The sequence below is a fragment of the Salinivirga sp. genome (genome assembly GCF_035268865.1).
Classification (GTDB): domain Bacteria; phylum Bacteroidota; class Bacteroidia; order Bacteroidales; family Salinivirgaceae; genus Salinivirga.
In genome coordinates this window covers 1-45,740 of the sequence record NZ_DATFKB010000110.1, presented here as the reverse complement: position 1 = coordinate 45,740, position 45,740 = coordinate 1, and the positions used below count along the sequence as shown (strand labels likewise).

Here is a 45,740-nt window from a genome sequence, read left to right as displayed (position 1 = left end):
GATTGTTCGGTCATAATGGAGATAAGGTCTGCATCTTTTCGCATGGCATAATCAATTGTGATATCAGTAAGATTATTACCTGTAATTGCTTCATGCAGGTAATCAATATCATTATTCTTGAGAAACCTGGCAACCTGGTTGGCATAATCATTAATACGTTGCAACACATTTTCCTTTTTAGTATCAGAGACCTGCAACAGGTGCATTTCAGCATTAAATTTCTTTGCGATACGGGCAGTATATGGTATTTTTTGCCGTGTTTCCGGTGTATCGTCTATTGGCAAAACTATGCGGTTTATTTGGTGTCTTTTGTAAGAATTGCGCAAGCTTAGTACAGGACATGGAGAATTATTGACCACTTTGTAGGCATTGCTACCGAGCCATAATTCCTCAAAACCACTTGTACCGTGAGAACCAATAACGATTAGTTCAGCTTCACCATATTTTGCCTGGTTTGCTATCTCATTGTATACTTTTCCGCTTCTGATACGAAAATCAAGATTGTGACGTGCCTTTGGCTTGTATTGTTCTACTAGCTTTTTGAGGTTATTAATTACGGTTTCATTTTTTACATCAATCAGGTTTGTGAGCGAAAAATTGCGCTGATAGAAAACGGCATCTTTTATGACGTGTATCATTCGCACGTCGTGCCCCATTTCATTGGCAAAAGCAATGGCCATTTCAAGGGCATTAACAGAATCCTCACTAAAATCTACGGGAACCAATACGTGCTTCATGTCATACAAATTTACTTGACTATTCTAAAATGTTAATTTTAGATTTCGCTTTGCGGTGTTCTGCCTATAAATATAATGAAAAGCGTCAATTTCACCAAACAAAAAAAGGGAAGCCATGGCCTCCCTTTTTAAGTAATCTATATCCGTATTATTGGATTTTCTTTTTCGTAGAATAGTTAATTTTCAGTGCATTGGCTTTACGCAGTTCCTGCTTAATATCGGTAACGATACCCATTCTAACATCTTCATCAATTTTTAATGAGGTAGTCATAAACGGACGTTCGTTTTCATCGCGAGCTTCACGCTCAGCGGCGATATAATCAGGAATATCTTTTACTTGCTTAAAGGCATCATTGAGCTGAATACGGGGTTCAGAACCAAAAAACTTCTGATAGTTGCGTTTAGGTTGCCCAACGTAGATATAACTCACGAGTGATTTTTTCTTAAGCTTGGTAAGTTCAGTAGCTTCAGGTACAGAAACCTGTACTTTAAGCTCAGTTTCACGCATTGTGGTACTTACCATGAAAAAGAAAAGCAACATAAACACAATATCAGGCAACGAAGCTGTATTGATTCCGGGTGTTCCGCCCGATTTACCTTTTCTTTCAAATTTTGAAGCCATAATTATTCTCCTATGTTTTTAGGTTCAGCCTCTGAAATACGTTGAGGGATAGCTGCACGAATGGCATCAACATCTGCCTCATTACTAAGTTCGTTGTATGGTTTTTGAAACATACGCATTGACAGTTCATTACGTGCCTCGTTATAGGCGGCTACCAACTCATTTTGTACTTCGATATAGCGTTTGTATGAGGTTCCGCGGTCGTTCTGCAAGGAAATTACACCTTTAGAAACCGGGTATCCATCGGGATAACGCTGCTCAAAAAGCTTATGTGGCACTTTTTTAGGCAAGTCGCTACCGGGATAAAACTCCGGGTTCTTAACTTTCACTACCTCATATTTTTTCTCAGGCAAATTCTCCGAATTTCCGGGGTTGGTAATAAACTCTTTTGTTTTCTCTCTAAGGTTATTAACCAACATTTGTTCACCGTTTACGAGCAATCTGTCCTGCTTATTGATCAAGACGATCAAAAGGTTTCGCTCCTTAATTTTATTCTCTTCCTTTGGCTGTTCCTCTTCAGGCATCGGTGGCAATTGCCTGGACAAACCTGAGTCGGTATCCATTGTAGTGGTCACAAGGAAGAAAATCAAGAGCAAAAACGCAATGTCGGCCATTGATCCTGCATTGATTTCTTGTTTATTTTGACGAGCCATAAACTTCTTTTTTTAAACCCACCTTTTGGGTGAATTCAATTCATTATTTAAAAGCGCCTCGAATCTCAGTATATAATATACCGAGCACAGCTAGAGCAAAAAACAGGTACATTGAAAATAGTCCGGTACCAACACTTTGTGACACAAATGGTGTAATGTCGAATTTCTCAGCACCGAAGAACTGAGGAATTTCGTTAGAAGACAATATGAAAGCCACAAAGATAACAGCAGCCAAAACTAACAATGATACTAAGCTACGCTTGGCTGTTTTTGCACTTTTGAATATGTTGACAATACTGAATAATATTGTAGAAAGGGTAGCCAGACCTATCAAAAGGTAAACTACCAGCACAAAATTATCCAGTGATGATCCCATTTGCTCCATAGTGAATTTGGTTTTTTCCAATGGAATCTGAATAGATTCGGGTACAGGCTCCATTGTAACGACTGTATAGTAATACAGCACACCAAAAACTATCGAAATCGCAAATAAGATATACGATAATATACTGGTTATTTTAGAAATACGATCAGACATAGTCAATCAGATTATTATTTTTTCACATACTTGGTAATAATATCTACAAGAGAGATGGAAGCATCTTCCATATTGTTTACAATAGCATCGATTTTAGATACGATGTAATTGTAGAATACCTGAAGGATCATGGCTACAATAAGACCAGATACTGTAGTAATAAGAGCCACTTTAATACCTCCGGCAACGAGTGATGGCGATATATCACCGGCAGCTTCAATAGAGTCAAATGCGCCGATCATACCAATAACCGTACCCATAAAACCAAGCATAGGAGCAAGTGCGATGAAAAGTGAAATCCAGGTAAGACCTTTTTCAAGTAGTCCCATCTGAACGCTACCATACGAGATAACAGACTTTTCAACAACTTCTATACCTTCGTCGATACGACTAAGACCCTGATAGAAAATTGAAGCAACTGGTCCGCGTGTATTGCGGCAAATTTCTTTAGCAGCTTCTACACCTTCGTTTTCAAGGGCTTGTTCTACATCTTCCAGTAGTTTTTCTGTGTTTGTTGAAGCAAGGTTAAGATAAATGATCCTTTCAATGGCCAAAGCCAGACCAAAAATCAAAGCAAGTAATACAACACCCATAAATCCGGCACCACCTTCAATGAATTTTTGCTTCAATACCTGGTGGATATTTCCGTCGGTTGTTTCTTCCTCTGCAGCCTCATCTGCGGCAGCCATTTGATCAGCAGCTACATCAGCTTCTTCTGTTGCAGCAGTGTCGCTCACTTGTTCTGTTTGAGTTGTATCAGCTTCGGTTTCATCCTGTGCAAGGACCATGCTGGATGCACCAAAAGTAAGCATCCCAAAAACAGCGATTAATGCAAGTAACTTTCTCATGGTTTAAAATTTAGATTTAGTTTTAATGTTCAATCCGTTGTCAAAATTAATTAGTTTTTATCGAATATCAAAAGCGGAGGAAGTGGGATTCGAACCCACGATACCCTCTCGGGTAAACACGCTTTCCAGGCGTGCGCCTTAAGCCACTCGGCCATCCCTCCGTTTCGCGCAATATAGACGCTAAAAACAAGCGGCAAATTACAAAAAATTATCATTCCTCCATGATTAAATTTGTATTTATTTCCCCGCTCAAAGATTTTTTAAAACATGCTGAGGCTTCATTCCTGTTCATATTTTTCCCCAACACATACATCAGTTTTGTAATAGCTGCTTCAAGACTCATATCGTATCCACTCCACACGCCGGCGTCTATCAAACCTTTACTGCTCTCATATTTTCCCATTTTTACACCACCGGCCCGGCACTGAGTTACATTAAGAACGTATACACCATTGTTTACAGTATGTTTCATTACATCTGTGAACCATTTATCGGTCATTACATTACCCGAACCATAGGATTGAAGCACCAAGCCCTTAAGTCCGTCCATGTTACAAATTTGTTCAACCACCTGTTTGGTAATGCCGGGAAAGAGCCTTAACATGGCTATGGATTGATCAAAAGTTTTATGAAAAGTTGGTGTTTTTTGTGAGCTTATGGGCAATATGGCATTATGATGGTAATGAATATCGATGCCTGCTTCGGCCAGTGCCGGATAATTATCGGACCGGAATGCATAAAAATATTCGGCATTGTGCTTGGTAGTTCTGTTTCCTCTGAAAAGTTGATTTTCAAAATAAACACATACTTCGGGCACAATGGCTTTGCCGTTTTTTTGGTCTGCGGCAATTTCAATTGAAGTAATCAAATTTTCTTTACCATCGGTTCTGATGGTACCAATAGGCAGTTGTGAACCAGTAAACACTATTGGTTTGGACAAATGCTGCAAAATAAAACTCATTGCAGATGCACTGTAGGCCATTGTGTCGGTACCCTGCAAGACTACAAACCCATCGTATTTTTCATAGTTATCATAAATAATTTGTGCCATTTTAATCCAATACTCGGGTCGCATATCTGAACTGTCAATTATTGGATTGAAGGTAATGGCATGCAAATCGACACCTAGCTTTTGCAATTCCGGCACCTGGCTCGCCATATGTTCAAAATTAAATGGCATTAATGCGCCAGTGGCAGGGTTATTCACCATACCGATGGTGCCGCCTGTATAGAGCAATAATATTTTAGGTTGACTACTCATAGCTTAAACAGTTTTTGAGCATTGGCCGTAGTAATTTTTTCGATTTCCGACACATCCATTTGCTTGTTCATGGCAAGCTTATCTGCTACATAGCGCACATAAGCACTTTCGTTGCGCTTACCTCTTTTTGGTGTTGGGGCAAGGTATGGGCTGTCCGTTTCAAGTATAAGTTTTTCAATTGGTTGCCTGGCAATAATTTCGCCTACCCCTGAATTCTTAAAGGTAGATATGCCCCCTACACCAAGATAAAAGCCCATCGCTATAGCTTTTTTTGCATGTTGATCAGAACCCGCAAAACTATGCAACACGCCCTTCAGATTTGAGTTCTTATATTCGGATAAAACCTCAAGAATTTCATCGAATGAGTCTCTTGCATGTACTACAATAGGTAAATCGTAATGAAGTGCCATTTCTATTTGAGACTTAAAAGCCTTAACCTGCTCTTTATAAAATGTGCTATCCCAATAAAGATCAATACCAATTTCTCCTATGGCACAGAATTTACCATGCTGCAATTTATCCGCTACTATGGCTAACTCAGATTCATAATTAGCTTTAACAGACGTGGGATGCAGCCCCATCATTGGCAATAATTCATGTGGATAATTTGAAACCAGACTCAATAGTGGTTCAATAGATTCAGAATCGATATTGGGTAATAATATTTTCTCTATTCCATTTTCTCTGGCCCTTTTCATCACGTCATCAATATCATCATTGAATTCGGGCAGATATAAATGGGCATGCGTATCTATTAGAGACATAAATTAAACAGATTTTGTATATTGATTACCCGGCAAAGACTTTACCATATTTTTCAGCTCAAGGCCTAACAACACACCCGAAACATGACTAACCGGCAAAGCAAGCTTAGCTGCCAAATAATCGACCGCTACAACTCCATCTTCCACAATAAGTTCCATAATGGTACGCTCTTCCGGGCTCAAGCCCTCGAAAAGAGAAGTTTGAACAGGTTCTGAAACAGCCGTTTCCGGGGCCCAGTTCATAACATACTCAATATCAGAAACCGTTTCGAGCAAAGCTGCCTTTTGCGTTTTAATAATCTTATTGCAACCAGCTGAATAAGTATCTCCAACTTTTCCGGGGAAAGCAAAAACATCACGATTGTATGAGAAAGCCATATCTGCAGTTATCAACGAACCACCCTTTTCGCCAGATTCGGCAACAATAAGGGCATCAACCATTCCGGCTATTACACGATTTCGCGTAACGAAATTTCCACGATCGGGCTTGGTCCCTTTGGGAAACTCGGTAATAACACCTCCGTTTTTCAACATCTTTTTTACAATATTACGGTGCGATGATGGATAAATAACATCAGAGCCGCTTCCCATAACGCCTACAGTTGGCAGTCCATTTTCGATGGCTGCTTTATGTGCAGTAATATCAATCCCGTAGGCCAAACCACTCACAATCAGAACCTGATGCTGATGCGCAGCCAGGTCCTCAATCAGTCTTTCGACAAGACTGGTTCCGTAAACGGTGGCTTTACGCGTACCAACAATACCAATTATTTTGCGGTAATTCAGATCAATATTACCCTGGCAAAAAAGTACAACTGGTGCATCTTTACAATGCTTAAGTCTTTGCGGATAATCCGGATCCAGGTATGACAGTACTTTGATATTGTGTTTTTGACAAAAAGCCAATTCAGCATCCGCACTTTCAAGGGTTTTACTATCGCCCAATGCTCCATAAAGTTTAGGGTGCAATCTGGGAATATCTTTCAGCTGCTTTTGATTCAAATAAAATGCCTCACGGGCAGAGCCGGCAAAATCGATCAGCTTGCGTAAAGTGGCTGGCCCAACTCCTTCTATCATCTGTAAAGCAAGTAGAAACTTTTGCTCTGAATTACTTTTTGACATTTTTTGATATAAAAAAGAGGTTGAGGGATTGCCACGCAATTCACTTCAACCTCTGTTTTGATTATGTTAATATTTTAATAAAAATTGATGCGCTTATCATCAATTTCGGCATTTTCTTTCAATACTTCAAACACCTCACGCTGCACTCTTGTAAGATAATTACGCTGAAGTGATTGTTTTTGCATGGCTATATTAAGGTTAGCACCAGGCTCCTGAATTTCAGTAACCTGAATTACATAAACAGCATTATTTCCTTCTATAGGTGAAGAAATTTCATCCTGATTTAATGCCTGAGCTACGCCCTGAACTTTAGGTTCGATACCTAACCCGGGGACACTGAATGCTCCAAAAGCAACACCTTCGCTCATTTTCACTTCAACAGAAAGCGCTGAGCCAAGCTCTTCTATATTGCTGCTATTGGCTAATGCATCATTCATTTTATCCATCAGCATTTGAGCTTTCTTTTCCTTTCTTACAGCACGCTCCACTGTTGCTCTTACATCTTCAAGAGGAGCAAAACCTTCTTCATATTTCTCGGTTACAACACCAAGTACGTAATTATCGCCCAATTCAAAAATGGGGCTTTGGCTATTTCGGTCTATTATAATTTGATTCTCTTCGGTAAAAAATGCTTCACGTATTATATTTCTTGCATTTTCAAGACCTGCAATATCTCTTGAAGTTGGGTTTAGGTTATTGGCCTGTTTTTTAACAAGACCCTGCTCTTCAATTCCAGTATTGAACTCTTCAAATGAATTGTGTTCCGCAGCAAATTTACTTGCTTTCTGATAAACACGGTCCCTGGTATCTTCACTTGGTGCTATTTCACGAGAAATTACTGCAAGCTGTGCCTGCTTAACTTCTTTTCCAACTTCATCCATTTTTGCAATAAAAATATATTGATTGGTAGGAAATTGAACAACTTCATCAACACCAGCATCAAGCAATGCTTCCGAGTAGATGATCTCTTCTACATTACGCCATCCTAGGTCACCACCTTTTTTAGCAGTTTCCTGATCGGCAGAAAACTCTTCAGCAAGGGTTGCAAAATCGGCACCGCCTTCAAGTTCTTTTGTCAAACTATCTGCTAAAGCCTGGGTTTGCTCCGCACCTCTTTGTTCAGTGGGCATTAAAACAATATGGCGTACTTTTACGGTATCCGGGCGTTCGTCTACATGGGCAAGTTTAGCAACTTTAAAATATCCATCCTCACGATAGGGCCCGTAAATATCGCCTTCCTCCTGGGTAAACATAATTGAATCCAGTGTGGCATTTTCATGCTCACCTTTTTTGTAATACTTTGGATCGAAAGGTTCGTCAGATGTGGCTGCAACAAATTGAGCTTCTACCTCTGAATTTTTAAGTTCAGGGATAAGTGACTCAACATCTGATTTTATAGCCTGAATATCTTCGGGAGAAGGTTCAATGGAAAATGAGATATACTCCATATCCAATGCTTCTTCCTGTTTGAACATTTTTTTGTGTGCCTCATAGTATTCTTTTAAATCGGCATCACTTATGGTCACATCTTCATCTTTCAAATCAGTATATGGAATTGCCACATATTTAAAATCCACTTTTTTCTGTTGTTCAATAGCAGCTTGTTTGGCATAACTATCGGTAACATACATACCTTTTTGTATGGCCGCATAATATTTATTGTTCAGACGCTGCTGTTTGAGGCTCTGTTCAAAAGCCATCCAACGCGAGCGTGCTTCAGGATCGTTCTGCAACTGTGCAATATACATTTTTACACGTTCAGGATCGAACTGGCCTGTTTGCGGATTTTGGAAAGCCTGTGCTTGCCTGATTTGTGGGTGAATATTATTTCCAACAACCATATCTTTGAGCTCCTCAGTGCTTACATTAACACCTGCTTCGTCGAACTCTTCACCCATAATACGCTCCTGGAGTAATTGCTCCCAAACCTGGTCGCGCACCTGATAACGGGTTTGGTCATCGAGCGTGCTCTGACCACTGTTTGCTTTTGCATTTTCCAGCGCATCCTCTAAACGTTGCTGATAATTTCTATAGTCAACTGATACACCATTTATCTCAGCTAATTCAAATTGATCTGATGTTAAATTTGTACCGCCTCTAAACAGGTCGCCCAATATAAAAGCCAAAAGGGCCATCCCAATTACAATCGACACTAACAGTCCCATGCGGTTCCGAATTTTCTCCAGTGTAGCCATATTCTTAAAATTACGTGTTTAGCAAAAATTAATTCAGGGCACGAAGATAATAAAAAATGATAAAATGAAACCCTGATGATTAATAATCTCTTTTGTATTATTTTGAGTTGCTTTGAAATAACCCCGAAATAAGACTTTAATATTTCACTTAAATCCTATTTAGACCTTAGTTAACTATAGTTCGTGGGGATATAAATTCATAAAAAAAGAATAAGTGAGATTAAAAAAAGGCTGCTCAAAAAATATTGAACAGCCCTTCAAATAAAGTAATACTATTTTTAAATATAGAAATTCAATCCGCCACCAATGAAATGGTAACCATCATCGGTAATGTTAATTTCTGCTTCGAAAATAAATGACATGTTTTTTCGTAAACCTATTTCCAGACTGATTGGGATCCAACCAATGAACTCAGCCTCTTTACCATCTTTTTCATCCTGCTCATCAGGCTTATCGACAAAATTGATATCCATATCGAAACCTGACGAAATCCGCACATCGCTACGAATAGGGTAAGTACCCAACAATGCACCGTCGACACCGAAATCTCCAAAATGGTGGGCTCCACCCATTACAGAAAAATAGCGGCCAAGTGCAAACTCAACATCACCACCGATGTATTCACCATCATCGCTCAAAAAACCCGCTTTTAAACTAAAATCAATTCCTTTTTTTAGGCCATAGCCTCCATGCAAAAACAGCATAAACTCCGAATCGCCGTTAATAAGTACAGAAGGTTCAACTCCGATACTGATTTTCTTAGGTTTAAGTGTTTGACCGGTATTAAAAACCTGTCCGTAGCTGGCAACACTTAAGAGTAAAATCGTTGCTGATAGTAATAATAATTTTCTCATAACTATTAAATTTAATTTTATTTGCAAGCTCATGAGCTCACTTCGTTCGGTTCAAAGGTCATTACCTGTCCCGATGCAATCGGGATGGAGCTCGCCATGATGAATCAAATTTCCGTCACACAAGGCTTTCAGTTTTATTATAATCATGCAGGTGTACTTCGACATGCTCAGCATTAATGTGTTCCGCCAGCCGGCGGATCATGACTCGGTTCATCAATATGAAATTAACCACAAAAATATAACAGAGTTCATAAAATTATGTTAACCCACGGTTAATTTTTACGAGAATACCCAAAGCTTTCACCAGCTCTTCGAAATCTTTTTTGTTCAAAGCATTAACATTCACAGCAGGATATTTATAAACTTCACCCCGATCATTACGAAAAATGACCATCATCTTTTTCAGCCCGCCCATTTTCGGCTCAATTTTATAATCATGCACTTCGCCGGCTTTTATTTTAAATGCTTTATACTCTTTATTAATTGGAGCCAAACCAAAATATTTCACCACTACTGATTTTTTATCGACCTTAATTTTAAGGTAATTAAAACCAAGCATGTTTAATCCCAGGTATAAAAGCGCTATAAATACAGCAAACCCGACAATAATTTCAAATCCGGCATCGACATCAAAAATGAGCAGGGGCCCAACCGTGAGTACAAATAGAAAAGGTATGGCAAAAAACACTAATTTTATGTGCCGGGCATTTTTACGGTTTTCAATTTCCATATTACAATTTTTTTCTCCGCTGTTTTTCTTTCAAAATTAATGAAAGTTCTCTACCGGTTTGCCCCGCTACCGAAGTATTTTCTTCTGCTCTGCGAATAAGGTATGGAGCAACATGCCTTACCGGACCATATGGGATGTACTTCGCCACATTGTAACCATCATTGGCCAAATTATAACTAATGTGGTCACTCATACCATAAAGTTGTGAGAAATAAATCCGGTCATCATCTTTGCTGAGTCCCTGATCTTTTATCAATTCCGTAAGTAAAATATTGCTTTGCTCATTATGTGTCCCATTAAAAACATGTAAAATATCGATATTTTCCATAGAGACCCGTAATGCATCATCATACATTTTATCTGTAGTTCCCTTATCGGGATTTATAGGTGAAGGATATCCCTCTTCTTTTGCCCTGGCTCGCTCTTTTTCCATATAAGCACCGCGTACAAATTTAACACCTGAATAAAACTTCCGCTCTCTGGCTCTGGCAATTAAGTTTTTCAGGTATTCAAGCCTATCGGTCCGGTACATTTGCAGTGTATTAAACACTATAACCTTATGCTTATTATATTTTTCCATCATTTCATGCACCACCTCGTCGATGGCATCCTGAAACCAATAATCCTCAGCATCAATAAGTAACCTGATATTGTTGTCGGCAGCTGCAGATGAAAGTCGGTCAATACGATCGGCAAAAGCCTTGTACTGAAGTTGCTCATCATCTGTTATTTTTTGTTTAAAAGAAATCTTCTTTAAAACCGCAGTATCCACCATTGCTGTGGGTTTAAAAACTGCAAAAGGAATATTTTCGTTTTTTCCGGCATTTTCGATGGACCTCAATGTTTCCTGAAAAGCATTTTCTATGCCCTGCTCGGTACTTTTGCCTTCAACCGAATAGTCAAGAATCGATTTTACATTGGATTTGGCCATTGTGTCCACTACCGGTTGACACTTTTCAAGTGTTTCGCCGCCTACAAAATGGCGATAAATAGTTGGTTTTGTGGCCCATCCTATTGGCAGCCTGGTTTTAAGCGCTACCTCCAGCATAATTTTGCCTGTCTTCACCATCCAGGGTTTCTCAATTGTTCGAAATAATAATAAGGCCCGGTTTAAATCAGCATTATTTTTGTCCTGAAACGCTATCTTTGTATTATTGAAATCCATAATATATAGTTTAATGATATTTACCCATGATCTAAATACGGCACTGAAAGGTGTTTTAAACTCAAACAGATACAGTTCGGCCTTTGTTTTGGTAGATAAAAACACCCAAAAACACTGCCTTCCCTTGCTGCATAAATCTGTTAAGCAAAAAATATCAGGCACATTAACAGTTAATGCTGGCGAAATTACAAAAAATATAGATACCTGCATATTCTTATGGAATGAGCTTAATAAACTGGGCGCCGACAGGTATTCTATACTAATTAATTTGGGTGGTGGAATGATTAGTGATCTTGGTGGATTTATTGCTTCCACCTATAAAAGAGGCATTCACTTTATTAACCTCCCAACTACCATGCTGGCGATGATTGACGCAGCAATTGGCGGCAAAAACGGGATCAATCTGGGCCGGATGAAAAACCAAATAGGCGTAATAAATGAGCCTGATGAACTGATTATTTTTCCAGGGTTTTTAGAAACACTGGACCGAAATAATTACCTTGCCGGCTACGCCGAAGCACTAAAACATGGCCTTATTAAAAGTGAGAAGGCTTTTGAAAACACACTTGAATTTGCCACTCCTGACCTAAAAAGCGAAAAATTTATTGAGTTTTTGAAAGAGAACATGAGCATAAAAGAAGAAATAGTTGCTATAGATCCATACGAAAAAGCAGACCGTAAAGCATTAAACCTGGGGCATACAATTGGCCATGCGCTTGAGGCAATCTCGCACCAAAAAGGAAAACCAATGCTTCATGGCGAGGCAGTTGCCTGGGGTACCATTGCTGAGTTATTCATCTCGCAAAAATTACATGCACTCAACGGGTACTATTTGGAGCAGATGACAGCCCTGATTCAAAAGCATTATCCTGAACCAACATTCAGTTTGAATGACAAAGAAGAACTATTGGCTATAATGCGTCAGGACAAAAAAAACTTTGGAGAAACCATTCGTTTTACATTGCTTAGTGCTCCGGGCAAATACATAGTTGACCAGCCTGTTTCAGAAAACACTATTCTTGAATCACTTAAACACATAAAATCATTATGCCAGTCATAAAATTTGAACCCAAGCAAACCAAAATAAAAACTATACTACCAGGTTCTAAAAGTGTAAGCAACAGGCTTCTAATAATATCAGCAGTAGGCAATTTTCTGCCCGATTTTAAAAATATATCCCGTTGCGACGATGTAAAAGTTATGTTCGACATTTTGCATTCCAACACGAACCGGTTCGATGTGCACGACAGCGGTACTGCATTGCGTTTCTTAACCGCATATTTTGCAGGGATTGTGGGAAAATGGAATATTTCTGGTTCTGAACGAATAAAACAACGACCCGTCAAAGAACTTGTAGATGTATTGTTGCAGATGGGTGCTGAAATCTCTTACGACAATAAAGCGGGCTATGCTCCTCTAACTCTAACAGGCACAAAAATGCAGGGCGGCGAAGTAGAGCTCGACATCTCTAAAAGCAGTCAGTATGCCTCTGCTTTACTTTTGATATCGCCTATGCTCGAAAAAGGTTTAAAGCTGAGATTAAAAGGCCAAAAACGCTCCATGCCCTACATTGATCTTACCCTGGAACTCATGAGTAAGTTTGGTGTGCAGGCTATTCAACACGAAGATGAAATTGCAGTAATGCCAAATCAAAGCTATGTACCCTCTTCATTTAAAGTTGAAGCTGACTGGAGTGCTGCTGCATTTTGGTTTGAATTAGCTGCACTGAATCCACAATTATCAATAAAGCTACTTGGCTTAGATAAAAACTCGAAGCAGGGAGATAAAGCAGTAATGCAAATATTCCAAAATCTTGGTATTGAAGCCAACTTTGGCACCAATCACCTCACATTGCAAGGCACAAAAAGCCCAGGTGCAAAACCTTTGAATGTGGACATACGTCAAACACCGGACATGTTTCCTGCTGTTGCACTTACAGCAGCGGCACAAAAGCGCCCCTTCACAATCACAGGCACTGCTAACCTGGCCATTAAGGAGAGCCACCGTATAAAGGCAGTGGAGCAAATAATCAATGCTTTGGGCGTAAAAATGGATATTGGCAAAGACGAAGTTACTGTAAAAGAATACCCGAATGCCTTTCCCGGCAAAATCAAAGTCAAATCAGAGGGTGATCACCGCATCGCTATGGCTGTAGCACCACTGAGCACCATAATCGAGCAAATCCAAATCGATGACCCCAAAGTTGTCAGTAAATCATACCCGGAATTCTGGAAAGAGATGCAAAAAGTCGGAATATTTTTAGCATAAGAATATTTTAACTTTTAGAAATTTTTTAGTTCGACACAACTGAAAATAATTTGCACGGAAGGTTCTAAATATCTATCTTACTGTCTTTATTTAATTTTGGAATGGCCAACCTATGAGTGTAAACAATTTTACCGACCATAATTACAAATCCCTATTTACCAAACTTGACAAAGGCATTATTTATCAAGACCGTAATAAAAGGATTATTGATTTAAACTCCAAAGCTCAGCAAATACTGGGAATAAAAAAAGAAGAGCTCCCTGTTACTTTTCCTGATCCGCAAAGGCATGTTTTAATTAAAAATACAGGTGATTACGCATTACCCCACACAACAGCCCTCGACTCAGGAGAGGCAACGGAGAATCAGTTTTTTTTGTACAGGGATATGAAGCATGACAGGGAAATGCCGATATGCATGCAGGCCATACCAGTTAAAGAGACAGAAGAAAGCGAACCTGAAATTATTACCCTCATTGTTGATTATGCAGATTCATCTCAGGATAGTTCAAACGGTGATAAAATAGAGCAATGGGAAAGCATACAAAACCTTGCTAAAATAGGTGTCTGGGAATATAACCCTTTCACAAACGAATTTTCGGGAAGTGAGCAGGCAATAAAAATATACGGAGTCAAAACAGACTTAGGTGCTGAGCAAACTTATAAGTTTCCACTTGAAAGAATACAACAAAATATTCCGGATCGCGAGAAAGTAAATACGGCTTTAAAACAACTTATAGAAAAAAGTCAGGCTAATGATCTGGAGCAGGAGGCCATTGAATACGAAATTTACAGGGAAGACAACAATAAAAGAATTTATGTGCAATCAATTGCCATGCCAGTTAAAGATAAAAAAGGTAACCTGGTAAAAATAAGGGGCACGATACAGGATATCACCCGAACGAAAAAGATGGAGCAGGCCATTAGGGAAAATGAACTAAAGTTCCGCACCATATTCGAAGCTGCACCAATTGGAATATTACATTACAACCCGGAAGGTGTAATCACTGCCTGCAATGAAAAATTCGTAGATATTATCGGTTCGTCGCAAGAAGTACTTTGTGGTTTAAATATGTATAAACTCCCCAATAAAAAACTGGTAAAAACTATAGATGAATCTCTAAAAAAAGGTTCTGCAAAATATGAAGATTGGTATACATCTATCACCGGTAAAAAAACGACATATGTACGAATACTTTTTAAAGGCATAACTGACCATAATGACCAGATAATTGCCGGAATGGGTCTTGTTGAAGACATAACAGACCGCTGGAAAGCAGAGCAAAAGCTAAAAGAAAACACGCAAAAGCTTAAAACTGCACAAAAAATTGGTCGAATAGGAAGTTGGCAGTTCGATCTGGTTTCCAATAAAGTTGAGGCTTCTAAACAGGCATATGAAATTTATGGTTTAAAACCCGGACAAAAGCTCACAATTCAAAGAACACAAGAAATACCCCTGCCTCAATACAGAACAAAACTCAACAAAGCTCTTGAAGAACTATTAGCAGGCAAAAGTAATTATGAGCTGGAATTCAAGATTAAAAGGCCTATTGATGGTAAAATAGCACATATTTACTCAATAGCCGAATTCAACAAAGAAAAAAATCTTGTGATTGGTACAATTCAGGATATCACAGAGCTTAAAAAAACCCAGGAAACCCTAAACAAAAGAGAGAAAGAATACCGCCTGCTTGTTGAAAACCAAAACGACCTTATTGTTAAGGTGAATGCTGCAGGTGAATTTGAGTTTGTAAGTGACTCATATTGCAAACTATTCGATAAAAGCAGAGAACAGCTCCTGGGAGGCAGCTTTATGCCACTTGTGCATGAGGATGACCAGGCTTCGACAAACCAGGCCATGAAAAACTTGTACAAACCACCTTATAAATGTGTGCTTGAACAAAGAGCTATGACCAAATATGGTTGGCGATGGCTAGAGTGGAAAGACAATGCCATTACAGACAAAGACGGAAATGTTACATCTATTGTAGGTACGGGCAGAGATATTACCGAACGCAAACTAGCCGAAACAAAGGTGGCAGAAAAGAACCGCGAACTATCTGAAACCCTGCATCATATTCAGGAAATTAATATCGAGCTCGAAGTAGCCAAAGAAAAAGCCGAACAAAGCGACCGATTAAAAACTGTATTTCTGGGGAACCTCAGCCACGAAATCAGAACACCAATGAATGGTATTTTGGGATTTGCCAATTTGCTTAAGTCCGAAAACCTTACAGCATCGAAGCAGAAAAAATATCTTAATGTAATACAAAAAAGTGGTCGCAGAATGCTGGCACTTATTGATGATCTTATTGACATCTCACGTATAGAGGCCGGGCAAATGGAAATTAAAGACCGCAAAATCAATCTGAATGAATTAATGGATGACATATATGTTTTTTTCAAGCCCGATGCAGAAAGAAAAAAACTGTATTTCACTCATAAAAAAGACCTGGATAACACTGAGGCAATTATAAAAACCGATGGAGAAAAACTTGAACAAGTCATTACCAACCTGCTTAAAAATGCACTAAAATTTACCAGAGAAGGACAAATCAATTTCGGGTATAAACGTGTAAAGGACGTCATAAAATTTTGGGTAAGGGACACAGGACCCGGAATACCCTCATCGCATTTAAAAACAATTTTTGATCGATTCAGGCAGGTTGAAGACACTCCCTTCAGAGAAGAGGAAGGAAGCGGTCTCGGTTTAGCAATATCAAAAGCTTTCGTAGAAGCTATGGGAGGAGAAATCTGGGTCGATTCTCAAGTAAACGAAGGGGCTACCTTTTACTTTACTTTACCTTATATCCCAACAGAACAGACACAGCGAACTGCACAGAATGAAGACAATATCGATATTGATCAAAAAGTAAAAATCTTAATTGCTGAAGATGACGAAACAAGTAAAATGTACCTGCAGGAACTCCTGGAAACAGACAAAGCTGAACTTATTTTTGCAAAAAATGGCACTGAAGTGATAGACAAGTTTCAACATGAAACGATCGACATGATCTTAATGGACATAAAAATGCCCGTAATGAATGGCCTTGATGCAACACGCCACATAAGAGAAATGGATCCGCACATACCAATAATTGCACAAACGGCCTATGCTTCGGGAAGCTCAAGACAGGAAGCGCTCAGAGCCGGCTGCACCGACTTCATCTCCAAACCCATAGAAAGCAACAAACTCAAAAGAATGATAAGACAGTACATTAAAAAACGCTAAAGTCGTAGTATACTTCCATGAGGTGTAATTTGACGGGACTATAATTCTTTGCCCCGGCAAAAAGAAAAAACAAATACCAAACCCACCCTGTGAGGGTTGACCGGATGCTAATATGGGTCCATATCCGGATTGATGATTACACTCTTCAGCCCTTCGGCCTGGCGAACTTTAGCGATGGCATTATTCACAGCAGATTTAATCTCCAGTGTTTGGGCCGACCGCTCCATCTTGAGTGTCAGCTCCATGATGTAATAAGTCTGTATTCTCCCAATTACAGGTGCCTGGGGCCCCAAAACCTGCAACCCACTAATTTTTTTACAGGCAGTGGCCAACAGGTTGGCTGCTCTTTTACAAACTTCGTATTTTTTATGCTTTAAAGTCACAGCCAAAATGCGGGTAAAAGGTGGGTAAGCAAACTGATAACGTTGCTGAAGTTCTTGTTCAGCAAATACGCCATAATTCCCTTCCTGCAAATAGCTGATTACAGAATGCTCAGGTTGAGAGGTTTGTATGATAACCTGCCCATTGTCTGCGTGGCGGCCGGCCCGCCCCGCCACCTGCATCAACAGCTGCATACTCCGCTCAAAAGATCTGAAATCTGGGAAACTAAATAAATTGTCGGCATTAAGTACACCCACCAAATTCACATTTCTGAAATCAAGCCCTTTGGTCACCATTTGCGTACCTACCAATATATCAATCTCACCCTGATCGAATTGGCCTATTATACGTTCATGGCTGTTTTTTCGCCGGGTAGCATCCTGATCGAAACGCGCAATACGGGCATCAGGAAGTATGGCTTGCAATTCCTCTTCTATCTTTTCTGTACCAAAACCCATTGTTTTCATATTCACATTTCCACACTCCACGCATTTGCCGGCATTACGTACCGAAAAGCCACAATAATGGCAAACTAACCTATTATCTCTTTTGTGGTATGTGAGGCGCACATCGCAATGGGGACAAACAGGAATGTGGCCGCAATCGAAACATTGCAGATAAGGACTAAAGCCCCTGCGATTCTGAAAAAGAATAACCTGCTTGCCAGCCTCAAGCTCCTCTGTAACAGCACTCAATAAAATAGGCGTTAAATGAGCGCGAACCTTTCTCCTGCGCCACCACTTGGCATAATCTACTATTACAATCTCAGGATGTGTAAAGGCACCAAACCGCTCTACAAGTTTCACCAATGCATACTTTTTTGCTTTATGGTTTGCCAGGCTTTCAAGTGAAGGCGTAGCAGTTCCCATAAGCACTTTGGCCTTATACAGGTTAGATAAAACAATGGCAGCATCGCGGGCGTTGTAGCGCGGGGCAGGATCTTGCTGTTTATATGAACGATCGTGTTCCTCATCAACAATTATGCAGCCTAAATTTCTGTAAGGTAAAAAAATGGCTGAACGAGGCCCGATTATTACCTGGAACCGCTCGCCTTTGCGCACATCATGCCACATTTCAATGCGTTGCGCAGCATGAATACGTGAGTGGTAAACAGCTACCTTTTCTCCAAATACTTTCCTAAAACGGTGCACCAACTGGCCGGTAAGTGCAATTTCGGGCAACAACACCAATGCCTGCTTCCCTTCTTGAATAATACGCGATATTAAATGAAAATACACCTCAGTTTTGCCACTGGAAGTCACCCCATAAAGCAAGGTGGGTTTTTGTTTTTCCCATTCACTTAAAATCGTTTCAAATACTTCATGCTGTTTGGCCGATAATTGGGGTAGCGGCTCAGGCTCAGCCACCTGTTCTACCAGTCGATCCACTACATATTCCTCCTCGATTAGCCAGCCTTTATCAATCAGCGACTTCAGGACAGCATCCGAAACACCTGCCCCTTCCTTTACTGCCTTGCGAGCTGCAGCGCCCTGCGCTTTCCAGAAATACTCGAGTACTTTTTTTTGTGCCGGCGCACGTTTTAACTCCTTAAGGTCAACATTTCCTTTAGCAGCCAAATTATAATTCAACCGGAGTGTACGTGTCACCTTTGGTTTATATTGTTCGCTTACAGCTTCACGAATACCAATATACTTTTCGGCAGTAAGTGTTTTTATTAGCCGCATCAACTTTTGTGACGAAAAATGCGTGAGCAGCTCTTTTATCCGCATTTCCTGGTGGGCAATGATTATTTGGAGCAGAGTTCGCGCATCATCTTGCTCAAGGGTTTCGGGAACTGTTTTTTCGATAGCAAAAATTCGGGTCTCACTATGAATTTTAAACATAGCGGGCAGTGCAGCCTCACAAACTTCTCCAAGGGTACACATATAATATTCTGCCATCCATTCCCAAAATTTTAAAGAAACTTCAGGAACTACCGGATCTTTTTCCAACACATCAGACAGCGGCTTGGTATTATAGCTGGGGGCATTGTTATGCAAGGCTCTGACAATTCCGGCGTACATTTTTTGCTTGCCAAAATTTACAAGCACACGACTACCAACACCCACATAATCAAAATCATATGGGATCTCATAGGTAAAGGTACCCTCAGCTGCCAATGGCAAAATAACCTCAGCGAACTTTTTTGTACGTTTTTTGTCAGTCATGCAGCGCAAGTTAATAGTTTTATGTTTTTTTACACTGCCAGATTTGAATAAATGAGCAAACGTCTTTTAGCACACGCGGCCCTTATCGGAGCCAACCTGATATACGGAGTAAACTATTCGGTAGCGAAATGGATTATGCCCGATTATGTAAATCCTTTTGCCCTGGTAGTGATGAGGGCAATTGGCGGCGTGCTGCTTTTTTGGACATTCGCTTCATTTGGAGTAAAAGAGCAAGTAAAACGCAAAGATTTATACAGACTTGCGCTATGTGGAATGTTTGGGGTGGCATTTAACCAAATGATGTTCCTTGCCGGATTAAATTTCACCACACCTATTGATGCCAGTATCATTATGACAGCTAATCCGATAGTGGTGCTTGTTGCAGCACTTGTATTGCTTGGTGAACGTATTACCTGGCGAAAAACATTGGGGATTATACTTGGAGGCTCCGGAGCCATATTATTAATCACTTCTGGCGGGAATGTATCGTTAGACTCTGAACATTTTGTCGGCAACCTTCTTATGCTGGGCAACACCAGTTCATATGCCATGTATCTTGTACTGGTAAAACCACTAATGAAGAAATACCACCCGCTCACAGTAATAAAATGGGTATTCCTTTTTGGTTCTTTTATTATTATTCCGGTAGGTTTCGGTCAATTCAGCACTACTGATTTTAGCAATTTCACAACAGAAGTATGGTTATCTATTGGATATGTAGTGATTTTCACAACATTTTTTGCCTATCTGCTTAATATTGTAGCCATGAAATGGGTTAGCCCTACCCTTGCCAGTACGTATATTTATTCTCAGCCGGTTATTGCCAGCGTTGTAGCTATCATTATGCTTCAAGACCATCTTACATGGCTGAAAGTAATATCAACCGGTTTGGTTTTTGCCGGCGTATATTTTGTAAACCTGGCCGGGCAGCGACAAATGAAAAGAAGGTTGAAGTCCGCTGGTAAAAGCACTGTTCAAAGTCAGAATTAGTCACCTAAAATAAACCACACCTCAGCCCGGGTACCGGGTTGTTTTTCTACTATTTTTAATTCGCCCTCCATGGCCTGCATATAGATATTTGAAATATGTAAACCCAGACCTACACCTCGTTCTCCCAAAGTCCCTTTTTGCAATCTTACAGCAGGTTCAAGTATCTCATTAATTTTTTCAGGCGCTATGCCCACACCATAATCTTCCACTGCTATGCACACTTTATCTGCTTCCTGTGTGGCTTTAATTTCAATTTCACCCGAATCGTCGCTAAATTTTATGGCATTAGATAACAAATTCTGTAAAACAGACTGGGTCATATTTAAATCGGCCCAAACCTGTGGGTTTTCATCAAGTTTGGTATTTATTGTGAGTTTCTTGAACTCCAAATCATTTTTAAAAAAACTTACAGCCTCATCAACAATACTTCGAACTGAAAATGATTCAAAATAGGGTTGAATTTCCTGAATATTAATATTGGCCCATATCATTAAGTTATTCAAAAGAAACAATGATTGATTCACTTCTCTTGATAATTCTTTTACCATTGAGAGGCCTTTTTCTGTATCAAGTCCCTGTTCATTAATCATCCGCATAAGCATATATACCGAACTTAAAGGACTCCGAAGATCGTGCGAAATGATACTGAACATGGAATCTTTAATATGATTTACTTCTTCAAGTTGTTGTTTTTGCTCAAGCACTGCTTCATTTAACTCACTCAATTGGTTGTTCTTATTGTCTATTTGCTCTTTCTGAAGTGCTAATAATTTATTCTGCCGGCGCTTATTCCGCAGGGTCACGTATAAAAACACCAATACGATAATGAGTATAAGAATAATACCTCCGCCAACGAAAAAAGAAAATCGCTGATGTGTTTGCTTGAGCCTTAATGCCTTATTCTCCTTTTCCTTTTGTGCCAACTGATACTTAGCCTCCAGGCCTTCAATAACAGCCTCGTTCTCACTAATTTTCAGGCTATCTATTATCTCATGATTTAACACATAATACTTTAATGCCTTCTCTGAAAGGTTGTTTTTGTCATATAACTTGTAAAGGGACTCATAAACTCTTCCCGAATTGGGAGGATTTTTCTGTAGTTTTGCTATTTCGAGGGCTTTAAGGTAATAATGTTCAGCTTCTTCAAATTGATTAAGCGTATCGTAATAATATCCCATTCCATAAAAACCAAAATATTTGGCTTTATCGAAACCATTTGCAATACCTATATCGAGTACTTTTCTTATATATTTCTGTCCCCTTTTATGTTCACCGGCATCAATGTATTGTATTCCTAAATTATAATATGCCGGTGCAGCAGCAACTTCGCCCCTTCCCAGTCGATACATGCGAGCACTATTCTCAAGCTTCTCGAGGCTTTTTTTGATATCACCAGCATCTTTTGCTACAATAGATTGATTGTTATATATTTTCCCAAGTGCATTATAGAGTTTTTCCTTTTTGGCTATTTCCTCCGCTTTGGCATAGTATTTTAATGCTTTCTGAGGTTTATTATTGGTTCGCATTATTTCACCAATGGTAATGTAAATGGAAGTTTTGTGTGCCAATGTACCTGAAGCATCTATTAAATTCAGTGCCTTTAAGGCATATCTCATAGACTTATCTCGCTCTCCTATCAAATCGAAATAATTCACTACCAACAAATTGTATTTCAGCAATAATGCGGAATCGACGTCATGTTTTTCTATTTTCTTTTCAAGTTCTCCAAAAATTGGTTCCGCATTTTTTCGGTCTGCTATATCAATGTATGTTTTAAACCCTGACATCAAAATTTCAATCTCGTCTTCTTTATCGAGCCATTTGATTTTCCTTGCCCTGTCGAAAAATTCTATGGCTTTATTAAAATCGCCTATGTAATGATTCAATTCGGCGCCTATTATGCAATAATCAGCATACTGTTGATCAGATAGTGCAGTTTTATCAACTTTTTTAAGGTGGCGCAATGCATTTTTGTAATCATCCCGGGCATAATAATATGAGAGAGAGTCTATAGAACCCAAGAGCACAGAATTCGAGCTAATCAAAAATAAAAAAACAAATACCATCAATAATCTTTGCATCAGTCAAAATTTAGATTCTATTTGTGGACTAATTTCCCTAAAAGCTTGTAACAATTTATAAAAATAACTTGAGAATTTCTAATTGTTCTGTTTAAAAACACTGCCTTGAATTAAGATTCCTTCATCTGTTATTCCGGCTAAGCCTTCAATGATCCAATTATTTTCAAAATCTTTCATCTCTTTCTTTTCCAATACTCCGGGAATCCGGATAAAAACTCTACCTGAATTGTTTTTTTGGTTAGAAAAGCCTTTTACAAACTGTCCATTAACAAGCTCATTTAAAAGCATAAGTAAAGCCTGTTTATTTTGTGAAAAGTATAAATGATCTCTCAATTGAGTGACATATAACTTTTCTGTGGTCTCTGAATTTCCGAAACATATTTGAGAAAGCTCATCGGGCAGCATCCGTGCAATAGTATAGTTTTTTTTATTCTCGCCATTTTTTATCCTGATGGTTTCGTATTCAGTAAAAAAACGATTACCCGTTGCAAAAGGTGCAGCATCATATCGTAACTTTACCATTGCAATATCCTCAGATATACCATTGAAATTACAATGCATCCATGTTATGCTTCCATCAACCCAGGCATCAATTAAGCTGTTAAATTTAAATTGATATTTATCTTCAGCATCCCAGAGTATTTGGGCTTTTTCATCGTTCATGAAATTGCGTATGCACCCAGCATCGCCGAATGCATATTGTACGGCGCCGGTGGCTGAAACAGGTATGTTTTTATGAAAATTATCGGCATTAAGGTCCCCGCAAACCTGTTGAATACTGTCTATAGCAAGTTTATAATAATAGGCATCCTGTACCTTATGAATTACTAAACGATATTTAGAAGCCTTTACCGGCATGTTTCGAAACAATGAACTTTGCTTTTTCAACCAGGCAAATGCTTGCTTCGTGTTGCCTTCAAATTGATTATGTGGAAACTCACGTAAGAATGAACCTGCATATAATTCATTCTCAGCCGTTTTTTCCATTAACTCGCCATCGGTTCCAAGCACTATTAGCTTTGTGCCTTTAGCCATAAAAAACTTTTGCGGTTCTTTAATCTCGGTAAGATTAGCTACGCTTTTACCTTCAAAAAAGGTATCGTCCGCCAATTCATAATTCTCATCTGTAAATATCCAATATAGTGGCGATAAAGTTTTTTGACGAGTCAGATGCCATGATACCAAAACCCGGCCTGCTTTCACTTGATGCATTGCGAGTGCAGAATCGGGTAATATACCTAGTAAATCATTTTCTGAATCAGCCTCACCTCCCCTCCAATGCGTTATACGCTCTACTGTTTTACTATCGTAATGATGGTATAATACAGCATGCTCATCGAGATAAGTGCGCAAGTCCGTTAGCGGACGGTCGTCCTTTTTAAAATAAAAATAAATTGTTCCTGCGGCAATTACAACAGTTAACAGAATGATAAGTATCCGGCCAGTTTTCATAATATAATTTTGATTTTAGTAGTCATAACCTGCCCCTCCAAAGGGGATGAGTTCGCCATGATGAATTAAATTCCTAATAAACATAGATTTCACATTCATTATAACCTTTTGTTTGTTTGACAAAATTTGGTCATGGCATAGTTCATATCCAACTTATTTATAAGCATTAATGAATAAGATAAAACTGAAATTCTATTCAAAGATAGTTTAAAAATAAGGGATATCGGGTTTGCTTCATTATGTTTGTATTAAATTAACACATCAAAACTTTCAGGAAAATTACTTAAATATGGAAAAAATAAACTGGAAACCAGGAACTCTGATATACCCTTTACCAGCCACTATTGTAAGCTGTGGTCATGATGAAAAAGACTATAATCTGATTACAATAGCCTGGACAGGCACAGTAAATTCAAAGCCGCCAATGTGCTACATTTCTGTAAGGAAAGAACGCCATTCATACGATATATTAAAGCAAACAGGGGATTTTGTAATTAACCTGACCACAGAAAAGCTTGCGCGGGCAACCGACTGGTGCGGCGTAAGATCGGGTCGCGATTATGATAAATTTAAAGAAATGAATCTCACACCCGGACCGGCAGAGAAAGTCGGGGCCCCAATTATAAAGGAATCGCCATTGAATATTGAGTGCAAAACTCAACAAATAATTCCACTGGGCTCACATGACATGTTCATAGCAGAGGTGGTGAACATAAAAGCTTCAAAAGAATTTTTTGATTCGAAAGATGCATTCAGGCTGGATAAAGCAGGGTTAATTGCCTACAGCCACGGAAAATATTATAGTCTTGGCAAAAAACTGGGCAAGTTTGGGTTTAGTGTACAGAAAAGGAAAAAGAAAAAACACAGAGGAAAACATAAAAGCTAACAGCACTTTAAAACATTTTTTAAGCGAATTTTAAAACATTCCTGATAGAAATATCGTAAATTCCCGTAACCTTTTCGCCAAAAAAAGGGTAAAGCATATTTGTTGTAACATATATTGTTTGTATCTTTTCAAAAAAATTTAGCCGTGCAAAAAATCATATTTTTCTCAATTATTATTTTTCTGACATCAGCATGTAACACAAGCCAGGAAAAGAAGGTAGAAGCTTCTAAAACAGATCAGGCTACGACAAATTCCCAGGACAAAAAACTTGTAGAACAAATTTTTTACAATGTGCCATCTCCACTTGAAATGGCACAGATGACAAGAGACGCAGGGATGCAATTCAATTCAGAACTTACAAATCCCACAGAAAACAAACAGTATTACATAGACCAAACCACGCAGGCACTTAACCTGGGTGTATATGGGGCCGACTTAAGTTATGCCCGTATTTTTGATCAGGTGCAGGAGGCTGTAAATTTCCTGGCAGTTATTAGGGAGCTGACAGAATCATTGCAGATACCCCAGGACAAAGAAACATTCGCGCTGGACAAGATTGAAAAACACATTAATAACCGCGACACACTGCTTCACATCATCACTGAAATTTATAGTGATATGGATATTTACCTGAAAGAAAACAACCGTGGCATTGTAGCCGCAATGATTATCACAGGTGGTTGGATTGAAGGTAATTACCTTGCACTTCAATCAATGAATAAAGAAAAGCCAAACGAAAAAGTTTTACGACGTGTTGCCGAACAAAAATTATCACTTGCAAGCCTCATAGAACTTATTAAACCGCACGTAAGAACAAACCACAAATCAGGGCAAGTACTTGCCGACCTTGAAGAATTATATGTCATTTATGAAGATGTTACAATTGAAACCAAAAATAGTGGAATAGAAACAGATTCAAGCAAGGGAAAGACCACAATAAAAGGAAACACCAGAGTTGAAATAGATCAGGAAACACTTCAAAGCATTCAAAGCTTTATAAATGACCTTAGAAAAGATATTACAAACCCATAAATTTTTGGTCTTCATGATTGAAAATGCTAATATTGTATAAAAATTCGGTAAAAATGAAAAACGCGATCATCATAATTCTCACAGCTTTGCTCTCATTTACATTAATTGGCGAGGCACAAGGGCAATGTCGTAAATACACAAAAAAATCCTGTGTGCCGAAACTTGATCCTTATATCTTCAACGGACAGGTAAACAGTGCGCTTCTCAACGAAGGAGATATTGCCGAGCTTATGCTAACTTTTTATGCCGACCAGGAATATCGCGTGCTGGTTTGTGCCGAAGACCAGCTTGGTGATGTAAATTTCAAACTGAAAGATATCAACGACAAGGTATTATTTGATAACAGCAAACATGAAATGGCCAGCCTGTGGGATTTTACCTCCAACACAACCCAACAAATTATTGTTGAGTTAGAAATCCCGGAATCAGACGAAGCCGGCGAAAAATTAAAAAATGGCTGCGTTGCCATATTGGTTGGTTTTAAAGAAACGGAATAAAATATAAACTTTTTTATAAAAATGTCGTTCTACCTGAGAACGACATTTTTTTTGCTCATTAAAATAAATTACCATTTCTTTGCAAAAGTTTCAATCTATTAATCGTACGAACGTTTTTAGATTGAGTTATAAAGAAGAGCGGAGAGAACAGGCTCGCAGATGCTCTGGCAACCGGCTAAAGCAAGGTGCCACAACCTGCCCAAAAGGGAATTATAACTAAAATGTAGATTATGAAACGTATTTACAACTTACCCACACCATCCAAACTTAGATTTCAGGCTTTCACATTATGTTCTTCATGTTCGCATTGCATGCGAATGCGTAGCTGCTAATTTCTGGCTCCCAAATAACCCAGAAGGACGCTTTTACGCATTTTCAAACCTAAATATTCATGCTATGCAAAATACAGAAGTTCACAAAATTGGTGGGTCGGTACTTAAAGACCCAGCTGAAACCAAAATAATAATCAAACGGTTAATCTCCACTGACCCCAGAAAATTAGTTGTTGTTTCTGCCTTGTTTGGGGTAACAGATCTAATAAACCGGGCCTGTAACAGCACGAAATCCCCGAAAAAACAAATTAAGGAATTAAGGAGTATTCATGATGGTTGGATAAACTTCCTCATTGAAGACGCAGACACAAGACAAAACTTAAAAAATAAAACCAATGACACAATAACCGAAATATCAGAGGAAATAGAACTTTATACTGCAACAGAAAGCCAGCATAAACTAGCCCTGATATTGAGTTATGGAGAAAGATTGTCTGCAATTATATTATCATCTGCGATAAAACAATTTGTGAAAAGTTCATTGCAATGTCCAGGGGATTTTGACCTTAAAACAACCGGCGAGCCACTTTCATCCAGTTTTATCGATTTAAATGTGAGTAAACTCAAGCGCAGCACTATTACCGACAAAATCACAATTGTACCGGGATTTTATGGTATTTCTGAAAAAGGAAACATCTGTCTGGTGGGCCGTGGAGGCTCAGACTATAGTGCCGCGTTCATTGCTGCAAAACTCAATGCATCGAAACTGGTTTTCTGGAAAGATACGCAGGGGGTACGCAGTGCAGATCCTAAATCTGTTGGCAAAACTCAGCTGGTGAAGCACCTGAACTTTAATGCCCTTAGTATTATGGAGCAAACCGGTGCTGCTATCATTCACCCCAGGGTAACGCAGGAAATAAAAAATACCGACATTCAAATTCACTTCAATAATCCCAACACCCTGAACAACCCTGTGACCATTATACAAGGTTCAGGAAAAACTACCGAAAAACCCATTATTATTACGACAGGCAACAAACAACATCTTGACAAATATTCAGGATCAGCATTAACCATATTATCAAGAAATATTCCGGCAGCACTCATTTTAGTGAGCCAGTGGAAAACAAGACACCCATCATCAAAAATTATAAATTATTCTGATCACCACATAAAAATAAGCGTCCGGGAAGACTCAAGAACCACAGCAGCACAATTTTTTCATAATGGTTTCTACGTTAATAAAGAAGCGTCTGTGAACATAATCCGAACCCCACAAATAATCTAGTATGCCAATAAAAATCAAAATACATCAACCTTACAGGGCAAGAGAGGCCGGAATTATGCCTGATAATCATACACCCTCTCTCATTTAACATAGATTAAAATCTCTGACAGCAACAGATAAGTAAAAACCACGCCTGGTGCTGAATGGGGAAGGTACACCCTAAACAAATCAATTGTAGGACAAAAAAAGAATAAACTATGCATTTTCAAACAAAGCAAATACACTCAGGTTATAAAAAAGATGATAGTACTGGTGCACGGGTAACACCCATATACCAATCCAATGCGTTTTATTTCAACGACTCAGAACATGCGAAAAGACTATTCAGCCTTGAAGAAAGCGGAAATATATATAGTCGACTGGGTAACCCCACAAATGCCATTCTGGAATCGCGCATTGCTGATATGGAAAACGGAGCTGCTGCACTTGCGGTGGCATCGGGTCATGCAGCCCAGCTAATCACCGTTACAACCCTTGCCAAACAAGGCGATAATATCGTTACTGCTCCATTCTTGTATGGAGGCACGCATAACCAATTCAATGTCACATTCCGCAATTTTGGTATCGATGTAAGATTCACAAAAGACCTAGGTGCGAAATCATTTGAGTCGCTTATCGATGCAAACACAAAAGCCATTTACCTGGAGACGATAGGTAATCCATCATTCAGGATACCCGATTTTGAAAAGCTTGTAGAAGTTGCAAACAAGTATGAAATCCCGGTAGTTGTTGACAATACCTTTGGAGCTGGCGGTCATTTCTGCAGACCAATAGATTATGGAGCGCACATAGTATTGCACTCTGCCACAAAATGGATTGGCGGACATGGCACAAGTATGGGTGGAATCATTATCGACGGTGGTCAATTTGACTGGTCAAACGAACGATTCCCGCTACTTAACCAGCCTTCTCCTGGTTACCACGGGATTAATTTCAGTGAAACGTTCGGCGAATTAGCCTTTACTGCAAGAGCAAGGGCAGAACTTTTGAGAGATCTCGGTCCGGTTCAAAGTCCCTTTAACAGTTTTATGCTCCTGCAAGGCCTTGAAACATTATCGCTAAGAGCCCAAAAACAGGCAGAAAATGCAAAAGAACTTGCTCAATACCTTAACAAACATGAACAAGTTAAAGATGTGTGCTATCCAGGGCTGGAAAATCATCCTTCGCATAAAGAAGCTCAAAAATATCTGGAAAACGGATATGGGGCAGTATTAAGTTTTACGGTAAACGGAGGCGCAAAATCTGCATCATTTATAATCGATCATTTAGAGCTCGCCGGCCATATGGCAAATGTAGGCGATAACAGAACACTTGTCATTCAACCAGCAATTACAACGCATCAACAGTTGACCCCGGAGCAGCAAAAAGCTGCAGGTGTTGAAGCTGCACAAATCAGAGTTTCGTGTGGTATTGAACATTCAGCAGATATTATAAATGATTTCAAAAATGCACTTTTCAAACTTCAATCAAAATAGCAACAATAATGGAACTAAAAACAATAAATAAAGAGGTGGCAAAGCGTACGGAAAGAGTCACACTTCGGCATTTCATAACAGAATCGGGAACAGAGCTCTCTGCAATTCGCATATTTTATCATTCATGGGGCAAGCTCAACTCCCGGGCCGATAATGTCATTTGGATTTGCCATGGCCTCACTGCCGACAGCAATGCAGCAGCATGGTGGCCGGGACTGATTGGTCCCGGCAAAACCTTCGACACCAATAAATATTTTATCATTTGCCCCAACACACCCGGCTCATGCTATGGCTCCTCTACACCAAAAGAGTTGAAATCAGCCGCAGATTTGCCAGATAAAAAAAATTTAAAAATAACTGCACGCGATATCGCAAATATGTTCGACCTAATGACAGTGCAACTGGGTATTAAACAAATTCATATTTTAACCGGACCCTCAATCGGAGGTTTTCTTGCATTAGAATGGGCTATCGCAAACACATTACCTGTAAAAAAACTGGCACTGGTAGCGACGAGCTATTATGCATCACCGTGGAACATCGCAATTAATGAAACCCAGCGCATGGCCATTAATAGACAAAACAAAAAGGCAGGGCTTGCCACTGCCAGGGCTATTGCCATGTTAAGCTATCGATCAGCAGAGGCATACAACAGCACACAACAAGGCAAAAATGAGATGAATGAGTTTTATGCTGCAACCTATCAGCAATATCAGGGCGAAAAACTCGTAAAAAGATTCTCGCCTGATGCATATGAGTTTATGATTGACCTTTTCAACAGCCACGATGTATCGCGAAAAAATACTGATGCCCATGCAGCACTCTCAAAAGTTAATATACCTGTGCTGGTTATTGGATTTACGCACGATAATTTGTTCCCACCCCGGGAACAGCATCAATTGGCAGAAATGATACCCGGTGCAACATTGCAAATAATCGCGTCAGATTTTGGGCACGACGCATTTCTGACAGAAAGCAGGAAGGTCTCTGCAATAATTAAGAACAAACTAAACATTTAAAAAACCAACACATGAAGCACAAAAAACTTAAAATAGGCATCTTGGGATTTGGAACCGTAGGCCAATCACTCTATGAAGTTTTGCAAAAATCACCCTCAACAAGCGCAGTTATAGAAAAAGTAGTAGCCAGAAACCCGAATAAAAAAAGAAATATCGAGATTAAAAACCTCAGTTTCGACACGCGTGAAATTACAGAATCAACCGAGATTGACACTGTTGTTGAACTTATAAACGATGATATTGAAGCATTTAAAATTCTAAAAACAGCATTTAAAAATGGGAAAAACGTTGTCAGTGGAAATAAAAAAATGATTGCTGAAAACCTGCAAGAAATCATCGAACTGCAAAACAAAACAGGGCAAAGCATACTTTACGATGCTTCTGCATGTGGCAGTATACCAGTGATAAGAAATCTGGAAGAATATTATGACAACGACCTACTCCAAAACATTACCGGAATTTTAAACGGATCGTCAAACTACATCCTCACACAGATGTACCGGCATAATAAAAGTTATAATGAAGCTCTGACAGAAGCACAGGAAAAGGGTTTTGCCGAGCACGATCCTGTGTTTGATGTAGATGGTTTCGATGCTATGTACAAACTTATTATACTTACATTACATGGCTTTGGAACAATAGTAAAACCTAAAGATGTTTTCTTTACCGGCATTTCAGGCATCTCAGAGAGCGACATCAGGTTTGCACGCGAAAAGGGTTTAAAAATTAAACTTATTGCACATGCATGCAAAGTACCGGGCAATAAAGTCGCTCTATTTGTGATGCCTGCATTTGTGGAACCAAAAAACTATCTTTACAATGTAGACGACGAGTTCAATGGTGTAATCATTGAAGGTGATGCTTACGATAAACAATTAATGTTTGGCAAAGGCGCCGGCGGGCATCCCACAGGCTCTGCAGTATTGTCAGACATTTCGGCCCTGAGCCATCAGTACAAATATGAATACAAAAAGCTACACCTGCCGAAACCTCCCGGGGTGTCAGACGACATTCTCCTAAAATTGTATTTCCGCTACGAAAAGCCTGAGACCATTGACATTCTACCACTGCAAACAATTGAAGAACAATATATCGGGCCTGCTTTTCATTACACCGTAGGTACAGTAAAGCTGGCTGATTTATTGATAAATAGTGAGAATTTACGTAAATTTGTTTCTTTTATGGCACTACGCAATATCAGCAACGAAAGTATTATCACCCATTACACAAATAAAAAGCATTACCGGCAAAAACTCACTCCGGTAAATTAGTATTTAATGATATAATCTATGAACCAAGCCATGACAAAAAACTCAACATACACTCGCATAATTATAATGAACCTACAAATTCTTTTTGCCGGATATTTGGCTGATCATGGCAAGCTCTATCCGGCCCTTAGAATCAAAATTATAACCGGATGAAAAACGAACCCAACATTTACGAAGCAGTAAAAAAACGCATTCTGGTGCTCGATGGCGCCATGGGTACAATGCTGCAGGCATATAATTTTCAGGAAGAAGACTATCATCATGAATCGATACCCGAGAGCGGCGAAAATTACAAAGGTAACAATGAATTACTCAATATTTCGCACCCTGAAGCCGTACTCGAAATACATAAAAAATACATTGAGGCCGGGGCCGACATCATTGAGACCAATACATTTAACGGTAATGCTATATCTCAGGCTGATTACGGACTCGAAGGAATGGTGCACCTCATCAATTATAATGCGGCCAAACTTGCCCGGGAAGCAGCTGATGAGCTCAGCACCCCCGACCGGCCAAGATTTGTAGCCGGCTCTATGGGCCCCACAAATCAAACAGCTTCTTTATCGCCCGATGTGAGCAATCCGGGTTTTCGTAAAGTAAATTTCGACGACCTTTACGAAGCATACAAAGAGCAAGCTGCAGCATTAATTGAAGGTGGCGTAGATCTACTACTTATTGAAACGATTTTCGACACACTCAATGCAAAAGCTGCACTGTATGCCATTGAAGAAGTGAATAAAGAGCAGGGTACCCAGGTGCCAATTATGGTTAGCGGAACAATTACAGATGCAAGCGGCCGAACACTCAGCGGACAAACGCTTAAGGCCTTTTATACATCAATGATGCACGGGAATATATTTTCATTTGGATTGAACTGTGCACTCGGCGCTGAACAGCTCACACCCTACATCGAAGAATTATCAAATTTATCTACTGTATACACAAGCGCGCATCCCAATGCCGGCCTGCCAAATGAACTCGGTGAATATGACCAGTCTGCCAGGGAAATGGCCGATCTTATTGAAATGTATCTCAGCAAAGGTTGGGTAAACATCATTGGTGGCTGCTGCGGAACAAGACCAGACCACGTTAAAGCTATTGCAGAGGTCGCCGAAAAACACACACCTCGAAAAGCACCCGAATACAAGCCTGTAACACGTTTCAGCGGTCTTGAAATGCTGGAAATCACACCTGAATTAAACTTTGTAAACATTGGAGAACGCACCAATGTAGCCGGATCCAAAAAATTTGCCAGGTTAATACGTGAAGAGAAACACGAGGAAGCATTAGATGTGGCCAGAAACCAGGTAGAAGGCGGCGCACAGGTTGTTGATGTATGCATGGACGATGCCATGCTTGATGATGAAGCTGCGATGGTAAAATTTCTGAACCTGATAGCAGCAGAACCAGACATTGCAAAGGTACCCATCATGATTGACTCATCGCGGTGGAATGTTATTGAAGCAGGATTGAAGTGTGTACAAGGCAAACCCATTGTAAACTCAATAAGCCTTAAAGATGGCGAAGAAGAATTTATAAGACGTGCCAAAACCGTTAAGCAATATGGAGCAGCCGTGGTAGTGATGCTTTTTGATGAAACCGGCCAGGCCGATGTTTTTGAACGCAAAAAAAATATCGCACAAAGATCGTATGATATATTAACACAAAAGGCTGACTTCCCGCCTGAAAATATCATCTTTGACCCGAATGTGCTGGCCATCGGCACGGGTATAAAAGAGCATAACAACTATGCAATAGATTTCATACAGGCCTGCAAATGGATCACAGAAAATTTACCACACGCCAAAATCAGCGGTGGCATAAGCAACCTTTCATTTAGTTTCAGGGGAAACAATACCGTGAGAGAAGCCATACACGCCGTCTTTCTCTATCATGCCATTAAAGCAGGACTCACCATGGGCATTGTGAACCCAAACCTACTGCAGGTCTATAACGATATCGAACCTGATTTACTAACACTAACCGAAGACCTTGTACTTAACAAACGCGCTGATGCTACTGAGCGCCTCATGATTTTTGCAGAAAATGTAAAAGACAAACAAGAAACAGAAGTACAAAAACAGAGCTGGCGAGAGAAAAAACTTGACGACAGGCTGGAATATTGTCTGCTTAAAGGCATAGGCAGCCATCTTGAAGAAGATCTTGAAGAAGCCATTGCAGAATACGACAAAGCCCTGGAGATTATTGAAGGCCCTCTCATGAAAGGGATGAACACCGTTGGCGATTTATTTGGTGAAGGACGTATGTTCCTGCCACAGGTTGTAAAAACAGCCAGGGTAATGAAACAGGCTGTGGAATATCTGGAACCTACTGTAAAGGCTCAAGAAGCTGCTGGTGCAGAACCAAGGAAAAAAGGGAAATTACTCCTGGCAACAGTCAAAGGTGATGTGCACGACATAGGTAAAAACATTGTACAGGTAGTACTCGAATGCAACAGTTACGAAGTAATTGACATAGGTGTGATGGTACCGGCTGAAAAAATACTTGAGGAAGCACATAACTACCAGGTCGATGCTATTGGCTTAAGTGGACTTATCACCCCCTCATTGGACGAAATGGTTGATGTAGCCAAAAAAATGGATGAAGCAGGTTTCACAGTACCACTACTAATAGGTGGTGCCACCACATCAGAATTGCATACCGCAGTAAAAATTGCTCCGGCTTACAAACACAGCGTTGTGCATGTAAAAGATGCCTCGCGAAGCGTGGGTGTAGTTAAGAACCTGATTGGCAGCAATAGCGAAGCGTTTGCCAATGAAATTAATGAAAAATACAATAAAATTCGCGACAAATATGAAAACCGTCACAAAGTAGAGTTAAGAAGTATTGAAGAAGCCCGGGCCAATGCCATACAACTTGACTTTAGCGACGAAACCGTATATCAGCCAAAAGAAACAGGTGTAAAAGTCTTTGACAATGTAAAAATTGAAGATATCAGACCATACATCGACTGGACATTCTATTTTGGAGCCTGGGATCTGAAAGGCCGTTACCCGGCAATTCTTGGCGACCCCGTGAATGGCCCTGAGGCACGCAAATTACTCGATGACACAGAACAACTGCTTAACGAAATAGAGCTTAATCAGTGGTTAAAATGCAGTGGCGTAGCAGGAATATTCCCGGCAGCACGCTACGGCGATGACATCATTGTTTACGAAAACGAAAAACGTAACCAAATCAGGATGTACCTTAACCAACTGCGCAACCAGGAACAAAAAGATGGACCGAACCTCTGCCTGGCCGATTTTATAGCACCTTCAGATGCTGATGTAAAAGACTATGTAGGCGCCTTTGCTGTAACCGGCGGCATAGGCCTTGAAGAGGCAGAAGCCCATTTCAAAAAGCAAAATGACGACTACCATGTAATCATGGTCAAAATACTGGCCGACCGGCTGGCAGAAGCTTTTGCAGAATACCTGCACGAAGTGATTCGTAAAAAGATGTGGGGCTATGCACCAGATGAAGACCTCACCGTAGATGCCATGCTAAGAGAAAAATACCAGGGCATCAGACCAGCCTATGGATATCCGGCCTGCCCTGACCACGATGAAAAACGTAAAATCTGGGAGCTGCTCGATCCAGAAAAAAATGCCGGCATAAAACTGACTGAAAATATGGCCATGTATCCCAATGCTTCAGTCAGTGGATTATATTTTGCACACCCGCATTCAAAGTACTTCCGTATTGGCAAAATAAACGACTCACAACTTAACGATTATGCCGACCGGAAAAAGCAGACACCATTTGAAACACTCAAATACCTGAAGCAAAATTATAGTGAAGAATAATTTATGAAATATTAAGTAAACCGACGGCTGTACAAAAGTATAGCCGTCGTTTTTTTTATGGCAACTCTTCCCCCTTCGCTGCAATAAAAATCCTGTACCACTGCTCATCCGTCATATTTAAACTTAGCGCCTTAACAGCATTTTGTAATCGTTCAATTTTGCCACTACCCACAATTGGCAAAATACCTGCCGGGTGCTTTAACAACCAACTGTAAACCACCTGATCAATTCCTGTGGCACCTAGCTCCTCGCCTACAGAAATTACAACTTTCTGAACTTCAGCTTCATGAACATTGACAGGATTAAATAACTTGCCGCCAGCCAATGGAGACCAGGCCATTGGTTTAATTCTGTGCTTTAAAGCACTCTCAACAGTTCCATCTTCAAAGGCTGCAATGTTCAGCGGTGAAATCTCCACCTGATTGGTCAAAAGTTTCTCGTCCAAATAAGACTGCAGCATCTCAAACTGCGTGGGATTAAAATTGGAAACTCCGAAATACCGCACTTTACCACTTTGCTTCAGGTCACCGAAGGCCCGCGCAACTTCTTCAGGTTCGAAAAATGGCGATGGCCTGTGTAACAACAACAGATCGATATAATCTGTATTAAGCTTTTTTAACGACTGCTCTGCTGAATTTACAATGTGGTTGTAAGAATAATCGTAAGATTTAACTTTCCTATCCGGATATTTGTCTGACATTAACTTGATACCGAATTTTGTAATAATTTGCATATCTTCCCTCAAACCCCTGTTCAGCTTGAGCGCTTTCCCAAATGCTTCTTCACACGCGTAATCGCCATAAATATCAGCATGATCAAAGGTTGTTACCCCATGAGCCATAAGCTTCTCAATAAAGTTTGCCAATTCCTTATCAGACAAACCCCAATCCAACAGTCGCCAATGTCCGTGTATAATTCTGGATACTTCCAGTTGAGGTGCTAATTGTATTTTATCCATTTCGCAATTAATAAAAATTTACAATTAGTAAAGGTAAGGATTATGATTAGATGTACTTAAGCTGATTAGAAATTTTGCGATTGAATTTTTTTTCAAAAAAAGTTGGATCGTATTAAAAAATAGCATATTATTGTGATATCAATTTGATATCATTTTAAAATTAAAAACTATGGAACAAGAAAAAACCTTTAAAGCCATTAACGGATATGGAATGTTGACCCTAATTCTGTTATTATTCGTAGGTTCAATTGCAGGTGTCATTGTGGTAAAATTTATACCACTTTTTATCATTACCCTTCTGTCACTTATTCTGAGCATTGGCTTCGTAATTGTAAACCCAAACGAATCAGCTGTTTTAGTGCTATTTGGAGCATACAAAGGCACAATTAAAAACTATGGATTTTTTTGGGTTAATCCTTTTTTTGTAAAAAAGAAAATTTCATTAAGAGCGCGCAACTTCGACAGTGATCCCATCAAAGTAAACGACAAGGTTGGAAATCCCATTAAAATCGGTCTGGTATTGGTTTGGAAAGTTGAAGAAACATTCAGAGCCGCATTTCAGGTTGATGATTTCCAGCATTTTGTGCTGGTACAAAGTGAAGCTGCCCTGCGTAAAATAGCAGGTGTATATCCATACGACAATTTTGAAGACGAAGATGCGGATTTAACCCTACGGTCAGGAGGAGAACAAATTAATCATGAACTTGAAAAAGAAATTTCCGAAAGACTTGAATTGGCAGGGATTCATGTAATTGAAGCACGCATAAACTATATTGCCTATGCCGAAGAAATTGCAAGTGCCATGCTTCGCCGCCAACAAGCATCTGCAATAATCGCTGCCAGAGAAAAAATAGTAGAGGGAGCAGTAGGTATGGTAGACATGGCGCTAAAAGCATTTGAAGGCAAAGAGGTGATTACACTAGATGAAGAAAGCAAAGCCTCAATGGTAAGCAACCTGATGGTAGTACTTTGCTCCGACGAAGCAGCTACACCAATTGTAAACGCCGGAACACTCAACCACTAAAATTTATGGCGAAAAGAAAATTCGTACTTCGTCTTGAAGAAGACAAAATGAAAGCGTTGGAAAAATGGGCTGCGGATGAATTCCGCAGCACTAATGGCCAATTGGAGTGGCTTATCACAAAAGCGCTGAACGATTCTGGCCGTTGGAAAAAAGGACAAAAAAACGAAGATGAAGAACAAGACAATAAATAATTATTAAGCTCATGGCAGAAAAAACAGCAATAGAAATTTTGAAAGATTTCGCAAAACGGACTGGGCGAGAGCCTCAAAGCCACGTAAAGGACATGAGCTTTTTCATGAACCATACCCACACCGTGCATGCCCGCACTATTTGGTTTGCAGACAAACCCGGATCAAACCGGTTTTTCGCCGCCTCTTCAAACCACAAACATCTTGGCATTAAAGCTAGTTACAGTGGTGTATTCATACCCCTGGATATTCCCCAAAAGGCGATTGCTAATATTCGCAGAAAAACTTTATTTGACAGGCTTCAATTACCCAACTTACGCAAAACAGAAAAGTTCAACAACAAAAAACTAGATAAAAAACTGCTTATAAGTGGAGAACAAATAGAAAGAGCAAGTAAAATACTCCACGATCAGAAAATACAGCACGAAATACTCGGATTCATGAAAAAGAATCCACCATACAGAGTCATCATCAACGATATTGATTTGAGCTACATCCCACTATTTAAAAGCAAATCTTATTTGGGTTTAGTGCGGGCATTTTGGGAAATCGATGGGGAGAACATTGAAAAGCTTTTTGAGGATATTAAACAATTTGAAAAACACCTGTAAAAATGAGCTGCGGATGAATCCCGCAGCACCAACGGCCAACTGGAATGGCTCATTACAAAAGCACACAATGATTCGGGCCGCTGGAAGAAGGAACAGAAAAAAAAGATACAGAGAAAGAAAACGATTAAACAATAAGAAATGGCAGAAAAAACAGCAATAGAAATTTTGCAAGAATTTGCTGACAAAACAGGTCGGGAGGCGCAATCAAGCGTAAAAGACCAGAGTGTTTTTGCAATGTATACACAAACCATGCATGCCCGCACAATTTGGTTTGCAGATCAACCCGGCTCACACCGCCTTTTCGTCGCCTATTCCAACCCTAAATATTTTGGCATTCGCGCAATTTTCAGTGGTGTATTCATCCCGGTAGATGTCCCCAAAAAAGCGCATGCGCATATTCGAACAAAAACAATTTTCGATACAATTAATATCCCCAACTTGCGCAAAACAGCAAAGTTCAATAACAAAAAACTAGATAAAAAACTGCTTATAAGTGGAGAACAAATAGAAAGAGCCAATAAAATTCTCCATGATCAGAAAACGCAACACGAAATACTCGGATTCATGAAAAAAAATGCACTATACAGAGTTATCATCAACGATTTTGACATGAGCTACATTCCGGCATTTCAAACAAGTTCTTACCTGGGTTTAGTGCGCACAGATTGGGAAGTCGACGGAGCAAAAATAGAGCAGCTTTTTGAGGATATTAAACAGTTCGAAAAACATTTTCATCAAAATATCTAAAACAACAAATCATGAAAACAAACAAAAAGCCGCTTACGCAGGAAGACAAAAAGATGATTCGTTCAGAAAAAAGAATGGGATATGTATTCGCCACCCTCATACTTACAGCCGGAGCTTTTGTGAGCATGGTACTGGCCCTGCTTAAACCCAACGACACATCCCTGCTGGTTCTGACAATTGCAATCACAGTAGCACTTAGCCTGTTAATACTGTATCTGGTCAACAGAAAACATAACCTTGACATCCGTGTTGGTTATAAACTATTGAAACAAGCCCTTCTGACAAAAAAAGAAAAAATTGTATCCTACGAGGCAGGAAGCGGAAAACTATATATCCCGATTCTGGCAGAAATTGCACCAAAACTTTGGGGACAAAAAATGCGACCATCCGACAAGTATTATTTCATTGTTGAAGGTGAGAAATATGAAGTGGATGAAACTACTTACAAAAACACCGAACCAAATGATGAAGTAGAAATGAACTATACAAGTGTTGGCAATAATTTTCTGGGTATATCAGTATCAGAATAGCATTTTATAATAACCATAGTCCAATATGTGTCAACTCCGGGTATAAAAAATTTAGAACATGCTAACACAAGACAACACTTTTACCCAAAAAAGCACCACAGATCTACTGTTCTTTTTCAAACACGAAGGCAGCATAGATTTCTCAAAAAAACTAGCGGCAGGAAAAATCCTCTACGAGCGGAAATATGATCGACGTAAACTAGCAGAAGAGAAGAAAAAAATAAAAGATGACATCCGGCAACAGATAACCAATGATTGCAACCCCAAAAATATTGAAGCGGATCATAAAAAAGAACTCATACGAAATATTTTCTGGAGTCTGGCTTTGGTTGTATTTGTCAACTCACTAACCATTGTAAGCAACAAAGGAACAGACAATTTTTTTAATGATCTTATAATTGAATTAACCTTAACAACTATCATCATTTTGGCAATGCCCTTCATTCGACATATTTTCAAAACTAACACACTCAAAAAGAAACTGGAAGAGTGTAAAAGAAACCGGTTATTGCTCGAAAACAGACTGCAAAAAATCGAACAGGAATGGCCCTTCTAATTAGTTGCAAGACACTCAAAAACAAACTCCTAACAAGCACTTAAAAAACAAACAGCAACAATTGCAGCAAGTTTGTTGTTTAGGCTCTCAAAGAGAGATGCTATGCAGATTAAAAAATTGCTACCAATATTACTGGCAGGATTGTTACTTTCTAGTTGCCAGCAAGAACCCACAGCCAAGAACTCAAAAGCAGTTGAGGCAATTGCACAATCAAAACACCAATGGACAGGTATAGCTGTAAGCAATAGCAACAGAATATTTGTCAACTTCCCGTTTTGGTCAGACAACACACCTGTATCGGTAGCAGAAATTGTTGATGGCAAAGCTGTACCCTACCCTACAAAAAACTGGAATAATCGCAAAAAACCCGATGGTTTCCTGGCTGTTCAATCGGTTTTTATCGACAGCAACAACAATTTATGGGTGCTTGATACACGAAACCCCCGCTTTAGTGGTGTCGATAGCATTGGCCCGGTGCTCTATAAATTTAATCTGCAAACAGACCAACTTGTAAAGCAATACAATTTCAATAATAACCATTATGTACAAAACTCTTACTTCAACGACGTAAGAATCGATAATGAAAAACAAACAGCATACATTACTGATTCCGGAGATGGAGCGCTCATTGTGCTTAACCTGAAAACCGGTAATGCAAAACGCGTGCTCGACAACCATCCGGCTACGCATGCTGAAACAGATTATCTGATGATAAACGATAAAATGTGGAAAAACAGTGTCGATGCAGATGGTATTGCTTTGAGCCCAGACCGCAAACACCTGTTTTTTACCGCACTGACTGGACATACGCTTTATCGTATACCTACTCGAGCATTACTCAAAACCTCAATAACAGACAATGAGCTGGCCGCATCAATAGATACCGTTATGCACATACCCGCCACCGATGGCATGCTATTCGACGACAAAGGAAACCTTTGGATGGGTGGACTGGAAAACAATTCCATAAATGTGTTGCAAAAAAATGGCAACCTTGTTCAAATGGTTCAGGACAGTGTTATACGCTGGGCCGATTCATTTAGTAAAGATACAGCCGGCAATATTTATTTTACGACCTCCCAAATTCATTTACAACCTGAAAACAGAAAGGCTTACGAAATTATAAAGCTCAAACCATCAAAGCTTAATCCCACTCCCCTCAACAAAATATTAATGGTCATTACCAGCCATGGCCTACTTGGTGAGACTGGCGATTCTACCGGATATTATCTTTCTGAAGTGTCGCATGCCTATTACACATTTAAAGAAGCCGGATTTCAAATTACATTCGCAAGCCCCAAAGGAGGCAAATCGCCAATTGATGGCAAAAACATGAAAGACTCGCTCAATAAAAAGTTCATAAACGACAAGTCAGCACAGAAAGCCATTGAAAACGCGATACCTGCCGACCAGGTCAACCCGTCTAAATATCGTGCCATTTACTATGCAGGTGGACACGGTACCATGTGGGATTTCCCGCAAAACAGTGCACTCCAGACAGCCAGTAAAAAAATTTATGAAAATGGCGGTATCGTTTCTGCTGTATGCCATGGACCGTCGGGCCTTGTAAACATTAAGCTTTCTGACAATAATTATTTGTTAAAAGACAAAAAAGTGGCAGGCTTTACCAACGAAGAAGAGGCTGCGGCTGGCCTGGATAGTGTTGTTCCATTCCTGCTTGAATCTAAGCTTATAGCCCTGGGTGCACAGTTCGAGCAATCACCTGTATTTCAAAAAAAGGTTGTTGCAGATCAAAGATTAGTTACCGGCCAAAACCCGGCATCGGCAAAAGGGGCAGCAGAACGAATTGTAGAATTGCTAACCTCTAAATCAAAATACAAGTAAAACAGTCAGCGGTCAAATTCCATTAACTCAACCGGGGCACCGTTGATCTCGACCATAGCTACGCGCACACCATCAGACGGCAGGTTGGGTGGTGTAAGTATTTTGAAATTGTGCCTTTTCAGCTCCAGGTCAAGATCATCAACTTCAAAAGCTACATGCGTAGTATGCTGAATAAGCTCAGGTAATGGACATTCCGGCTCAAACCTCATCCACTCCACACCTACTGGGCTTTCCGGAAACCCTGAAACATAAAACTTTAAATGCGGGATGTAACGTTCATCTGGCATTTTACGGCTGGTGGGCACACCAATATGATGATAGCGCCATCCCCACTCCATCGTAGCCTGAGGTAATTCTGAATCTTTTCGCATCTTCATCTGTTTATAATCCACAATAAAGATAATGAAAAGTATGGCCAATGGTTGTTAAAAATAACTCATCGGCCAAAATTACAGAAAACACAAGATGGAAACCCGCTGTAAAAAAACATAAAAACAGAATATTTTATTATTTTTATCCTGGTAAGACCAGATTTTGATTTCAGAGATATCGAAAAAACAAATAAGATGATAAAAAGACAATTACTTTTACTAAGCATTTTAAGCATTGTGTTTTGGCTCCCAGCTAATGCACAGAGCGTAAAAGTCGGAGATACAGCCCCTGATATTGTGCAAACCAACCACAAGGGCGAAGTGGTAAAACTTTCTGATTTGCGTGGTAAAATGGTTCTTGTAGATTTTTGGGCTTCGTGGTGCGTACCATGCCGAAGAGAAAACCCCAACCTTGTAGAGGCTTACAATGAATACAAAGATGCTGAGTTTATAAATGGTAATGGTTTTACCATATTCAGTGTATCACTTGATTCAAAAAAAGCTAGCTGGTTAAAAGCCATAAAAGACGATAACCTTATTTGGCCCTATCATGTTAGCGATTTAAAAGGCTGGAGAAGCGAACCGGCCAAAAAATACGGAATTCGTGCGGTACCGGCAAACTACCTGATTGATGGAGACGGTAAAGTGGTGGCAGTATACCTGCGAGGAGATAAAATTGAAGAAGCACTTGAAAAAAATGAAGATACCTGGCTAAATCAAATTTTCAGATAGCACGTCAACCTGCAACTAATAAAATATGCAATAAGCGTAAAATAAGGTTGGCTCAGACAAAATTTTTACAACTACTTTTAATAACCTATTGGTCTGACATTAAAATAACTCACAATGAAAACCGGACGCATACTCAAAAAAACAGGAAAAATCCTACTCATCACCTTACTATCTCTTATTGTATTTATTTTGGTGGCAGTTGGAATTGCATTGCATTCTGAAAACACAATAACAAGACTAGCCCTCGAGGAAGTAACAGAAATGTTTGATGCTCCGGTTAAAGTAGACAATGTGGAGCTACACGTAACACGCAATTTCCCCTATGCAACAGTTGCATTCGAAGGACTTAAAGTTGGCCCATATCGCAAAAACCAGAAAGACACTTCAGACCTCATCAGCAATGATACACTTTTAAGTTTAGATAAACTCTATGTAGCTGTAAAGTCAAGACCATTATTGAAAAATAAAATAGAGATCCAGAAAATAGAGATAGAAGGATTTGCATTCAACTATTTTGTCGACTCTTCGGGAGGAACCAATATTGATTTCCTGATGGAATCAGACACTACAGCAGTTGAAGAACCGGACACTGTGACCACAGAGCCTACTGAAAGCGTGCTTGATGTGCTACTCAGCAACCTCACAATTCGGGATGTCACCATCAACTACAAAGATCACTCTATGGGGGCAGCAGCACTGCTTCATATTCCTGAAATGGACATATCGGGACGTGTACTCGATGAATATTACAAGGGGGCGTTAAGCGGAGAGGTGGTACTCACAAACAGCAAATATAACGGCACAAACCTCAACCTGATGAATCGTACCTCCCTGGCTTTTATGGTAGATTATGATGATGGCGCCGTGGAACTGGAATCGCTCAACTTTTTAACCGATGGCGCAAAATTAACGGCCAGCGGTAACGCCTTGATTCGCGACTCCATTTACATGGATATGCAATTCAACCTGGAAGATGTAAACCTGAAAGAATTGAGCAAATACGCACCTCAGGAGATGCTTGCAGAATACGGTTTAAAAGAGATCGAGGGCAAACTTAACCTGGCCAGCAATGTAAAAGGTTATTTATACGACACATTATTATTGCCTTCAGTAAATACAGACATCGCATTAGAGGGTGCCCGCATCATAACCACTGATTACCCGGCCATAGATGACATTACTTTTGAAGGAAAAATCCTGGTGCCAAACCCCAATGACATGCAAAGCATGACGGCAGACTTTAAAACCTTCCGCCTGGCCACACCACAAAGCCGTGTAAATGCATCGTTTCATGTGAAAAACTTCGATCAACCCAAATATCGTATCAACACAGATGCAGCACTCACCCTTGATGAATTTGCCGCATTGCTGCCCAAAGGTACTGTGGAATATCTGAAAGGGAATATCGACTTCCGATTTTCCACACACGGCACACTGCCCAAAAACCTGGGGATGAACAGTGCTGATTATTTCCTTGCGCGCACAAAACTCGATGTTCAAATGCGCAATATTGCCACTGCAATGGATTCAGTACAGAAAATAGAAAATTTCTCTGCTAATTTCTCCTACAGCCCAAATAAAAGAATGGTACTTGACAAATTTACAATGGAAGCGCCCGGGTACAATGTAAAAATAGATAATGTGGTATTAATGGCCGACATACTTGGCCTGGTGAGCAACATGGATAACATGGGCGCCAATGTGGATTCACTTTACTTTAAAATGGGCAACACCACACTCAATGCTAAAGCACATGTCAAAGGATTATCAAAACCAACATTCAATTTAACCTCTGATTTGAGATTAGATTTGGATGAGTTAAAGCAACTTATGCCAGATAGTTTGGTAGACAAAATGGGCGGACAGGTTGCATTTGCGTTAAAATCGCACGGCACAGTAGACCTTGACTCCATCGAAACTCAAATTATGCCAATCGTATTTGAGCAAAGCGAATTCGGACTCAATATAGCAAATTTCAACTTTGCCATGCCGGATGATACGTTAACCAGTATAGACAAGCTGAACCTTGACTTTGCCATGGCAAATGACACCATGAGAATTGATAATGTGCATGCTCAAATGCACGGGCTTGACTTTTGGCTGGACTCCACCGAAATTTGGAACGTATACAAAGCATTCCTGCTGGAGCAAAAAGACAAAAAAATTATAGTCAACACCCACGCCAAACTCAGTAAATTTGACTATGCCATGGTATTACCATTCATGGAAGAAGACACAACCGCTACAGACACAACAGAAAGCACCGGGCTTGCTGAAAATAAACCGCAGCCAGAAGCAAAACCCATGGAAACCACTCCAAATAAAAAAATGGCGGAAGCAACCACTACAGACACAGCCCCAAACGAAGAAACCTACATACCACCTTACATAGTCAGAGGTACATTTGCCCTGGGCCAGATAAAGTATGAAAATATTTACCTGGAAAACCTCACCACAAAATTCCGTGTTGACGATAGCCTTTATGTGGCCGACAAGCTTACATTCGATGCTTTTGGAGGAAAAATCATTACATCGGCAGTTTACGACACCCGCAAAGACTCCCCTGAT

General features: G+C 39.8%; 38 protein-coding genes, 1 tRNA gene and 1 riboswitch. Of the genes, 21 read left to right on the top strand and 18 right to left on the bottom strand.

What is annotated here, in order from left to right:
* The 13 genes from VJ937_RS07010 to VJ937_RS06950 form a co-directional block, all read right to left on the bottom strand.
* On the bottom strand, positions 1-737 hold a 737-nt coding region (locus tag VJ937_RS07010), incomplete at its 3' end, for a universal stress protein (protein WP_324066186.1).
* 148 nt (positions 738-885) lie between these two features.
* The gene (locus tag VJ937_RS07005; protein WP_324066185.1) at positions 886-1,359 is read right to left on the bottom strand and encodes a biopolymer transporter ExbD; all 474 of its coding nucleotides are present in this window, start codon (positions 1,357-1,359) and stop codon (positions 886-888) included.
* Positions 1,360-1,361: 2 nt separating this feature from the next.
* The gene (locus tag VJ937_RS07000; protein WP_324066184.1) at positions 1,362-2,012 is read right to left on the bottom strand and encodes a biopolymer transporter ExbD; all 651 of its coding nucleotides are present in this window, start codon (positions 2,010-2,012) and stop codon (positions 1,362-1,364) included.
* 43 nt (positions 2,013-2,055) lie between these two features.
* The gene (locus VJ937_RS06995; RefSeq protein ID WP_324066183.1) at positions 2,056-2,550 is read right to left on the bottom strand and encodes a hypothetical protein; all 495 of its coding nucleotides are present in this window, start codon (positions 2,548-2,550) and stop codon (positions 2,056-2,058) included.
* A gap of 14 nt (positions 2,551-2,564) precedes the next feature.
* Positions 2,565-3,398 carry a MotA/TolQ/ExbB proton channel family protein gene (locus VJ937_RS06990; RefSeq protein WP_324066182.1) on the bottom strand — a complete coding sequence of 278 codons (834 nt, stop codon included), beginning with the start codon at positions 3,396-3,398 and terminating at the stop codon, positions 2,565-2,567.
* A gap of 74 nt (positions 3,399-3,472) precedes the next feature.
* Positions 3,473-3,559 (bottom strand) — tRNA-Ser (locus VJ937_RS06985).
* Positions 3,560-3,609: 50 nt separating this feature from the next.
* A complete protein-coding gene (locus tag VJ937_RS06980) occupies positions 3,610-4,659 on the bottom strand; it encodes an asparaginase (protein ID WP_324066181.1) in 1,050 nt (349 codons plus the stop codon).
* Positions 4,656-5,423 (bottom strand): TatD family hydrolase, encoded by a 768-nt coding sequence (locus VJ937_RS06975; protein ID WP_324066180.1) that lies wholly within the window; start codon positions 5,421-5,423, stop codon positions 4,656-4,658. The genes VJ937_RS06980 and VJ937_RS06975 overlap by 4 nt, the downstream gene beginning before the upstream one ends.
* A gap of 3 nt (positions 5,424-5,426) precedes the next feature.
* Positions 5,427-6,545 carry a DNA-processing protein DprA gene (dprA, locus tag VJ937_RS06970; RefSeq protein ID WP_324066179.1) on the bottom strand — a complete coding sequence of 373 codons (1,119 nt, stop codon included), beginning with the start codon at positions 6,543-6,545 and terminating at the stop codon, positions 5,427-5,429.
* Positions 6,546-6,619: 74 nt separating this feature from the next.
* A complete protein-coding gene (locus tag VJ937_RS06965; RefSeq protein WP_324066178.1) occupies positions 6,620-8,740 on the bottom strand; it encodes a SurA N-terminal domain-containing protein in 2,121 nt (706 codons plus the stop codon).
* A gap of 278 nt (positions 8,741-9,018) precedes the next feature.
* Complete coding sequence (locus VJ937_RS06960) at positions 9,019-9,594, bottom strand: hypothetical protein (RefSeq protein WP_324066177.1); 576 nt, start codon at positions 9,592-9,594, stop codon at positions 9,019-9,021.
* Between the two features lie 256 nt (positions 9,595-9,850).
* On the bottom strand, positions 9,851-10,324 hold the full coding sequence (locus VJ937_RS06955) for a hypothetical protein (protein WP_324066176.1): 474 nt from the start codon (positions 10,322-10,324) through the stop codon (positions 9,851-9,853).
* Between the two features lies 1 nt (position 10,325).
* On the bottom strand, positions 10,326-11,489 hold the full coding sequence (locus tag VJ937_RS06950) for a proline dehydrogenase family protein (protein ID WP_324066175.1): 1,164 nt from the start codon (positions 11,487-11,489) through the stop codon (positions 10,326-10,328).
* A gap of 13 nt (positions 11,490-11,502) precedes the next feature.
* Between VJ937_RS06950 and VJ937_RS06945 the strand changes: the two genes are divergently transcribed.
* From VJ937_RS06945 to VJ937_RS06935, 3 genes are all read left to right on the top strand, one after another.
* A complete protein-coding gene (locus tag VJ937_RS06945) occupies positions 11,503-12,549 on the top strand; it encodes a 3-dehydroquinate synthase family protein (protein ID WP_324066174.1) in 1,047 nt (348 codons plus the stop codon).
* Positions 12,537-13,757, top strand: coding sequence for a 3-phosphoshikimate 1-carboxyvinyltransferase (locus VJ937_RS06940; protein ID WP_324066173.1), 1,221 nt, complete (start codon positions 12,537-12,539; stop codon positions 13,755-13,757). The genes VJ937_RS06945 and VJ937_RS06940 overlap by 13 nt, the downstream gene beginning before the upstream one ends.
* A 112-nt stretch (positions 13,758-13,869) precedes the next feature.
* Positions 13,870-16,986 (top strand): PAS domain S-box protein, encoded by a 3,117-nt coding sequence (locus VJ937_RS06935; protein ID WP_324066172.1) that lies wholly within the window; start codon positions 13,870-13,872, stop codon positions 16,984-16,986.
* A gap of 107 nt (positions 16,987-17,093) precedes the next feature.
* On the opposite strand, the gene priA is transcribed toward VJ937_RS06935, so the two are convergent.
* Positions 17,094-19,535, bottom strand: coding sequence for a replication restart helicase PriA (priA, locus tag VJ937_RS06930; protein ID WP_324066171.1), 2,442 nt, complete (start codon positions 19,533-19,535; stop codon positions 17,094-17,096).
* Positions 19,536-19,586: 51 nt separating this feature from the next.
* Here priA and VJ937_RS06925 point away from each other — a divergent pair, with 51 nt between their 5' ends.
* A complete protein-coding gene (locus VJ937_RS06925) occupies positions 19,587-20,525 on the top strand; it encodes a DMT family transporter (protein WP_324066170.1) in 939 nt (312 codons plus the stop codon).
* Here VJ937_RS06925 and VJ937_RS06920 read toward each other — a convergent pair.
* Entirely contained in the window at positions 20,522-22,606 is a 2,085-nt protein-coding gene (locus VJ937_RS06920) for an ATP-binding protein (protein WP_324066168.1), read from the bottom strand. The genes VJ937_RS06925 and VJ937_RS06920 overlap by 4 nt on opposite strands.
* 78 nt (positions 22,607-22,684) lie before the next feature.
* On the bottom strand, positions 22,685-24,058 hold the full coding sequence (locus VJ937_RS06915; protein ID WP_324066167.1) for a hypothetical protein: 1,374 nt from the start codon (positions 24,056-24,058) through the stop codon (positions 22,685-22,687).
* A 289-nt stretch (positions 24,059-24,347) separates the two neighbouring features.
* Between VJ937_RS06915 and VJ937_RS06910 the strand changes: the two genes are divergently transcribed.
* The 8 genes from VJ937_RS06910 to metH all read left to right on the top strand — a co-directional run bounded on the left by VJ937_RS06910 (position 24,348) and on the right by metH (position 35,610).
* A complete protein-coding gene (locus VJ937_RS06910; protein ID WP_057952677.1) occupies positions 24,348-24,944 on the top strand; it encodes a flavin reductase family protein in 597 nt (198 codons plus the stop codon).
* Between the two features lie 144 nt (positions 24,945-25,088).
* A complete protein-coding gene (locus VJ937_RS06905; protein ID WP_324066164.1) occupies positions 25,089-25,976 on the top strand; it encodes a hypothetical protein in 888 nt (295 codons plus the stop codon).
* A gap of 53 nt (positions 25,977-26,029) precedes the next feature.
* Positions 26,030-26,473 carry a hypothetical protein gene (locus VJ937_RS06900; protein WP_324066163.1) on the top strand — a complete coding sequence of 148 codons (444 nt, stop codon included), beginning with the start codon at positions 26,030-26,032 and terminating at the stop codon, positions 26,471-26,473.
* Positions 26,474-26,596: 123 nt separating this feature from the next.
* Positions 26,597-26,692: riboswitch (SAM riboswitch) on the top strand.
* A 177-nt stretch (positions 26,693-26,869) separates the two neighbouring features.
* On the top strand, positions 26,870-28,033 hold the full coding sequence (locus tag VJ937_RS06895) for a hypothetical protein (RefSeq protein WP_324066162.1): 1,164 nt from the start codon (positions 26,870-26,872) through the stop codon (positions 28,031-28,033).
* Positions 28,034-28,230: 197 nt separating this feature from the next.
* Positions 28,231-29,508, top strand: a complete 1,278-nt coding sequence (locus VJ937_RS06890) for an O-acetylhomoserine aminocarboxypropyltransferase/cysteine synthase family protein (protein WP_324066161.1) — start codon at positions 28,231-28,233, stop codon at positions 29,506-29,508.
* An 8-nt stretch (positions 29,509-29,516) separates the two neighbouring features.
* Positions 29,517-30,527, top strand: coding sequence for a homoserine O-acetyltransferase family protein (locus tag VJ937_RS06885; protein WP_324066160.1), 1,011 nt, complete (start codon positions 29,517-29,519; stop codon positions 30,525-30,527).
* A gap of 11 nt (positions 30,528-30,538) precedes the next feature.
* Positions 30,539-31,798 carry a homoserine dehydrogenase gene (locus tag VJ937_RS06880; RefSeq protein WP_324066159.1) on the top strand — a complete coding sequence of 420 codons (1,260 nt, stop codon included), beginning with the start codon at positions 30,539-30,541 and terminating at the stop codon, positions 31,796-31,798.
* A gap of 149 nt (positions 31,799-31,947) precedes the next feature.
* Positions 31,948-35,610 (top strand): methionine synthase, encoded by a 3,663-nt coding sequence (gene metH / locus VJ937_RS06875; protein ID WP_324066158.1) that lies wholly within the window; start codon positions 31,948-31,950, stop codon positions 35,608-35,610.
* Between the two features lie 55 nt (positions 35,611-35,665).
* Here metH and VJ937_RS06870 read toward each other — a convergent pair whose 3' ends face one another.
* The gene (locus VJ937_RS06870; protein WP_324066157.1) at positions 35,666-36,568 is read right to left on the bottom strand and encodes an aldo/keto reductase; all 903 of its coding nucleotides are present in this window, start codon (positions 36,566-36,568) and stop codon (positions 35,666-35,668) included.
* Positions 36,569-36,737: 169 nt separating this feature from the next.
* On the opposite strand from VJ937_RS06870, the gene VJ937_RS06865 reads away from it, so the two are divergent.
* The 7 genes from VJ937_RS06865 (at position 36,738) to VJ937_RS06835 (ending at position 42,069) form a co-directional block, all read left to right on the top strand.
* A complete protein-coding gene (locus tag VJ937_RS06865; RefSeq protein ID WP_324066156.1) occupies positions 36,738-37,592 on the top strand; it encodes an SPFH domain-containing protein in 855 nt (284 codons plus the stop codon).
* A gap of 5 nt (positions 37,593-37,597) precedes the next feature.
* The gene (locus VJ937_RS06860) at positions 37,598-37,783 is read left to right on the top strand and encodes a DNA-binding protein (protein ID WP_324066155.1); all 186 of its coding nucleotides are present in this window, start codon (positions 37,598-37,600) and stop codon (positions 37,781-37,783) included.
* An 11-nt stretch (positions 37,784-37,794) separates the two neighbouring features.
* Positions 37,795-38,391 (top strand): hypothetical protein, encoded by a 597-nt coding sequence (locus tag VJ937_RS06855; RefSeq protein WP_324066154.1) that lies wholly within the window; start codon positions 37,795-37,797, stop codon positions 38,389-38,391.
* A gap of 138 nt (positions 38,392-38,529) precedes the next feature.
* Positions 38,530-39,138 (top strand): hypothetical protein, encoded by a 609-nt coding sequence (locus VJ937_RS06850; RefSeq protein WP_324066153.1) that lies wholly within the window; start codon positions 38,530-38,532, stop codon positions 39,136-39,138.
* 11 nt (positions 39,139-39,149) lie between these two features.
* Positions 39,150-39,668 (top strand): hypothetical protein, encoded by a 519-nt coding sequence (locus VJ937_RS06845; RefSeq protein WP_324066152.1) that lies wholly within the window; start codon positions 39,150-39,152, stop codon positions 39,666-39,668.
* Between the two features lie 58 nt (positions 39,669-39,726).
* Positions 39,727-40,224: a hypothetical protein gene (locus VJ937_RS06840; RefSeq protein ID WP_324066151.1), complete on the top strand. Its 498-nt coding sequence runs from the start codon at positions 39,727-39,729 to the stop codon at positions 40,222-40,224.
* Positions 40,225-40,326: 102 nt separating this feature from the next.
* Positions 40,327-42,069, top strand: a complete 1,743-nt coding sequence (locus VJ937_RS06835) for an L-dopachrome tautomerase-related protein (RefSeq protein WP_324066150.1) — start codon at positions 40,327-40,329, stop codon at positions 42,067-42,069.
* 5 nt (positions 42,070-42,074) lie between these two features.
* On the opposite strand, the gene VJ937_RS06830 is transcribed toward VJ937_RS06835, so the two are convergent.
* Positions 42,075-42,440 (bottom strand): hypothetical protein, encoded by a 366-nt coding sequence (locus VJ937_RS06830; protein WP_324066149.1) that lies wholly within the window; start codon positions 42,438-42,440, stop codon positions 42,075-42,077.
* A 195-nt stretch (positions 42,441-42,635) separates the two neighbouring features.
* On the opposite strand from VJ937_RS06830, the gene VJ937_RS06825 reads away from it, so the two are divergent.
* Positions 42,636-43,172: a TlpA disulfide reductase family protein gene (locus tag VJ937_RS06825; RefSeq protein ID WP_324066148.1), complete on the top strand. Its 537-nt coding sequence runs from the start codon at positions 42,636-42,638 to the stop codon at positions 43,170-43,172.
* Between the two features lie 114 nt (positions 43,173-43,286).
* On the top strand, positions 43,287-45,740 hold a 2,454-nt coding region (locus VJ937_RS06820), incomplete at its 3' end, for an AsmA family protein (protein ID WP_324066147.1).

Excerpts from the sequence above, each read along its gene's own strand:
- VJ937_RS07005 (WP_324066185.1), bottom strand. The coding sequence starts at position 1,359 with ATGGCTTCAAAATTTGAAAGAAAAGGTAAATCGGGCGGAACACCCGGA.
- VJ937_RS07000 (WP_324066184.1), bottom strand. The coding sequence starts at position 2,012 with ATGGCTCGTCAAAATAAACAAGAAATCAATGCAGGATCAATGGCCGAC.
- VJ937_RS06995 (WP_324066183.1), bottom strand. The coding sequence starts at position 2,550 with ATGTCTGATCGTATTTCTAAAATAACCAGTATATTATCGTATATCTTA.
- VJ937_RS06990 (WP_324066182.1), bottom strand. The coding sequence starts at position 3,398 with ATGAGAAAGTTACTTGCATTAATCGCTGTTTTTGGGATGCTTACTTTT.
- VJ937_RS06980 (WP_324066181.1), bottom strand. The coding sequence starts at position 4,659 with ATGAGTAGTCAACCTAAAATATTATTGCTCTATACAGGCGGCACCATC.
- VJ937_RS06975 (WP_324066180.1), bottom strand. The coding sequence starts at position 5,423 with ATGTCTCTAATAGATACGCATGCCCATTTATATCTGCCCGAATTCAAT.
- dprA (WP_324066179.1), bottom strand. The coding sequence starts at position 6,545 with ATGTCAAAAAGTAATTCAGAGCAAAAGTTTCTACTTGCTTTACAGATG.
- VJ937_RS06965 (WP_324066178.1), bottom strand. The coding sequence starts at position 8,740 with ATGGCTACACTGGAGAAAATTCGGAACCGCATGGGACTGTTAGTGTCG.
- VJ937_RS06960 (WP_324066177.1), bottom strand. The coding sequence starts at position 9,594 with ATGAGAAAATTATTATTACTATCAGCAACGATTTTACTCTTAAGTGTT.
- VJ937_RS06955 (WP_324066176.1), bottom strand. The coding sequence starts at position 10,324 with ATGGAAATTGAAAACCGTAAAAATGCCCGGCACATAAAATTAGTGTTT.
- VJ937_RS06950 (WP_324066175.1), bottom strand. The coding sequence starts at position 11,489 with ATGGATTTCAATAATACAAAGATAGCGTTTCAGGACAAAAATAATGCT.
- VJ937_RS06945 (WP_324066174.1), top strand. The coding sequence starts at position 11,503 with ATGATATTTACCCATGATCTAAATACGGCACTGAAAGGTGTTTTAAAC.
- VJ937_RS06940 (WP_324066173.1), top strand. The coding sequence starts at position 12,537 with ATGCCAGTCATAAAATTTGAACCCAAGCAAACCAAAATAAAAACTATA.
- VJ937_RS06935 (WP_324066172.1), top strand. The coding sequence starts at position 13,870 with ATGAGTGTAAACAATTTTACCGACCATAATTACAAATCCCTATTTACC.
- priA (WP_324066171.1), bottom strand. The coding sequence starts at position 19,535 with ATGACTGACAAAAAACGTACAAAAAAGTTCGCTGAGGTTATTTTGCCA.
- VJ937_RS06925 (WP_324066170.1), top strand. The coding sequence starts at position 19,587 with ATGAGCAAACGTCTTTTAGCACACGCGGCCCTTATCGGAGCCAACCTG.
- VJ937_RS06920 (WP_324066168.1), bottom strand. The coding sequence starts at position 22,606 with ATGCAAAGATTATTGATGGTATTTGTTTTTTTATTTTTGATTAGCTCG.
- VJ937_RS06915 (WP_324066167.1), bottom strand. The coding sequence starts at position 24,058 with ATGAAAACTGGCCGGATACTTATCATTCTGTTAACTGTTGTAATTGCC.
- VJ937_RS06910 (WP_057952677.1), top strand. The coding sequence starts at position 24,348 with ATGGAAAAAATAAACTGGAAACCAGGAACTCTGATATACCCTTTACCA.
- VJ937_RS06900 (WP_324066163.1), top strand. The coding sequence starts at position 26,030 with ATGAAAAACGCGATCATCATAATTCTCACAGCTTTGCTCTCATTTACA.
- VJ937_RS06895 (WP_324066162.1), top strand. The coding sequence starts at position 26,870 with ATGCAAAATACAGAAGTTCACAAAATTGGTGGGTCGGTACTTAAAGAC.
- VJ937_RS06890 (WP_324066161.1), top strand. The coding sequence starts at position 28,231 with ATGCATTTTCAAACAAAGCAAATACACTCAGGTTATAAAAAAGATGAT.
- VJ937_RS06885 (WP_324066160.1), top strand. The coding sequence starts at position 29,517 with ATGGAACTAAAAACAATAAATAAAGAGGTGGCAAAGCGTACGGAAAGA.
- VJ937_RS06880 (WP_324066159.1), top strand. The coding sequence starts at position 30,539 with ATGAAGCACAAAAAACTTAAAATAGGCATCTTGGGATTTGGAACCGTA.
- metH (WP_324066158.1), top strand. The coding sequence starts at position 31,948 with ATGAAAAACGAACCCAACATTTACGAAGCAGTAAAAAAACGCATTCTG.
- VJ937_RS06870 (WP_324066157.1), bottom strand. The coding sequence starts at position 36,568 with ATGGATAAAATACAATTAGCACCTCAACTGGAAGTATCCAGAATTATA.
- VJ937_RS06865 (WP_324066156.1), top strand. The coding sequence starts at position 36,738 with ATGGAACAAGAAAAAACCTTTAAAGCCATTAACGGATATGGAATGTTG.
- VJ937_RS06860 (WP_324066155.1), top strand. The coding sequence starts at position 37,598 with ATGGCGAAAAGAAAATTCGTACTTCGTCTTGAAGAAGACAAAATGAAA.
- VJ937_RS06855 (WP_324066154.1), top strand. The coding sequence starts at position 37,795 with ATGGCAGAAAAAACAGCAATAGAAATTTTGAAAGATTTCGCAAAACGG.
- VJ937_RS06850 (WP_324066153.1), top strand. The coding sequence starts at position 38,530 with ATGGCAGAAAAAACAGCAATAGAAATTTTGCAAGAATTTGCTGACAAA.
- VJ937_RS06845 (WP_324066152.1), top strand. The coding sequence starts at position 39,150 with ATGAAAACAAACAAAAAGCCGCTTACGCAGGAAGACAAAAAGATGATT.
- VJ937_RS06840 (WP_324066151.1), top strand. The coding sequence starts at position 39,727 with ATGCTAACACAAGACAACACTTTTACCCAAAAAAGCACCACAGATCTA.
- VJ937_RS06835 (WP_324066150.1), top strand. The coding sequence starts at position 40,327 with ATGCAGATTAAAAAATTGCTACCAATATTACTGGCAGGATTGTTACTT.
- VJ937_RS06830 (WP_324066149.1), bottom strand. The coding sequence starts at position 42,440 with ATGCGAAAAGATTCAGAATTACCTCAGGCTACGATGGAGTGGGGATGG.
- VJ937_RS06825 (WP_324066148.1), top strand. The coding sequence starts at position 42,636 with ATGATAAAAAGACAATTACTTTTACTAAGCATTTTAAGCATTGTGTTT.